Here is a 56479-nt window from a genome sequence, read left to right on the forward strand (position 1 = left end):
GTCCGGCTGGCGCCGTTGCGCACGTTCGTGCTGTGGGTGGGAGCGCCGATCTTCCTGGCCACCGCCGGCCTGCGGATGGACCTGGCCTCGCTGGCCCAACCAGGCGTGGCCCTCTCAGCGCTGGTGGTGCTGAGCGTGGCCGTCATCGGCAAGTTCGCCGGCGCGTTCCTCGGCGCGCGGCTGTCCCGGATGTCTGCCCGCGAAGGATTCGCCCTCGGCGCCGGCATGAACGCCCGCGGCGTGGTCGAGATCGTCGTCGCCATGGCGGGGCTGCGTCTCGGCGTGATCTCCACCTCGACCTACACGATCATCGTCCTGGTCGCCGTGGTGACGTCGCTGATGGCTCCACCGCTGTTGCGGCGGGCGATGGCCGGCGTCGACCACACCGCGCAGGAACGCATCCGCGGGCTCGAACACGACCGTTGGGCCGGCGCCACCCAACCGGCTGCTACCGCTGCCGACGACTGAACCCGTTGTACGAACAAGACAAGGTGTATCCATCCGCCCTTCACCGATCCTCTTCTAATCAGGAAGTCCCCTTTCAGTACAGGCCAAACCCGCTGGAGTAGCCAATGAGTGACATCTTCCCCACCCAGATCTGTCTCACCGAGGAGGAGCAGGCTGTCTTTCGGATGCTGGCCGACGAGCTGGCCAGCCATGACCCGGTGACCGGGACGGAGGAATACGTCATGGCCGCGCAGCTTCTCAGCTCGCGGCTGCCCGAGCGGATCAGGCGGGCGGCGCTGAACTTCCGCAGGAACGGTGACAGCGCCGGTGGCATGCTGATCCGCAACCTGCCGGTCGACCCGCTGCCGCCGACGCCCGACCACGCCGACTACGGCCTGGGCATCCGGTTGCCGGCGGCCCGGGTGTTCAGCCTGGCCTCGGCGCTGATCGGCGAGCAGTTCGGCTTCCAGCCCGAGCTTGCCGGCCAGATCATCCAGGACATCCTGCCGGTCAAGGGCTTCGAGGACACCCAGCAGTCGATCTCCAGTCGCACATTGCTGGAACTGCATTGCGAGACGGTGTTCACCGACTACCGGGCCGATGTGATCGGCTTGCTCTGCCTGCGCCCGGACCCCGAACGCATCGCGCGCACGGTGCTTGCCTCGACGACGATCCTGTTGCCGCTGCTGGACTCTCGGACCCTGGCGGTCCTGAGCGAACCGCGCTTCTACACCACGGTCGACGGCTCGTTCCTGCGCGGCTCGGGGCTCACCGAACCCATCCTGATCGGGCCCGTCCGGGTGCTGGACGGCGATCCGCAGCGGCCTCGGATCCGTTGCGACTTCGCCGAGACCAGGGGCCTTGACGCTGAGGCGCAGGCCGCACTGGACACCCTTTACGCGGTGGCCTCCGAGGCGGTGGTCGATACCCGGCTCGAGGCCGGTGACCTGTTGCTGATCGACAACCACGACGCCTTCCACGGCAGGAGCTCGTTCCGGCACCACGGCAATGGTGAGGACCGCTGGCTGCTGCGCACCTTCATCACCAAGGACCTGTCGCGCAGCCGGGTGCACCGGCCGGGGGACGGTCGCATCGTGGACACCGACTACGCGGCCGGCGACAACGTGATGGCGAGGACCGCTGCCACTGCCCCCGCTACCCGTTGATCGAGGCTTGCCGGCTGCTGCCGTCTTCGCGACCTCTGCCGCTGAACGCGCTTCGCTGGCTGATCTGCAGCCAGTGACCTAGGCTTGCCGTACTCATTATCGAGGTGTAATCATGTAATTAATACGTCGATGTAATGAGGAGGCACGTGATGAGTTCCGATGAGGAGAAGAAGTCTCGCCGGGCCGGTTCTGCCGGACCGGATCAAGAAGCCGAAGAGGGGCCGGGATTCGGCGCCGGTTTCGGTCGGGGGCGGCGTGGCCCGGGCGGACCGCGCCGTGGCAGTGGGTTCGGACGGCCCGGGGGCTGGCAGCAGGCCGAGCTGCCGCCGGCTGATGACGCGGCGGACTGGTTCGCCGGCCGGCTGCCCTCGGACTGGTTCATCGGCCCGGCCTCGGTCAGCGTGGACCGCGAGGAGATCATCGTGACGGGCGAACTGCCGCCGGTCAGCGTCGAGGCCTCGGAGGGTCAGAGTGACGCGGCGGCGGCCGGCCGGATCAGCCGGTTCCGGGAGGAGACCAGGGTCGAACGGATGAAGATCGCGGCCGAGGCAGAGGCCCGCTATGGCCGCAAGGTCGCCTGGGGCGCCCGGCTCGGTGACACCCGGGTGCTTTTCACCCACCTGTCGATCCCGGTGATGACCCGGTTGCGTCAGCCCGAGCGCCAGGTGCTGGACACCCTGGTCGACGCCGGCGTGGCCCGGTCGAGGTCAGAGGCGCTGTCCTGGGCGGTGAATCTGGTCGGCCAGCACGCTGACGAGTGGCTGGCCAGCCTGCGCGAAGCGATGTCCGAGGTCGACAAACTTCGCGCCGAAGGCCCCAACCTGTAGCCATCCCGGCCATTGCGCGGCCCGAAACGTCGTTGATCCGGTGCGTACAGCGACGTTCCGGGCCGCACGATGGCGGAACAGAACGGGGCTACTGGCTGGCCTTGAAGCGGCTACCGCGCTGGCGCTGACGGTCCTGCTGGGACAGGACCACCTTCCGGATCCGCACTGTCTGCGGGGTGACCTCGACGCACTCGTCCTCGCGACAGAACTCCAGGGACTGCTCCAGCGACAGCCGGCGCGGCGGCACCAGGTGCTGGAACTCATCCGATGAGGACTGGCGCATGTTGGTGAGCTTCTTCTCCTTGGTGATGTTGACGTCCATGTCGTCGGAGCGGGAGTTCTCCCCGACCAGCATGCCCTCGTACACCTCGGTGGTCGGCTCGACGAACAGCGTGCCGCGCTCCTGCAGGTTGATCATGGCGAACGGCGTGGCCACACCGGCCCGGTCGGCCACCAGCGAGCCCGAGCCGCGGGTGCGCAGCTCACCGAACCACGGCTCGTACTTCTCGAAGACGTGGTGCACGATGCCGGTGCCGCGGGTGTCGGTGAGGAACTCGGTGCGGAATCCGATCAGGCCTCGCGAGGGCACCAGGAACTCCATCCGGACCCAGCCGGTGCCGTGGTTGGTCATGGTCTCCATCCGGCCCTTGCGGACCGCCAGCAGCTGGGTGATGGCGCCCAGGTACTCCTCCGGGGCGTCCACCGTCAGCCGCTCGACCGGCTCGTGCACCTTGCCGTTGATGACCTTGGTGACCACCTGGGGCTTGCCGACGGTCAGCTCGAAACCCTCCCGGCGCATCTGCTCCACCAGGATGGCAAGCGCCAGCTCGCCACGGCCCTGAACCTCCCAGGTGTCCGGGCGCTCGGTCGGCAGGATCCGCAGCGAGACGTTGCCGACCAGTTCCCGGTCCAGCCGGTCCTTGACCAGCCGGGCGGTGACCTTCGATCCCTTGACCCGGCCGGCCAGCGGTGAGGTGTTGGTGCCGATCGTCATCGAGATGGCCGGCTCGTCGACGGTGATCAGCGGCAGCGGAACCGGGTTCTCCAGGTCTGCCAGCGTGTCGCCGATCATGATCTCCGGGATGCCGGCGATCGCGATGATGTCGCCGGGGCCCGCGCTCTCGGCCGGCTTGCGCTCCAGCGCCTCGGTCATCAGCAGCTCGGTGATCTTGACCTGCTGGATGGTGCCGTCATGGCGGCACCAGGCCACCTGCTGACCCTTGCGGATGGTGCCCTGGAAGACCCGGCACAGCGCGATCCGGCCCAGGAACGGCGAGGCGTCCAGGTTGGTGACGTGCGCCTGCAGCGGAGCGTTGGTCCGGTAGGACGGGGCGGGGATGGTGTTGAGGATGGTGGAGAACAGCGGCTGCAGGTTATCGGACTTGGGAACCGTGCCGTCCTCGGGCCGCTCCAGCGACGCCTTGCCGTCCCGGGCGCAGGCGTAGACGATCGGAAAGTCGATCTGCTCCTCGGTCGCGTCGAGGTCCAGGAACAGCTCGTAGGTCTCATCGATCACCTCGGCGATCCGGCTGTCGGACCGGTCGACCTTGTTGATCACCAGGATCACCGGCAACTTGGCGTCCAGCGCCTTGCGCAGCACGAACCGGGTCTGCGGCAGCGGCCCCTCGGAGGCGTCGACCAGCAGCACGATGCCGTCCACCATCGACAGCCCGCGCTCCACCTCGCCGCCGAAGTCGGCGTGGCCCGGGGTGTCGATGATGTTGATGATGATCTTCTCGCCCTCGGGCGAGACGTAGTTCACCGCGGTGTTCTTGGCCAGGATCGTGATGCCCTTCTCACGCTCGAGGTCGTTGGAGTCCATCGCCCGCTCGTCGATGTGCTCGTGGGCCCCGAAGGCGCCGGACTGCCACAACATCGCATCGACCAGGGTGGTCTTGCCGTGGTCGACGTGGGCGACGATCGCGACGTTGCGAATCGAGGAACGGACGGCGTCGTTGCCGATCTGGGCAGCGCTGTGGTCGGACATGACTCTTCTCTCGTCAGCTGCGATAACTCCGCGCGGCGGGCTGGTCCCGATCCGCGACCGCGATCGCGGCGGGCTTGCGCGGCGGCACCACTCGTGCCGCCGTCTCGTGCTGGTTGTGTCTAGTGTCGCCGATCCCGCCGGGCTCCGCGCACCAAGGAGCCCACCAGACCCAGGTAGGTCACAGCTCCGAGGCCCGCGATGACCGACGGCGTCGGATCCCAGTGGCCGGGCAGGGCCGTCACCTCGACACTGCTCGGGTCGTGCACGACCTGGTGCACGGTCTCGGAGTGCCAGCGGGGATCACCGAGCAGCGGCAGGTTCTTGATGGTCCCGTCGTCACTGGTGAACAAGCCGCCGAACGAGCAGATTCCCTGGGCGCAGGTGCGGGGGCTGACCACGAAACTGCCCCGGATCCCGGTGGGCCGGTCCCCGATATGCGTGGCGATGTTGAACGCCACCAGGGCGAGGGCGGCCAGGCACAGCGCCGGGAACACCACCCAGAACAACCAGCCCGCGATCCGCCGCGCGCCGGGAAACGACATCGCGACCAGCTCGCCGGAGGCCTCGGCGAGTTGGCTGGCGGTCCCCGGCGGCCGGCTCGGCTCGGTGGACTGGTCGGCGGACATCACCGCACATCATCACATCTGCTCCGCCGGCCGTGGTCATCCGTCATCTCACCCGTCCTGGCAGAACTAGCTGTGCGAGCCGCGCCCGGCAGCCCTGGACGAGCCGGCGCGCCCGGTCGGCCGGGCGGGCCTGGCCTCCGGACGGCCCTGTTCGAAACGGGGCTTGCCGTGCGGTGAGCGCTCCCGGCCGGAGGTCGGAGAACCCGGACGATCACGCCAGGGCCGGTCAGCCCGCTCGGACCGGTTGAGCTCGCGGCGGCTGGGCGCAGGCGGGACCACCGGCACCCCGGACGGCTCGCGGGCGCCGGTCAGGGCCCGCATCGTGACATCGCCGGGCAGCATGTCGCGCTGTTCGGGACGCACCCCGGCGCCGGTCATCAGCGACCGGACGGCGCGCTCGTCGTTCGGCGTGACGATGCTGACCACCAGGCCTGACTCACCGGCCCGGGCGGTCCGTCCGGATCGGTGCAGGTAGTCCTTGGAGTCGGCCGGCGGGTCGACGTGCAGCACCAGTGAGACGTCATCGACGTGGATCCCCCGGGCTGCCACGTCGGTGGCCACCAGGGCGCTCACCGTACCGTTCTTGAAGCCGTTCAAGGCCTGGGTGCGCTGAACCTGGCTGCGGCCACCGTGCAGCGCGTTGGCCGCGACGCCGGCCCGGTTGAGGTTGTCAGCCAGCCGCTCGGCGCCGAACTTGGTGCGCACGAACAGGATGGTGCGGCCTTCCCGGGCTGCGATCTGGGTGATCAGCTGCCATTTGTGACCGGCCGGTACCCGGAACACGTGGTGGTCCATGGTGTCGATGGTGGCGCGAGGTGAGGCCAGCGCCTTGATCGCCGGATCGGTGAGGTACTCGGTGACCAGGCTGGCGACGTCGCCGTCCAGGGTGGCCGAGAACAGCAGCCGCTGGCCGCCCGCCGGGGTCTGATCCAGCAGTTGCCGCACGACCGGCAGGAAGCCGAGGTCGGCCATGTGGTCGGCCTCGTCCAGCACGGTCACCTGCACGTCGGACAGGTCACAGGCCCGCCGCTCGATCAGGTCGACCAGCCGGCCCGGGGTGGCAACCACGATGTCGGTGCCGCGGATCAAACCCTGCATCTGCTTCTGGATCGGCAGCCCGCCGGCGACCAGCCGCAGTGACAGGTCACGGGCCTGGGCCAGCGGCGCCAGGCTGTCGCAGACCTGCATGGCCAGCTCGCGGGTCGGGACCAGCACCAGGCCACGCGGGCGGCGTGGCCGGGCCTTCTCGCCTTCCAGCCGGGCGATCATGGGCAGTCCGAAGGCCAGCGTCTTGCCGGCTCCGGTGGCAGCCCGGCCGAGGACGTCCCGGCCGGCCAGCGCGTCCGGGATGGTGGCGGCCTGAACCGGGAACGGGGTGGTGACACCTGCCCGGCTCAGCGCCTGGGTCAGCGGCTTGCCGAGCCCCAGTTCGGCGAAGCTGGGCAGGTTGTCCAGGTCCAGGACCGTCAACGGCAGATCGTCGAACGGGCCGCGTCCGGCGGCCTTGGTGTGGTTCTTGGCGTAGGGACGCCCGCGCGAGCCGGCCGGGGCGGAGTTGGCGTAGCCCCGGTAGCCGGTGGAGCCGGCCGGGCGGTGCGAGGACGTGCGGGGGGCAGCGGCAGGCCGCTGGGCATACGAGGTCACGAAGAATTTCCCGTCGAGACTGATAGCACGTCTCGGCGATGAGCCTGGCGCTGGACAATCCCGCGCGGCGATCCTTGAAACGAGCCCAGCGCGCTTCTCTTAGGCGAAGCCGCGCCGACATGAATAGCTACAGTCTAGCGCTCCGTAAGCGCTTGCCTTACCACCGGTCAGGGTCGTGGTGGCAGCTCCGGCGCCCGGCGCGAAGGACGCTGGGCCAGGTCCGGCCGGGGCGGGGTGGGCCGGCGCTCCAATTCTGCGAGCAGGTGCTCGATGCCGGCCTGCAGCTGCGGATCGACACCCTCGGCCCAGGCCTGCGGCGGCATCTCCACCACCACATCGGGGTCCACGCCGTGGTTCTCCACGCCCCAGCCGTAGTTCTCGAACCAGAAGGAGTACCGGGGCTGGGTCACCTGGGTGCCGTCGACCAGCTTGTAACGGCCGTCGATGCCGATCACGCCACCCCAGGTCCGGGCGCCGAAGACCGGCCCGAGCTTCATGGCCTGGAAGGCGGCGTTGACGATGTCGCCGTCGGAGCCGGTCCAGGCGTTGGCCAGCGACACCAGCGGTCCGCGCGGCGCGCCCCACGGGTAGGAGCGAGTCGGAGAGTGGCGTCCGGTCACCCAGCCCAGCACCCGGCGAGCCAGCTTCTCGATGATCAGCTCGGAGGTGTGACCGCCACTGTTGTCCCGGGTGTCGACCAGCAGCGCCTCCCTGCCGATCTCGATCTGCAGGTCACGGTGGAAGGCCGCCCAACCGGTCGGCACCATGTCAGGAACGTGCACATAGCCGATCCGGCCGCCGCTGGCCCGGTGCACCGCGGCCCGCCGGCTGGCCACCCAGTCCAGGTAGCGCAGATCGGTGTCGTTGGGCAGCGGTCGCAGCACCACCGACCGCTCCTGCCCGGCCCGGGACAGCCGCACCTCCACCGGCTTGTCGGCCGTGCCGCGCAGCAGCTCGGCCGGACCGGCGGGACCGACCGGGCGTCCGTTGACGGCCAGGATCAGGTCGCCTGATTCGGCGCTCACCCCGGGAGCGGTCAGCGGTGAGCGGGCGTTGCGGGCAGAGTTGTCCCCGGCGAGGATCCGGGCGATCCGCCAGCGGCCCTGCTCATCGCGGTCCAGGTCCGCGCCGAGGAACGCCGGGGCCAGCATCGGGTCCGGGGCGGCGGCCGGCGGCGTCTCGTAGGCGTGCGATGTGCCGGTCTCGCCGTTGATCTCCCATAGCAGGTCTGACAGGTCGTCGCGGCTGCCGAGCCGGTCCACCAGAGGCCGGTACTTGTCGACCTGGGCGGCCCAGTCGACGTCGGCCATGTCCTCGATCCAGTAGTGATCGCGCATCAGCCGCTCGGTCTCGTCCAGCATCTGGCGCCACTCGGCCGGCGGGTCGACACTCAGCCGGATCCGGTCGAGGTCGATCGAGATCGTGTCCTCGCCGTCCTCAGCGGGTTTGCGATCAGCGGGGACCAGGTTGAGTGCCTTGCCGTCGCGCACGACCAGCTTGGCGCCGTTCCCGGACACTGCGAAGTCGTCGATCCGGGCGGCCAGCTCGACCTGCTTGCGCTTGGAGAAGTCCCAGCGCTGCAGTGAGGGGCGGATGTCATCCTCGGGGTTGCGGGACTCCCCGAGCTCGCCGGCGACCGGGCTGTCGGTCCAGATAAACCCGTCCTTGGCAGCGCGCAGGTCGGCCAGCCGGCCGGCCCCGACCGGAAACGCCACGATGCGCTCGGCCAGGCCGTCCAGCTCGACGATGATCGGTTGCCCGCTGGCGCCGTCGCCGGTCACGCCGTCTCCGGTCACGCCGTCTCCGGTCACGCTGTCCCCGCTGGCACTGGCACCGGTCGCGCCGTTCGCAGCGGCAGGCCCGTCCTTGGCCTCGTCGTTGGCCTGGCCCAGGAGCTCAGGGTCGAACGGCGACGGGGTGGCCGAGGCCAGCGTGACCAGGTAGGGCCGGATCGCCAGCGGAAACGCCAGATCGAAGACATGGGCGTCATAGACCGGGTCGAAGGTGCGCGCCGAGAGGAAGGCAAGGTACTTGCCGTCCAGGCTGAACACCGGATCGGTGTCGCGGAACCGGTGCGAGGTGACGGCGGTGACCCGGGACTCGGCAAGCTCGACCAGCCGGATGCTGCGCAACTCGCTGCCGCTCGGCTCGGGCGCTGAGTACGCCAGCCAGCGGGAGTCCGGCGAGAACGCCAGGTGGCTCGAGTCACCGTTGGGGTTGGCCTCGAGTTCGGTGATCGCGCCGTCGGCCGTCGTGATTGCCAGCAGCCGGCCGTCATGGGTGGCTGCCGCCAGGGTGGCGCCATCGGGGCTGGCCACCAGTTCCAGCACCCGGCCCAGCCGGCCGGCTCCGAACCGGCGGACCTCGCCGTCGGCGGAGGCGATCTCGATGGCGTCCTCGCCCTCGGCGTCGCTGACGTAGGCCACCGAGGGCTGACCGCCGTCCTGGGCTGCCAGCACCGCCGGCAGCCGGTGCCGGACGCCGGGCGTGCCGGCCACCACCCTCGCGGGCCCGTTGCGGTGGGTCAGCCAGACGATGGCGCCGCGGACCTCGATCGCGCTGGCCCGGCCGGTGGCGTCGACATCGAGGTCACCCAGATACTCGGGGGCCTTGACTCCGGTGACCGCTCGCAGCGACCGGCTGCTGGCCAGCGTGATGTCGACCTGGCGGGGTTGGGAGTCGGAGGTCAGCGAATCGAGGAGCCAAACCTGGCCGGCGTGCTGGTAGACCAGCCGGCTGCCGTCGCCGCTGAGCTGACGGGCGTAATAGCTGTCGTGGTCGGTGTGCCGGCGCAAGTCCGAACCGTCAGCAGCCACCGAGTACACGTTGCCGTGGCCCTCGAAGTCGGCCAGAAAGGCCAGCCGGTCCCCGGTCCAGGTGGGCGCGGCCTTGGAGCCGGCCAGTTCGGCGAGCAGCTCGGTGAACTGGCCGTCGCCGCGTGCGTCGAGCCAGAACCGGCTGGCCATGCCGCCTCGGTAACGCTTCCAATGCGCGGGTTCGCGGATGCCGCTGGAGCCCACCACCACGGCCGGATCACCGATCGCCACCGAACCCACCGGCCCGTACGGCAGCCGCCGCGGTGTCGGGTCGGCGCCATCGGTGACGTCGATGGCGTAGGACCAGGTGAAGCTGCGAAACGGCTGCGAGCCCGAGGACGTGACCAGCACCCGGCCGTCCGGGCCGAAGCCGAGCAGGGTGGTGCTGGCGTGGCCGAAGAAGGTCAGCTGCCGGGAGACGCCGCCGGCGACCGGCATCAGGAACACCTCGGGCGCGCCGTGCCGGCGCGACAGCCAGGCCAGCATCGTGCCGTCGGCCGACAGCCTCGGCTGCGCCACCGGCGCCGTCTCGGCCGTCAGCCGCCGGGCCTGGCCACCCTCGGCGGCTGCCAGCCAGACGTCGTTCTCGGCGACAAAGGCGAGCTGGTCACCGCGGATGTGCGGAAATCTCAAGTACCCGGGGGCGGCGGTCATGAACCCGACCTTAACGACGACCGCCGACAGAACGCCAGACCGCGTGCCCGCACTACGCCCGAAGCGCAACTCGGTATCACCGATGCGTCAGGCGCACCCCGCCGGCTGGGCCGGACCAGGCGCCCAGCCAGCGGCGGGTCGCTCTCAGCAGCCGTTGATACAGGGCCTGACCCCGGCTTCAGTGGCGCCAACTGTAGGAGTAAGCGCCGGACAAGTTGCTCGGAGAGAACGTGGCCAGGTCAAACGCACCGCTGCACGAGTTGGCAGTCCAGGACGCCGACCCGTACGTGCAGCCGAGCACCTCCGTGCCGAACGCATTGGCGGCGGGGGTGCCGAGCATGAAGACGGCCAGGGCGAATACCGGGGCAAGAGCTCCAGTCCAGAATTTACGCATCTCTCCACACTGTGCGTTGGGTCACATAAGCGACGGATCCGGACAGCGTGAATCCAAACTTCGGACTCTGTCAACGCCCCGGTCGACGACCGGAGCGGGGTCATTCCGGCTCGTCGCCGACCAGCGTGCCGCCGGCCACGATCGCCAGTTCTGGATGTGACATCGCGGCCTGTTCCTGCTGGTGCTGGTCACGCAAGCCGCGCAGGGGCGGGATGAGCAACCCGGCCAGCGCCGCGAGCAGCAGCGCGCCGGCGAGCATGGCGAACCCGGCGGTGTAACCGGACTCCTTCGGCAGGCCGCCCGGCGAGGCGCCGGAGGTGACGACGCTGGCCATCGCGGCGGCGCCGATCGAACCGCCGATGGTGCGGATGTTGGCGTTCATCCCGCTGGCCACGCCGGTCTGGCTGCTGGGCACCGAGTCGACGATGATGTTCGACATCGCCGAGAAGGCCAGGCCGAAGCCGGCTCCGAGCAGCAGGGTGGCGACGGCGATCTCCCAGATCTGCCCATGCGCGAAGGCCATGATCAGCAGCGGCGCCACGCTCAGCGCCGAGCCGAGCACCAGTACCGCCTTGGCGCTGAACCGGTTCGCCAACCGGCCGGACAGCACCCCGAAGCCGAACATCGACACCGACATCGGCAGCACGATGAGACCGGATTCGGTGATGCTGGAGCCGAATCCGTAACCGGTCGAAGTCGGCGTCTGCACGAACTCGGGCAGGAACACGAAGATCGAGTACATCCCGACGCCGAACAGCAACGCGACCAGGTTGGTGGCCCAAACGGCCGGAATCCGCATCATCCGCATGTCGATCAGCGGTTGCTGGGACCGCAGCTCGACCACTACCCAGCACACCGCCAGCAGCACCGAGGCGACCAGCAGGCCGAGCACCGACACCGATGACCAGCCCCAGGCCGGCGCCTGGCTGACGCCCAGCAGCAACGCGACCAGCCAGCCTGAGAGCAGGACGGCGGCCAGCCAGTTGATCCGGCCCGGAGTGCGCACCAGGGATTCCGGCACCACGAAGAAGGTCATGACCGCCGCGACGACCATCGCCCCGCAGGGGATCCAGAACAGCCAGTGGTAGTCGAGGAGATTGACGATGGGCCCGGCCAGCACCAGGCCCAGCCCGCCGCCGACGGCCAGTAGCGCCGCTATCGCGCCCACCGCGCCGGGGACCTTGTCGCGGGGGAACTCGTCGCGGACGATGCCGAACGCGAGCGGTATCAGGCCGCCGCCGGCGCCCTGGATGACCCGGGCAATGATCATGACCGAGATCGAGGTGGCCAGCGCTGCCAGGGCCGAGCCCACCGCCAGCGTGGCCAGCACCGCGACCAGCACTTTCTTCTTGCCGATCATGTCGCCGATCCGGCCGATGATCGGGGTGCACACCGACGCCGAGAGCAGGTAGGCCGTCAGCACCCAGGTCACCGTGCTCTGGTCGGTGTGCAGGGTGTGTTCCAGCAGCATCAGCACTGGCGAGACCAGCGACTGCAGCAGCGAAAAGGTGCTGACACCGACTGCCAGCACCACGAAGGTGAGCCGGTAGTCCGCGCGGCGCCCGGCAGGTGACGTCAACGGCACTCCCAATAAAACAAAGCGGAGCGTCAGCTCCGCCAGCCACCTCAGCCTAATCGCAACCGCGACGCCGACTACCGGGGCAATGCCCTGCGCGGCAACTCCTCAGCGGCACCCCTCAGTGGCAACTCACACCGTGCGGTGAAACGCCGACGGCAACCGGCCGCTATCCCCCTGCCGGGTACTACGGTCGGGAAGATGACGAGCTTTGACCCCCACGCCTGGCTGGCGGTCGCGCTGGAAGAGGCCAGGCTCGGCCTGGCCGAGGGCGGCATCCCGATCGGCGGCGCCCTGTTCGGCGCGGACGGCCGGCTACTCGGACGGGGGCGCAATCGCCGGGTGCAGGACGACGACCCGTCGACGCACGGCGAGACGGCGGCCTTTCGCAACGCCGGCCGGCAGCCGTCCTATCGCGGAACCACCATGGTCACCACCCTGTCGCCGTGCTGGTACTGCAGCGGGTTGATCCGCCAGTTCGGCATGTCGCGGCTGGTGATCGGCGAGGCCCGGACGTTCTACGGCGGCCACGACTGGCTCGCCGAGAACGGGGTCGAGGTGCTGGTGCTCGACGATCCGGACTGCGTCGGGCTGATGACCGAGTTCATCGCCGCCCGTCCGGAGCTCTGGAACGAGGACATCGGCCTCGACCCTGCCCCGCGGAATGACCGCGGCGACCGGTCGGTGGCCCCGTAACATGCTCGGCAAGGGGGCCCCGATCGTGGATGAGGCAGCACACGAAGAGGTGAAGGACGAGCAACCGCGCACGCCCGCTATCTCGGCGATCCGGCTGATCCTCGGAATCTTCGTCGCGCTGGTGACCCTCATCGGGCAGCTGCCGCCGCGGCCGCTGGTGGTGTTCGTCGCCTTCATCGTCGTGGGCGCCTGGTTCTGGAAGGCCCCGCCCTTCGATGTCGGGCCCCGGGTCGGGCTGGTGAACGGATTCCTGCCGGCCACCGTGGTCCGGACGCGGACCGCCGCCCGCGAAGTAGGCAGCTGGGCGGTCGGCTCCGGCGTCTGGGGCGTGATCTCGGGCGCGCTGGTGGCGCTGATGCGCGTCGGCGAGCCGATAGCCGAGAACTGCCGGATGGGCGCCATGTGGGGCCTGCTCGGCGGCGCGCTGGTCGGGGCGCTGGTCTGGGCCGGGCAGCAGGCCGCCCGCGACGTGGAGACCCTGCGGGCCCGGCAGGAGCGAGCCGATCCGGACGCGGCGGCTCAGGACTGGCGAGCCGCCCAGGAACGGGCCCCTCAGGACCGGAGCGCTCAGGAGCGGGCCGTTCAGGACTGGCGCGCCGCTCACGACGACTGAGCTCAGCCCCGACGAACCCTGGGCCGACGGGCTCTAGTCCTCGGGCTCGTCCTCGAACGGCCGGACCTCGACCGGTCCCTGGCAGGCCTTGCTCGCGCCGGCCGCCCATTCCAGCGCCGCGTCGAGGTCGGGGGCCTTGATGACCCAGAAGCCACCGAGCTGCTCTTTGGTCTCGGCGAACGGGCCGTCGGTCATCAGCACCTCGCCGTCCTGGTGCCGCACCACGGTGGCGGTGTCGGCCGGGTACAGCCCACCGCCGAAGACCCACACGCCCTCGGCCTGCATCTTGGCGTTGAACGCGTCGACGTCGGCGTACATCTGCTTGATGGTCTCTTCCGACGGCATCTCCGCGCCCTCGACCATGTGCACCGACAGCATGTACTGCTTCATCACATTTCTCCTCTGAACAGGGACCGGCACCTCAACCGATCCTCTACCCAGACAACGAACGCGCCAAGACCGAATCGACACCCCGGCGACAAAAAGTTCGGGTGGGAATCCTGTCGCCGCGGGAACGGCTGCCCAGTGCTACTGAGCGGCTTGGTACTGCTCCAAGACGCTGGCGCTGATCCGGCCGCGGTCAGAGACCGCGATGCCGTTCTCGGCTGCCCAGGCGCGCACCGCGGCCAGATCGACCGAACCCGAGCGGCGGCCACGGCCACGGCTGCTCGGGGCGCTGCGGGCGCTGCGGCTGCCGGTCGACCTAGCTGCGTCGATATACGGCTTCAATGCCTTTTCCAGAGCCGCTCGACTCTTCTTGCTCAAATCAATCTCGAAGCTGCGGCCGTCAAAGCTGAAGGTCACGGTCTCAGCGTTCGGGGAGCCATCAAGGTCGTCTGTGGTAACTACCGTCTTTGCCATGGACGCATCGTCCATCATGATCAAGTCCGCAGTCAAACCTGAAGAGAGAATATCTGTGAAGTCACAGTCCTTTTAGGGGCGATTAACCCCAAAAACAGTGAATAAATGAATGATAGAACGTCCATGCTTCTTACGTCGAACCGAATGCCCGGCAGGCAGGCCTGAGAGCGGATTACCTGTGCCAGCCATGGGAAACGACGCCGGGCAAGCCGCGGTAGGAGCGCTACCCCTCGCCCTGCCGCATACCGTCGGCGCATTCACGATTCGCCACGATGATTTGCACACAGGACGCATGCCGAGAACGAACACCCTGCGGTCACCGTGTCACTCGGGGGTTCCAGGCCACTGAGAAAAGCGGCCGGACATCCTGCAAAGCCGACGGCCGCGGCATCAGCGAGCGCGCGATTATCCGATCCCAGCTAACCGCACGCCGATGCGTCAACCCGGCGGTGTCACGCGGCGCGAAAGTATAAGGCCCGGTCACCTGACCGATCAGCAGCGACTGGCCGCCCGATACCAGCACGCCAATGTCATCACCGGGTTGAACCGCTTCTACGAATTCGGCAAGCGCCCGCAATGCCCGCGACGGGCGCCTCGACGGATTGACCTGCAGGTCACGCAGTGCGGCCAGGTCTCCGGCCGAGGCGTCGGCCGGCACGCCGGCTGACGCGCCGAATCCGATCACGCCGGTGAGCACCGCCCGGCCCAGAGCGTGCTCGGACTCCGGACGCAGCACCCAGAGCAGGCCTTGGGACTCCGGCTCCGACTCGGCGTCGATGAGATCCGGCTCGGGCCAGAAGTAATCCAGGCCTTCGGGGCTCTTCGGAAACAGCGGCCGGTAGTACTCCGGATCCTTGGCGATCAACTGGCTCCGATGCGAGCGGTGCAAGCGCTCGTCGCCCAACCAGCTCGGCAGCAGCGCGTCGCGCCGCAGGTCGGCCTGGGTGCGCTCACGAACCCCTGGCGCGAACTCCGCTATCTGGTCGGCGGTCGAGTCACTGTGGCCACGGCTGGTCCATACCCGCACGCAGTCCAGCCCGTAACGCACCAGGGCCGGGGTGCGCCCGCGCCACATTCGCACCACCGGATGGTTCTGCCAGCCGTAGTCGGGCAGCTCCAGCGCCCGCAGGATCTGCAGGGTCTCGACCCGCTGCTTGCCCAGCCGCTGCCGGTCCAACACCTGAGCCGAGGCCAGAAAGCTCGGGTAGGGCAGGAACGTCTGCATCTATCCAGGGTGCCTGACCGCGCGCGTGCTCCGACCGCCGACGTGCAGGCCGGCGATCACGGCTCAGGACGCGGTGCTGCCGATGAGCGTCGCGAGGCCGGTCAGGGCCGCCGAGCTTGCCCGGTAGTACACCCACACGCCTCGCTTGTCCCGCTCGAGCAGGCCGGCCTCGTGCAGCACCTTGAGGTGATGGCTGATGGTCGGCTGGGACAGGTCGAAGGCGTCATTGAGGTCACAGACGCAGGCCTCACCACCATCGTGGGATGCCACCAGCGACATCAGCCGCAACCGAACCGGATCGGCCAACGCCTTGAGCAGGGGCGCTATCTGGTCGGCCTGGGTCTGGGTCAGCGGCTTGCGCGACAGCGGCGGGCAGCAGGCAACGGTTTCGACGGGCGTCAGCGACAGCAATGACTTCGACACATGTCTATATTGACAGACATCGATGTAAGTGGCAACCTAGTCATCAGACATAGACAACCGTCGAAGTCATAATCATCTGGAGGATCACATGTCCCGAGTGCAACTGGCGCTGAACGTCGACAACCTCGATGAGGCCATCGCCTTCTACCGCAAGCTGTTCCGAACCGAGCCGGCGAAGGTCCGGCCCGGTTACGCGAACTTCGCGGTAGCCGAGCCGCCGCTCAAGCTCGTCCTGCTTGAGAACCCCGGACAGGGTGGGTCGCTCAATCACCTGGGCGTCGAGGTCGCCGATGTCGACACCGTGGACTCCGAGCAAACCCGCCTTGCCGAGGCCGGGCTGGCGTCGGTGGATGAGCGGGGCACCACCTGCTGCTATGCCAAGCAGGACAAGTTCTGGGTTCAGGGCGCGCCCAATGGCGAACGGTGGGAGGTCTACACGGTCCTGGCGGACTCCGCGACGTTCAATGCGGCCGACGACGCCGGGCCGGCCTGCTGCGGCAACGACAACGCCTCAGCGAGCGCTGAGCCAGCCTGTTGCTGAGAACGTCACCGGTCCAGCCGCTACTCGCTCGTTCACCAAGACTGCCCGGACTTGCGCAGCGTGGCGGACCGTAGCCCCGGCACGCTGGCTGACGCGGCCACCGGTGAGCACGAACTACGGTTCTGCTACGTAACGCCTACCGCCGAACGGCTTCTCCACCGGATCTTCATTGAGACCCGGACCAGGAAGCCTCGTAATCCAATCCACCGCACCAGTTAACACTTCCCCCAGACGCAGCGGCCGAGTGAGTCCCCGATCCCGTGAAGCGGTGTTATCAGCCTTTTCGGGACTTGACACAAAGTCGCTGAACCCCTTGCTCGCAATCGCGTACCTGTTGAATCTGCCCGTGGGCCACAACGCTTCGACTGTTTCCTGGGCTGCTTCAGGTCTTTCCGCGACCGCGACGAGGCGTCCTGGAGCACTGGGAAGGCATTCTTGTAGGAGCTTCAAGAAATGTCCTTCTCTTCCCCTCCAGCCAATCGCCACAACTGTGGTTACTTCAGATAGATCGCCGCGCATTGCAGTTAGGTGTGAGTCGGGCATCGCAAAAGCTTGCTTTCGCTGGGCAGGAATAGCTAAAGCGGGAAGCCAAACGAAGCGGCCGTCATCATCTTGGTATTCATTATGGTACATCAGTCGATATTCTGAGTGCCATTCCAGGGAGGCCGCTTGGTCAATCGCGAAGGTTAGTGCTTCTAGCCCTAGCTTCCAATCTGTCGAAGCGAGGTTCCAGCGCGCCTTCTGTCGCCACTGTACAGATCCATGAGGCTTGTATACACGTACCAGGTCGCCGGATACATAGTCGGGTAAATCTAAGAAGTTGACACCCAATACACTCGAACAAGCAGCCTCTAACAATGTATCGTAGTTGAAGGTCACCGCCATCAGCGGAATGGGTTTTGATCCTGAAATGCTGGCCCGCCACTTCGCGGCTTCGTCCAAGGCTAGAACGTAGTTGGTCAAGCCTTGACATTCTTCCGACCACTCCGCTGCGATGTTGGTTAGCAACTGCATCAGATAGGCTCGGAGGCCCAGCAGATGGCTAGAAGCCAAGGGGTAGGCCTTCTCCTCTGCCTGCAGTTGCTCCAAGACAGCTTCGATGTCTTCCCCTCGATTCGCCGCCTCGCGTAGGCGCATTAGAAGTGGTGCAGCGCGAGGAAAAGTAGCAGCAGCATCTTTGAAAGGTTGGCTTCGCGGCTCAAAAAGTGAGGTCGCCAGCGGAGGCCGGTTCCTCTCCTCAAAAGCAGATATGGTAAGTCCAGGTAGTCGCGCTGGATCACTGTCGTATGAGGCTCCTGCCCCAAACACAAACATAAGCATCGATCAATTATGGCAGATGTCCCGCTGAACCGAAATCGACGCGGCGAGCCGTTCAACTATCAACGCGCTCATAGTCGCTGCGTAGGGATGATCGGCAGCATGAGGGTTCAGGGCTCGATCAGCAATTGGGCCACGTCCTGGAACCATTAGATAACGCGTACGACGATGACCGTACTTGTCGTACGCAATAGAACCCATCGCTGGATTATTTGGTGTGTGGGCCGCTGGTCAGTTTCGTAGCACCGAAAGATGGCGTAACCGCCGGCGCCGTTTTACGGCTTATTGCCGTCCACATCAGACGTTGAAGCGGAACTCCACCACGTCGCCGTCGGCCATCACGTAGTCTGGCCGACCTGCAGACCATCGAGAAGGCGTTGCCGGCAGGCGCGGGCACAGTGGCCCAAGACCACGCGCCGCTGCAGCGATGGTGCGGTTCAGGCCCGTCCGGCTCAACCGGTAGCCGTTCGGGCCGCTACACCGATCGTGATACCCGAGCCCGCGGCGGGCGGACGCGGTGGCGGTCCCCGACACCTCTGCGGTGGAACGATGATCTCGACGTCCAGGCCGATCGAGGCGACCACCGAGCAGGTATGGGCGGTGCTCAGCGACGGCTGGCTGTACGCCGGATGGGTCGTCGGCGCCTCCCGGATCCGCGAGGTCGATCCCCGCTAGCCGGCCGAAGGTGCCAGGATCGCGCACTCGCGCTATCGGATTGACGATCAATGTCATTGACGGTGGGCTGGTACTCACCAGCCCGAACGGCGGGTTCCGGCGCGCTTGCGGTAACCCCCGCGCGGCGGCACCGCTAGCGGAGCGGGGGACCGGCGCGTTGGGTTCCAACGGGGCAAGCGGTGCGTGGGATCGCGTGGTGTGATGTCACAGTAGCGAGCGCGTCACAGTTAGCTGTACGGCAATATGGCCGCTGTAAGGCGGCACATCTCGTGCTCCACTGTGACCGTCGTCTCAAACCGAGGCGTCGAAGGCTCGACTGATTAGGAACATCGTGAATAGCTCCCCGCTCATCACCATCGGGCTGCCGGTGGCCCTGGCCATCATCATGTTCGGGCTGGGGTTGTCCCTGACGCTCGGTGATTTCGCGCGGGTGGCACAAAGCCCCCGCGCGGTTGTGGTGGCACTCGCCCTCCAGATGCTCGTCCTCCCGGCGATCGCCTTCGCCCTCGTCACCGCGTTCGACCTCGAGCCGCTGCTCGCCGTAGGCATGATGCTTCTGGCCGCCTCGCCTGGCGGCACCACCGCCAACCTGTTCAGCCACCTATTTCGAGGTGACGTCGCGCTCAATATCACCTTGACCGCCATCAACTCCGTCCTGGCCGCTGTCACCATCCCGCTGATCACCAATTTCGCGCTCGACCACTTCGGCGCCGAAGGCACGCTCGGCCTCCAGTTCGGCAAAGTTGTCCAGGTCATGGCCATCGTCTTGGTCCCCGTAGCACTCGGGATGCTGGTCCGGCGTTGGTCGACTGCCTTCGCCGCACGCGCCAACCGACCCGTGCGGGTGTTCTCCATCGCCGTGCTCGTCATCGTCGCCGTCGGCGCGCTCCTCGCAGAGCGGGACACCATCCTCGACTACCTGGGCGATGTCGGCATCGTCGTCACCATCTTCTGCCTGTGCAGCCTCACCTTGGGCTACGCCGGCGCACGACTCTTCCGGCTCACCCGCGCCCAAGCCATCGCAAGCTCCATGGAGGTCGGTGTCCACAACATTCCCGTGGCTCTCACCATCGCAATCAGCGTCCTGGACAGCACCGTGATCGCGATCCCCAGCGCCATCTACAGCATGGTCATGTACGTCCTGGCTGGCGGCTTTGGCTACGCGATCACTCGTTCCTGGCGCCCGGAGAAGGCGGAGTCTCCGACGCACGTCACCGCCTGACTCGTCGTCGACACCTCGGTCATACGTGGTCGCCCGCCGTCACTGCGTGGCCCGACGGCGCCGCCTTGCACTTCTTGGTCGAATGACGCTAGACGTTGAAGCGGAACTCCACCACGTCGCCATCGGCCATCACGTAGTCCTTGCCCTCGATACGCACCTTGCCCCGCGCCTTGGCCTCGGCCATCGAGCCGGCGGCGACCAACTCATCGAAGGAGACCACCTCGGCCTTGATGAATCCCCTTTCGAAGTCGGTGTGAATGACTCCGGCGGCCTGGGGCGCGGTGGCGCCCTTGGGGATCGTCCAGGCCCGGGACTCCTTCGGGCCGGCGGTGAGGTAGGTCTGCAGGCCGAGGGTCTCAAAGCCCAGCCGGGCCAGCTTGTCCAGGCCGGACTCGTCCACGCCCATCGACTGCAGCAACTCCAGCGCCTCGTCGGGCTCCAACTCGGTCAGCTCGGCCTCGGTCTTGGCGTCGAGGAACACCGCGTCCGCCGGCGCCACCAGCTCGCGAAGCGAGTCCAGGAAGTCATCGTTGGCCAGCTCGCCAGGGTCGACGTTGAACACGTACAGGAACGGCTTGGCGGTCATCAGATGCAGCTCGCGCAGCGGCTTGAGGTCGAGGCCGGCGGCGAACACAGTGCGACCCGAGTCGAGCACCTCCTGCGCCTGCTTAACCGCGGCCACCACCGGCAGCTTGTCCTTGGCCGTCCGGGCCTCCTTCTCCAGCCGCGGCAGCGCCTTCTCCAGGGTCTGCAGGTCGGCCAGGATCAGCTCGGTGTTGATCGTCTCGATGTCATCGGCAGGTGAGACCTTGCCGTCGACGTGCACGACGTCGGGATCGGTGAAGGCCCGGATCACCTGGCAGATCGCGTCGGCCTCGCGGATGTTGGCCAGGAACTTGTTGCCCAGCCCCGCGCCTTCGGACGCGCCGCGGACGATGCCGGCGATGTCGACGAAGCTCACCGTCGCGGGCAGGATCCTGGCCGAGCCGAAGATCTTGGCCAGCACCTCGAGCCGCTCGTCGGGCACCCCCACCACCCCGACGTTGGGCTCGATGGTGGCGAACGGGTAGTTCGCGGCCAGCACGTTGTTGCGGGTCAGCGCATTGAACAGGGTGGACTTGCCGACGTTGGGAAGTCCGACGATGCCGATAGTGAGGGCCACGGGCGTGCAGTCTACGGCGTGCCGCTTGCCCACCCTTTCCGCGCGCCTTCGGCAAAAGTGTCAGAGGCAGGGATCAGCATGGGTCCATGACCGCACTCGCATTCCTGCTGCTCGGCCTGCTGCTCGGGTCTGTGCTCGGCGCGGCCGCCGGCTTCTGGTACGGCCGGGCCCGCCGAGCCCTGTCCGAGTTGTCCGAAGCCCGGCTGGACGCCGCTCGTAGCGCGGCAGCCGGTGACCTGGCCGAACGCCAGCATTCGATCGAGGCGCTGGTCAGCCCGATCCGGGACGCCCTGCACCAGGTGCAGGCGCAGTTGCACAGCGCCGAGCGTGACCGGCTCAGCGCCACCTCCGCGCTCGACGAGCACCTGTCCGCGATGCGGCTGTCCGCCGACGGCCTGCGCACCGAGACCGCCCAGCTGGTGACCGCGCTGCGGGCGCCGCAGGTGCGCGGCCGGTGGGGCGAGCTGCAGCTGGAGCGGGCGGTCGAGATAGCCGGCCTGGTCGAGCACGTCGATTACGTGGTTCAGCCGACCTCCCCCGGCACCGCCGACAACGACGGCGCCCTGCGACCTGACCTGGTGATCAACCTCATCGACGGCAAGCACATCGTGGTCGACTCCAAGGTCGCCTTCGCCGGCTACCTCGAAGCCATGGAGGCCCGTGACGAGTTCACCCGGGCGGCTCGGCTGAAGGCCCATGCCCGGCAGTTGCGCCGGCACGTCGACGACCTGGGCGCCAAGGCGTACTGGAGCCGGTTCAGCCCCTCGCCGGAGTTCGTGGTGTGCTTCGTGCCGGCGGACGCGTTCCTGGACGCCGCGCTGCGAGAGGATCCGGCGCTGCTGGAACACGCCTTCGCCCGCAACGTCATCCTGGCGACACCGACCACTCTGGTGGCCCTGCTGCGCACCGTCGGCCACACCTGGCGGCAGCAGTCGCTGGCCCGCAACACCGCCGAGGTCAGCCAGCTCGGCCGCGAGCTGTACCAGCGACTGGCGGGCATGGGCTCACACCTGGACAAGCTGGGCCGGTCGCTCAACGCCGCGGTGGGCAGCTTCAACAACACCGTCGGCGCCCTTGAGGGCCGGGTGCTGGTCAGCGCCCGCCGGCTGGCCGAGCTATCGGTCATCGACCCGGCCTCCGACGGCGAGCTTGCCGAGACCGAGCAGATCCTGGCGGTCACCCGCACGCTCACCGCAGAGGAGTTGATGAGCCGGGTACCGTAACCTTCGTGCCGCCAGCGAACGGAGCCACCTACGTGCCGGACCAGCCAGAGACGTCTCACCGCGTCGTCGGCCAGCGTCCGTCTCTCGAGCCTTCCCGGGCCTCGGCACTGGCTGGCGGGTCAGGCGAGCAGAGCCGGCTCCCCCAGCGCGACCGGCGCGAATCCGGCCTGCCGGGCTGGCTCGCGGTGTTGCTGCTCATCGGCATCGCCGGCGTCGGGGGTCTGATCGACTCGGTCAGCGGCACCGCCATCAGGGGCGGGTTCAACTACAGCCTGGTCTTCGCCTCGCTGATCGCGATCCTGGTGGTGCGGCGCAGCCAGATGTTCAACGTCGTGATCGCGCCGCCGCTGGTGTACTTCGTCGCCTCGGCCGGGCTGCTCTACGTGCGCACCGGCGGCCTGCAGAACCGGGGCAAGCTGATCGACGCCGCCACCAACTGGATCGTCTACGGATTCCCCGCCATCGCCGGAGCCACCGCGGTGGTGCTGGTGGTGGCCGGCATCCGGTTGCTGGCCCGGCGCTAAGCCAGCCAGCCCGGCTGCCCAGCCAAGCGGCTACCGGGCGGGCTACTTCTTGGCCGCCAGCTTCAGGTCCCGGCGCAACTCCTGGGGCAGCGCGAACACCAGCCGTTCCTCGGTGTGGGCTACCTCTTCCAGGTCGCTCCAGCCCCGGGCTGCCAGCCACTCGGCCACCTCGCGCACCAGCACCTCAGGCACCGACGCCCCCGATGACAAGCCCACGGTGCTCACATCGGTCAGCCACTCGGGCTGGATATCGTCCGCGCTGTCGACCAGGTAAGCCTGCCGGGCGCCCGCGGCCAGGGCGACCTCCACCATCCGCACCGAGTTGGACGAGTTGGCCGAGCCGACCACCAGGAACAGCTCCACCCGTGGCGCGATCACCTTCACCGCGGCCTGCCGGTTCTGGGTGGCGTAGCAGATGTCATCGCTGGGCGGTGACTGCAGCAGCGGGAACTTCTGCTGTAGGGCCGCTACCGTCTCCATCGTCTCGTCGACCGACAGCGTGGTCTGGGAGAGCCAGACCACCCGCTCCGGATCGCGCACCTCGACGTTGGCCACGTCTGCCGCGCCGTCGACCAGGGTGATGTGCTCGGGCGCCTCGCCAGTGGTGCCGACCACCTCTTCATGTCCCTCGTGCCCGATCAGCACGATGTCGTAGTCATCGGCGGCGAACCGGCGGGCCTCGTGATGGACCTTGGTGACCAGCGGGCAGGTGGCGTCGATGGCGCGCAGGTTCCGGCTGGCCGCCTCGGCATGCACCTCCGGAGCCACCCCGTGCGCGGAGAACACCACGATCGAGCCCTCGGGAACCTCGTCGGTCTCCTCGACGAAGACCGCCCCGCGTGCCTCCAGCGAGCGCACCACGTGCAGGTTGTGCACGATCTGCTTGCGGACGTAGACCGGCGCGCCGTAGTGGCCCAGGGCCTGCTCCACCGTCTGGACGGCCCGGTCGACCCCCGCGCAGTACCCGCGCGGTTTGGCCAGCAGGACCCGCTTGGCGGGCACGGACTCGGTCATAGCCTCAGACATGAGGTCAATCCTACGGACCGGCCCGCGCCGCCATGCGCGGTTCGCCGCAGCCGGGTCCGAGATCGCCGGTAGGTGGTGCACTCGCGTACCGCCGCGCGTTGGTGGCAGGCTGGGGGTATGCCGAATATCCCGACTCCGATCAGAGCCGCCCTCGGCCTCGCCGCCACCGCCGTGGACGAGGCCCGCAAACTCCCCGAGACTTTGCCGCAGGCTGTCACCACGGTTCCGTTGATGGCGGTCTCGACCGCCATGCAGGCATCGATGAAGGTGCAGCAGCACCTGGCCACGCTGGCCGCTCGCGGTGACGAGGTTCTCAGCCAGCTCCGGGGCAGCTCTGCCGAACCGCCCAGTTGGGCCACCTTCGACGAGGACCCACCGGCAGCCGGCACCGGCAGCATCGCCGCTGACCCGCAGTCGGCAAAGGCCGCCTTCGACCTGATCGACTACGACACCGGCTTCGCGGAAGGTCTGGACGACGACGGGGGCAAGGGCCGTTGGGACGCCGTCGGGGTAGGAGGCACCGAAGCGCAGCCCGACCCGATCGGCGATGCCGGCCTGAGCGATGCCGGCCTGAGCGTCGGTGACCTGAACGCCGGTGACGGCTTCGACGTCACGGCGACGCCGCCGAGTGCCGCCGGGCCCACCCCGCCGGCCCCCGATCTGGCCGACGCGGTCTCAGCGCCCGATCCGGCGCCGGCCAAGGCAGCCAGGACCGGCGCCGGCAAAGCGGGCCCCACCAAGGCCGCCAAGAAGGCCCCCGGCAAGACCAGCCCGGCCAAGACCAGCCCGGCCAATGCAGGTCCGGCCAAGGCGAACGCGGCCAAGGCAGGTCCGGCCAAGGCAGCCAAGCGCGCGGCGCGCAAGGAGCCTGACCACGAGCCGCTGGAGGTGGCGGCCCGCAAGGCCAAGCCATCCCCGACACCCAATCCGGCGACGATGGCAGCTGAGATCCTGCAGGCGCACGAAGCCGCTGCCGACGACGAGTGAGCAAGCTGGAGTCCAGCCCGGAAGCGCCGCTGCCGTTACGGCGGATCAGCCAGGCCATCTCGGACTGGATCGGCCGCCTCGGCGAGGTGTGGGTCGAGGGCCAGGTCGCCCAGTTCGTCCGCCGGCCCGGGGTGTCGACCTACTTCCTGACGCTGCGCGACGTCGATGCCAACATCTCCATCCAGGTGACCTGTCACCGCTCGGTGCTGGTCGAGCCGCTGGCCGAAGGCAGCCGGGTGGTGCTGCGGGCCCGGCCGGACTTCTACGCCGAGCGAGGCACCCTGAGCCTGCGGGCGACCGAGATCCGGCAGGTCGGCCTCGGTGAGCTGCTGGCCCGTATCGAGCGGCTGAAGCAACTGCTGGCCGCCGAAGGGCTGTTCGAGGCGAACCGCAAGCTGCGGCTGCCGTTCCTGCCCCGGACGATCGGGCTGATCACCGGACGGGCCAGCGCGGCCGAACGCGACGTCGTCGAGAACACGCTGCGGCGGCTGCCGGGCGCGGTGTTCGCCATCGAGAACACCGCCACCCAGGGCAGCACCGCGGTCACCGAGATCATCGCGGCGCTGCGCCGCCTGGACGCCCGCCCCGACGTGGACGTGATCGTGATCGCCCGGGGCGGCGGCAGCGTCGAGGACCTGCTGCCGTTCTCCAACGAAGGCCTGCTGCGGGCGGTGTCGCAGCTGCGCACGCCGGTGGTCAGCGCCATCGGGCACGAGACCGACCAGCCGTTGCTGGACCTGGTCGCCGATCTGGCGGTGTCCACGCCGACCGACGCCGCCAAGCGGATCGTGCCCGACCTGCTGGCCGAGCTGAGCCAGATCGCCGACGCCCGGGCCCGGTTGCGGGCCAGCGTGCACCGCCGGCTCGACACCGAGGCCCAGCTGATGGCCGGCTTGCCGCAGCGGTTGCGGCAGGGTCTGGGCAGGCTGATCTCGGCCGGCTCCGAGGAGTGCGAGCGTGCCGTGCACCGCAACCGCAACACCCTCGCCGGCCTGCTGCAGTTGGCCGAGGCCGACACCGCGCAGCTGCTGGCCCGGGTGGTGAGCCTGTCGCCACAGGCGGTGCTGAACCGGGGCTATGCCGTGCTGTGGAACTCCGACGGCGAGCTGGTGCGCGCCGCCAACCAGACCTCGCCTGATGAGCTGTTGCAGGTTCGGGTGGCCGACGGTGAGTTCTCGGTGCTGGTAACCGGCAGCGTCGCCGACGGCGGCTAACCTTGCCTGCGATGAGCGAGAACCCGGAACCAGAGATCAGCTACGAGGTGGCCCGCGCGGAGCTGCGCGACATCGTGCAGGCGCTGGAGAGCGGCGGGCAGCCGCTGGAGGAGTCGCTGTCGCTATGGCAGCGCGGCGAGGAGCTGGCCGGCATCTGCCAGCGCTGGCTCGACGGCGCCCGGGCCCGGCTGGACGCGGCCATCGCCGCCGGCGACGAGCGGGGCTGACCCGAGCTCACCGCCGCAAATCAACCAGCGGTGATCACGACCGCTTCCAGCTGGTCCGAGCGCTCGATGCGTCCCATGTACTGCAAGGACACCTCGTGGCTGTCGATGTGCGCCTCCAGGCCCAGCAGCCAGGAGAACTCGAACATCGTCGGCGACGGGCGCGGCGGCTCCACCGGTGGCTCGGCTCGCAGTGCCGCCACCAGCGCGGGCACGTCGAGGTCGAAGGGCTCGATCCTGCGGTAGACCGGCGTCCCGTTCTGATCGTGGACATCACCGAGATCGACCTGGGACTCGATCAGCGGCAGGGTCATCATGTCGAACCGGAACACCTCATCGACCAGCTCGCGGTGCTCGTGCCGCACCAGCGGGCGAATCTCCTCGGCCCACCACTGCAGCAGCAGCTCCCGCAGCCGCGGGTCCAGGAACAACGCGTGGATGGCGATGCTGACAGCGGACGGTTCGAGGATGGTGGTCGGGGACTTCAGCGGGGTCGCCGCCGGATCGGGGCACTTGTCGAACCAGCGGGCCAGTGAGAACAGGACCTGGGACTGGGTGAGCCCGGCGTAGTTCAGCAGCGGGCGCCAGATGTGCCTGAAGTACGAGTTCTCCGCGCACGCCCGTGCCCACAGCAGGAAGCCCTGCATGGCGATGTTCTCTTCGAAGGTCATCGTGTTCGAGGCGAGCACGTACTCGAAGTCGTCGGACTGCCCGCGGGTGGTGACCAGCCCCAGCTCCTGCCGCTTGTCCGAGTACTCGGTGTTGGGCAGCACCATGAGCGGGTAGGCCGCGATCCGGGGCACGTGCAGCGACAGCTCGTCATAGCCGTGCAGAAAGGATTCCGTCGTCTCGCCCGGGGAGCCCCAGAGAATCTCGGCGTAGGAGTCGAGCCCCTCGGCCTCCAGCCAGTGCGCGAGCGCCTTCCAGTCGTTCAACTTCATGTTTCGGCGGTTCATGCCCTTGAGCGCCGCGTCGTCCAGGGTCTGCAGGGCGATCGTGAAGGATGTGTGCAGCCCCGCGGCCTTCATCTTCTGAACGATGCGATAGAACGTGTCGGACTTGTTCTTCGTCCAGGACGTCTCGATCGATCGCGGGTACCCGGTGCGCTCGCGCAGCTTGATGACGTCTTCGAGAAATTGCTCGTCAGCGGCCTGCATTCCGAAGTTCGAATCGCACAGGATGACGCTGCCCACCTTGTAATGCGCGAAAATCTCCATTTCGGCCATCAACCGCTCGCGCGGGAAGTTTCGAAATTTCTGCCCTATGGCGCCACCCCAGTAGCAGAAAGAGCAGTGATAGGGGCAGCCGCGATTCGTTTCTATGATCGCCACGTCGTAACGAAAGTCCCCGGCCTCATCGGTCATCGGAATAGCGCCGGTGAGAAAGGGTGAGACAATCGTCGACAGGTCGAGGACCCCCGGCCGGCTCTTTGTAGTCACCGCGGTGCCGTCGTCCTGCCGGAAGGAGATCCCCGCGATAGCGTGGCCCCCAGGGTCAGGAAATTCTCCGGCGAGCCAGGCGTGCAGCAGCTCGGGCAGCACCAGCTCGCCCTCGCCGTTGACTATGACATCGACCTCGGGACCCAGCCGGAAGACCCGATCTGCCTGGTTGGCGACGTGGGTTCCGCCGAGCACGACCAGGCCGGCGGGATTGAGCTGCTTGAACGTCTCGGAGAGCACGAGTGCTTCACGGAAGTTCCAACCGAACACCGAAATAGCGAGGACATCTGGAACGCCGTTGCCGAATACAGCGGCAATAGCGGTGCCAATCGAGGTCATTCCCCGAAAATTGACAATGGTGGTCTCACACGCTTCTTTCAACACCTCGTCAGCGTCAATGGCTGCCTTCATATAACCGACCGCCAAGGGCATTGATTCAAGAGGCATCGCCCACACGCCCTGTTGAACCAGTGCAACACGCTTACGGGGCATGGGTGGGCTCCTGCTTCTATACAGATCCGGGGGTATTTGAGCTGGGGTGATTGCGGTCACAGCGAGGGTTCTCAGGCCACCCTACCTGCTGATATGCGCTGCCGGAATGGTTAATTCTCGATGACCCGGCCTTCGCAGTCATAGGGTCCCGGCCACCGACATCGACGCGTCGACGGGTGGTGCGAAACGGCGTTGTCGACCGCACCGTCGAAGTGCTCTCGCGCTCGGACGCGGAAGGCTTTCTCAGCCCACCGAGGTCGCCAGCTCGGCCAGTTCCGGCTGCTCGGCGCTGCCCGTGACGATCACCGTCACCTTGCCGAAGGTGTGCCGCAGCAGCCGCCGTCCGGCGGTGGTCTGGTACTGCTGCCAGCTGACCCCGTCGATCGAGGTGGCGCCGTCGGGGACCAGCGGACCGTACTGCGCGGCCACCGCATCGGGGGCGTCGGCGCTCTGGAGCAGCTCGGCATACCGGCCGGCGGGGCTGACGTAGCCGATCCGGAAGCTCGCCGACCCAGCCGGATCGCCCGGAACCAGTTCCGTCGAGGTCGGCCGCCAGCGCTCGCCCAGCCCGCTCGGCACCAGCACCGTGAAACCGGCCTGCTGCCTGGCCGCGGCGATCGCCGGACCGGGGTCGATGACCCGTACCCCGTCGGTGTCCTGGTTGTGCGGCCAGCTGAACACCACCAGCAGAGCGGCGATCGCCAGCAGCGGGATCAGCGCTCGCCACAGGTTGCCCGGCGTGCGCAGTCGTTGCCGGTCGGCCGGGTTCAGCGGGCGGGTCACCCCTCCATGGTCACCGGTGCGCGGATCAGTGCGGTAACCGGGTGGCCCATCACCCCGGCCGGGCAGGGTGAGCCCGTTGCGCCAGGCAGCGGCCGGACCGCGCCGAACCCGCCGCCTCGGGTGAGCCGGCATCGAGGGCGAGGCTAAGGTCTGCTCATTGAGCCCACCGCTGCCGCGGCCGTCGAGAAAGGCCAGTGAGCATGACTGACCCCGCACCGTCCGAGCTCGCACCGCCGGAGGTCAGGCCCGACTCGGCCGGACTGGTACCCCCGGAACTGGCCGTCAGCCGCCAGGCGCCGGACCGCAACCTCGCGCTGGAGCTGGTGCGGGTCACCGAGGCCGCCGCGATGGCCGCGGCCCGCTGGGTCGGCCGCGGCGACAAGAACGGCGGGGACGGCGCGGCCGTCGACGCGATGCGCACCTTGATCGGCACCGTCTCGATGGACGGCGTGGTCGTCATCGGCGAGGGCGAGAAGGACCATGCCCCGATGCTCTACAACGGTGAGCGGGTAGGCGATGGCACCGGTCCGGAGTGCGACGTGGCGGTCGACCCGATCGACGGAACCACCCTGATGGCCAAGGGGATGCCCAACGCCATCGCGGTGATCGCGGTCGCCGAGCGCGGCTCGATGTTCGACCCGTCCGCGGTGTTCTACATGGAGAAGATCGCCACCGGGCCCGAAGCCGCTGACGTCATCGACATCACCGCGCCGGTGAAGGAGAACATCGCGCGGGTCGCCAAGGCCAAGGGCGGCAAGCCCGAGGACGTCACGGTGGTGATCCTGGACCGACCCCGGCATGCCGAGCTGGTGGCGGCCGTCCGGGCCGCCGGCGCGAGGATCAAGTTCATCACCGACGGCGACGTGGCCGGCGCCATCATGGCTGCCCGGGCCGGTACCGGCGTGGACCTGCTGCTGGGCATCGGCGGCACCCCCGAGGGCATCATCGCGGCCGCCGCGATCAGCTGCATGGGCGGCTCGATCCAGGGCCGGCTCTGGCCGCAGAGCCCGGAGGAGCGCGAGAAGGCCCAGGACGCCGGGCACGACCTGTCCCGGGTGCTCACGACCAGGGACCTGGTCGCCGGCGAGGACGTCTTCTTCTGCGCCACCGGCATCACCGACGGCGAGCTGGTGCCCGGGGTGCGTTATGACCACGGCGCGGTGGCCACCTCCTCGATCGTGATGCGCTCCAAGTCAGGCACGATCCGGGTGGTGGACTCGCTGCACCAGCTGTCCAAACTGCGCGCGTACGCCTCGGTCGACTTCGACCGTAACTAGGCTGGCACCGACGTTGCTCGCCCCAGCTCACCGAGAGAAGGCATCATGCTCTGCGTCACCATGAACGAGATTCCGGGCTGGGAGATCCAGCGAGTCTGCGGCGAGGTGTTCGGGGTGACCGTGCGCTCGCGCAACGCGTTCTCCCAGATGGGCGCCGGCTTCAAATCCCTGGTGGGGGGTGAGTTGCAGGGCATGACCCGCAACGTGCTGCAGAGCCGCAACGAGGCGATGACCCGGCTCTTCGCCGAAGCGCAGGCCCGCGGCGGCAACGCCCTGGTCGCGATGCGCTTCGACACCACCGAGCTGGGCAACAACTGGAGCGAGATCTGCGCCTACGCGACCGCCGTGGTGGCGGTGCCGGTGACCGAGGCCGCCAAGCAGACCGCCCTGCAGCTCGGCTACGGGCAGCCCGGCGCCAACTCGGGCCAGCCGGGCCAGCCGGGCCAGCCGGGCCAGGGACATCCTGGTCACCAGCAACCGGCCGATCAGCAGCAGGGCTGGCAGCAGCCACCGCAGCAGCAACAGCCCGGCTGGGAGCAGCCCGGCGGCCAGCAGAGCTGGGAGAAGCCCGGCGGCCAGCAGAGCTGGGGCCAGCCCCCGGCCGGCCAGTGACCGCCGAAGAGGGTTAGTCCGGCCACAGCTGCGAGCTTGCTGTCGGCCGGGCTGGCTAGGCTCTGCGCAAGGAGCCGTCACCGCAGTGACGCCACACCGCAGGGGAGCCATCGCCGACGATGTCCGAGCAGTCCAGCCCGCAATCGAGCCCGCGGCCCGCGGCCGCCGCCACGACGCACGAGTCGCCGGATTCCCAGGATTCCTACCGGATCGAGAAGGATTCGATGGGCGAGGTCCGGGTTCCGGCGCAGGCCAGATGGCGTGCCCAGACCCAGCGGGCGGTGCAGAACTTCCCGATCTCAGGACAGCCGATCGAGCGTGAGCTGATCGCGGGGCTGGCCTTGATCAAGGGCGCTGGCGCCCGGGTGCGCGCCACCAGGGGCCTGCTCGACCCGGCCAAGGCCGAGGCCATCGCCGCGGCCGCCGCCGAGGTGGCCCGGGGCGACTGGGACGCCGAGTTCCCCATCGACGTGTTCCAGACCGGCTCCGGCACCTCCTCGAATATGAACGCCAACGAGGTGCTGGCCTCGCTGGCCTCTGAGAGGTTGAGCGGAGCCGGTCCGGTTTCGGTGCACCCCAACGACGACGTCAACGACCCGCTGTCCTCCAACGACCAGTTCCCGTCCGCGATCCACGTCGCCGCGACCAAGGGCGTGGTCAGCGACCTGATCCCGGCGCTGGAGCACCTGGCCGGCGCGCTTGAAGCCAAGGCGGCCGAGTTCGCCACCGTGGTGAAGTCCGGCCGGACCCATCTGATGGACGCCACCCCGGTCACGCTGGGGCAGGAGTTCGCCGGTTACGCCGCCCAGGTCCGCTACGGCATCGAGCGTGCGCAGGCGTGCCTGCCGCGGGTCGCCGAGCTGCCGCTGGGCGGCACCGCGGTGGGCACCGGCATCAACGCCCCGGCCGGTTTCGCCGCCGACGTCATCGCCCTGATCGCCACCGAGACCGGGCTGCCGCTGACCGAGGCTCGCGACCACTTCGAGGCCCAGGGCGCCCGGGACGGGCTGGTGGAGCTGTCCGGGGCGCTGCGCACCATCGCGGTCAGCCTGAACAAGGTGAGCAACGACATCCGGTGGATGGGATCGGGCCCCCGGACCGGGCTGACCGAGCTGTTCCTGCCCGACCTGCAGCCCGGCTCGTCGATCATGCCCGGCAAGGTCAACCCAGTGCTGTGCGAGGCGGTCTGCCAGGTCGTGGCCCAGGTGATCGGCAACGACGCCGCGGTTGCCTTCGCGGGCGCGTCGGGCAACTTCGAGCTGAACGTGATGCTGCCGGTGATGGCCCGCAACGTGCTCGAGTCGATCAGGCTGATCGCCAATGTCAGCGTGGTCTTCGCCGACAAGTGCGTGGCCGGCATCGAGGCCAACGTCGAGCGCTGCCGCGAGTACGCCGAGTCCTCCCCCTCCATCGTCACGCCGCTGAACCACTACGTCGGCTACGACGAGGCCGCCAAGATCGCCAAGCAGTCCCTGGCCGAGCGAAAGACCATTCGCCAGGTCGTGATCGAGCGGGGTCACGTCCAGTCCGGGGCGATCACCGAGGCCAAGCTCGACGAGGTGCTCGACGTGCTGTCGATGACCCGCCCTGCCGGGTAGGGCGTAACGATCAGGCAGGAGCCGTATGCACGTCTACGACGGTATCGACAGCACGCTGGCGCAGTGGTTGACGAGCCAGCCGGTCTTCTTCGTGGGCACGGCGCCGCTGGCCTGCGACGGTCACGTCAATGTCTCTCCCAAGGGGATGGCCGGCACCTTCGTGGTCTTCGGCCAGTACCGGGTGGGCTATCTCGACTACTACGGCTCGGGCTCGGAGACCATCGCCCACCTGCGTGAGAACGGCCGGATCACGCTGATGTTCGCCGCCTTCGACGGCCGGCCCAACATCGTCCGGCTCTACGGCACCGGCCGGATCGTGCTCACCCAGGACCCGGAGTTCGAGTCGTTGCGAGCCGCCTTTCCCAAGCAGCGCGTCACCGCCCAGCGCGCCATCGTGATGGTGGAGCTGGACCGGGTCAGTGACTCCTGCGGGTACGCGGTGCCCCTGATGGACTTCGTCGCCGACCGGACGGTGCTTGACCTGCGCCAGGAGAAGCGGGGCCCGGAGCCCTACCGGCTCTACCCCGAGACCAAGAACGCCCAGTCGATCGACGGCCTGCCCGCGCTGGGCGACCTCGTCGAGCGGGCCCGCGAGCCGCAGCCACCGCCGGACTAGAGGCTGACGTCCTCGAGCAGTTCGGTGACCAGGGCGGCGATCGGCGAGCGCTCGGACCGGGTCAGCGTGACGTGGGCGAACAGCGGGTGCCCGCGCAACGCCTCGATCACCGCCGCGACCCCGTCGTGCCGGCCGACCCGCAGGTTGTCCCGCTGCGCGACGTCGTGGGTGAGCACCACCCGCGAGCCCTGCCCGATCCGCGACAGCACCGTCAGCAGCACGTTGCGCTCCAGCGACTGCGCCTCGTCGACGATCACGAACGAGTCGTGCAGGGACCGGCCGCGGATGTGGGTCAGCGGCAGCACCTCGATCATGCCGCGGTCCAGCACCTCCTCCAGGACGTCCTTGCTGACCAGCGCGCCCAGGGTGTCGAACACCGCCTGCGCCCACGGCGCCATCTTCTCGTTCTCGCTGCCGGGTAGGTAGCCCAGCTCCTGGCCGCCGACGGCGTACAGCGGCCGGAACACCACCACCTTCTTGTGCGCCCGCCGCTCCATCACCGCGTCCAGTCCGGCGCACAGCGCCAGCGCCGACTTTCCGGTGCCGGCCCGCCCACCCAGGGAGACGATGCCGATCTCGGGGTCGAGCAGCAGGTCCAGCGCGATCCGCTGCTCGGCCGAGCGGCCCCGCAGGCCGAACGCCTCACGGTCACCGCGCACCAGCTTCAGCTGCTTGTCAGCGGTGACCCGGGCCAGCGCCGAGCCACGCGCCGAGTGCAACACCAGGCCGGTGTGGCAGGGCAGCTCGGCGATCCGCAACAGCTCATCGGCCTCCACCGCCCCCACCCGGTCGGCGGCGTAGAGCGAGTCGATGACGGTGGTGGAGACCTCGAGCTCGGCCATTCCGGTCCAGCCCGAGTCGACGCCCGGGTGCACCCGGTACTCATCCGAGGGCAGTCCCACAGCGGCGGCCTTGACCCGCAGCGGCATGTCCTTGGTGACCAGCACGACGTCGCGACCCTCGGAGGCCAGGTTCAGCGCGACGGCCAGGATTCGGGAGTCGTTGCTCTCCACCCGGAACCCGGCGGGCAGCAGGGCCAGGTCGGAGTGGTTCAGTTCGACGTGCAGGGTGCCGCCGTCCTCACCGACGGGCACCGGAGCGTCCAGCCGGCCGTGCTTGATCCGCAGGTCGTCCAGCGCGCGCAGCGTTTCGCGGGCGAACCAGCCCAGCTCCGGGTGGTGGCGCTTGCCTTCCAGCTCGCCGATCACCACCAGCGGCAGGACGACCTCGTGCTCACCGAAGCGGGCCAGCGCTCCGGGGTCCGACAACAGCACCGAGGTGTCCAGGACGAAGGTCTTGACCGCTGGCACAGCCGGCGCATTCGGAACGGTGGCGGTGGTGGCGCGAGCGTGGGTCACATGGGGCTCCTGGGCGCTGCGGCGTCGTGGCGTACTCGACACCGTGGGCAGGCGTGGCACCAGCGCCTGCCGCTGACGAGGGTTCCGGTCATCCCCCATGGTACGGGGGTGATGCCGGCCCCCCGCTGGCATTTCACCACCGTCAAGGGACCTCCCGAGCGCCGGTCCGATGGGCCGAACGCCTGCCGCTGACGCTACGGTCGCCATTCGGCGCGGGCCTCACGCCACGCCGTAGCCGCCCGCCATCCGCGGCCTCAACTGCCGAAGCGCCGCTGCCGTTCGGAGAAGTCGCGCAGCGCACGTAGGAAGTCGGTCTTGCGGAAGTCGGGCCACAGCGCGTCGCAGAAGTAGAACTCCGAATGCGCCGACTGCCAGAGCAGGAATCCGGACAGCCGCTGCTCCCCCGAGGTCCTGATCACCAGGTCAGGGTCCGGCTGGCCCTTGGTGTAGAGGTGCTCGGCGATGTGCTCGACGTCGATGATCTCGGCGAGCTCCTCGATGGAGGTGCCGGCCTGCGCCTCGGAGTGCAGCAGCGAACGGACCGCGTCGGCGATCTCGCGGCGGCCGCCGTAGCCGACCGCCAGGTTGACCATCATGCCGGTCTTGCCGGCCGAGCGTTCGGCTGCCGTCTTGAGAGCCTCAGCGGTGCCGGCGGGCAGGATGTCCAGGGCGCCCACGACGCTGAGCTGCCAGGGCTGGTCGGCCGCTGCCAGCTCGTCGGCGACGTTGACGATGATGCGCAGCAACGGGCCGACCTCGGCCGGATCGCGGTGCAGGTTGTCGGTGGACAGCAGCCAGAGGGTGACGTGCCGGACGCCCGCCTCGGCGCACCAGGCCAGCAGGTTGTCGATGTGACTGGCGCCCACCACGTGGCCGGCGTTGTCCCCCAGGCCGGCGGCCCGAGCCCAGCGCCGGTTGCCGTCGAGCATCACCGCCACGTGCCGCGGAACCGGCCGTCCGGCCAGCGCTTTCAGCAAGCGTCGCTCATAAAGCGAATAGAGGCCGCTGCGGACATTCACGACTTGCACATTAGCCCTGTGAATGCGATGCGCGTCACCAACGCGCGGGGCGCCTCACGCGGACCTCGGCCCGGCTCGACAGGCTGTTTTCAGGGGCCTGGAGCCCTGTCGATCGGTCCGAAGTCGGCCACTTTCTGTAACCAAACAATGACTAGATTGCGTCTTGTGTGGTCTGGGTGAGATACCCATACTTAGCGCACGGGGAAAGCAGTACGCGGGGGGAACCGCGGGACCATCGGGGGATGCAGTACCAGCAAGGCAAGCAGTGCAGCAGGGGGACGTAGTACCGCACGGGGAACGTAGTACCGCACGGGGAACGCAGTACCGCACGGGGAACGCAGTACCGCACGGGGAAGCAGTACAGCAGGGGGAAGCACCACAGCAAGGAAAGCAGTACAGCAGGGGGAAGCACCACAGCAAGGAACGCAGTACAGCAGGGGGATGCAGTACAGCACGGGGCACGGGATGCTCCGCAGGCACCGGTACGGGACTGCCGGCGCCTGCGGAGCACCTTTGTGTCAGCACCCTTTGCGTGTCAGCACCTTGCGTGTCAGCACCTGCGGGTGAGACCTAGGGGTCGCCACCCTCATCACCGGCCACCCCGGCCGCTGAGTCCTCGGCCGAGTTCCCGGCGGCAGGCTCCCGGTCGAAGATCAACCAGTAGCCGGCGGCCACCAGGCACAGCACGCCGAGGATCAGATCGGTCGGCTCGTCGCTCGATCGGTACTGAAATCCGAAGGCCAGCGCGCCGAGCAGGGCGAAGCCGCCGACCAGCCATCGAAAGCCAGGCGGCTGGGTCCTCATCATCTGTTCAGATTAAGCGCTGGCGTGGACTGCTCAGCGAGCCTCGGCGGCTCAGCCCGAGCCTCAGCAGCTCAGCCCGGGCCGCCGGCAGCTGGGCCCAGCGCCGCCAGCAGTTCGGCCACCGTGCTCACCGGACGGTCGCAGACGAAGCCTCGGCACACATAGGCAGCCGGCTCGCCTGCCGCCAGCGGGCGGTTGGCCAGCAGCGGCAGGCCAGGCGCGTCGGGCTTGCCGAAGGCCAGCACCAGGCCGGGCGACGTGCTGTTGCGGGCGGCCGTCAGCAGGGCGTGGGCGACCGGCCCGGATCCCACGATCGCCACCTGCAACGGCCCGGCACAGGCCGCCTCGGCCACCGCCAGGCTCCAGCCGGCGAACCTCGGCTCCCGTACCGCCAGCTCGCCGGCGGCCGCCAGCGCGGCGTCGGCGGCCTCCCGATGCCGGGTCGAGCCGGTGAGGGCGGAGTAGCTGAGCAGTGCGCCGGCCAGTGCCGATTGGCCCGACGGCGCGGCGTTGTCCGAGGCGTCCCGGGGCCGGCTGAACAGCACCTCGGCGTCGTCGGCGGTGTCGTAGAACCCGCCCTCGCCGTCGGCGAAATGGGTCAGCGCCACTTCCAGCAGTTGCTCGGCCGCCTCCAGCCAGCGTGGCTCGGCGGTCGCCTGGTGTAGTGTCAGCAGCCCCTCGGCCAGGTCGCCGTAGTCCTCGGCCACCCCCATCGCGGCGCTGATCGAGCCGGCCCGCGATGAGCGGTGCAACCGGCCCCCCACCAGGTGGCGCAGCAGCAGGAACTCCGCGCACTCCTGGGCCGCGCGCAGGTAGGCAGGCTGTTCCAGCAACACCCCCGCCTCGGCCAGCGCGGCGATCGCCAGGCCGTTCCAGGCGGTGATCGCCTTGTCGTCGCGGGCGGGTTGCGGGCGCTGGTCGCGGGCGGCCAGCAACCGGGTCCGGACTCCGGACCACCACGCCCGGTCTCGTGGATCGGTCCGCAGCTGCAGTGTCGAGCTGCCCAGTTCGAAGGTGCCCTGCGCGGTGACGTCGAGCAGGCCGGCAGCGGCGGCGCCGTCGGCCTCGCCGAGCACCTCGGTCAGCTGCTCGGGCGTCCAGGCGTAGGTCAGGCCCTCGACCCCTTCGGTGTCGGCGTCCAGCGCGGAGGCGAAGGCGCCGTCGGGGGTGCGCAGGTCGCGCAGCAGGAACTGCGCGGTCTCGTGGGCGACCCGCTCGGCCAGCGGGGAGCGGGTGGCCCGCCACAGGTGCAGGTAGACCCGCAGCAGCTGGGCGTTGTCGTAGAGCATCTTCTCAAAGTGCGGCACGATCCACTCGGCGTCGACGGAGTAGCGGGCGAAGCCGCCGGCCAGCTGGTCATAGATGCCACCGCGCGCCATTGCCTCGCAGGTGCCCGTCACCTGTTCCAGGGCATGTCCGGTGCCGGTCCGGGCATGGTGGCGCAGCAGGAACTCCAGCACCATCGACGGCGGGAACTTCGGCGCCGAGCCGTAACCGCCGTTGACCTGGTCATAGTGCTCGCCCAGCCGGGACGCTGCCTGCTCCAGCTCGGACGGCCCCAGCGCCTGCGCGGCGCCGGTGGACAGCGCCGTCTGCAGCGCCTGCACGATCCGGCCGCTGGTGGCCAGCACCTCGTCCTGCCGTTCGGTCCAGGCCTGGGTCACCGCGTCCAGCAGCCGCAGGAAGCCCTCCTTGGGAAAGTAGGTTCCGCAGAAGAACGGCTCGCCGGACGGGGTCAGCAGGCAGGTCATCGGCCAGCCGCCGTGCCCGGTCATCGCGGCGGTGGCGGCCATGTAGATGGCATCGATGTCCGGCCGTTCCTCGCGGTCGACCTTGATCGCCACGAACCGGTCGTTGAGCACCGCCGCCACTTCGTCGTCGGAGAAGGACTCGTGCGCCATCACGTGGCACCAGTGGCAGGCGGCGTAACCGACGCTCAATAGCACCGGGACGTTGCGCCGGCGCGCCTCGGCGAAGGCCTCCTCGCACCAGGGCCACCAGTCGACCGGGTTGTCAGCATGTTGGGCCAGATAGGGGCTTGTGGCGTCAGCCAGTCGGTTGGTCACGTCGATCCTCCTTGGCGCGGTTCGCGCGCCGTTGGCTCCACGCTATGCCAGCCACCGGTCAGCCCCAACCACGCAGGCTGCCGGAGCCCCTCAGCCGAGCCGCGCCTGGACGCCCCAGCCGCCGGACCAGGCCACCCCCGGATCGAGCACGATCAGATCCGCGCCGGAGTTGAACGCGTCCGGGCCGCAGGTCATCGCCTCCACCGCGAGGCTGCGGCGAAGGCGATCCGAGCCCGGTTCGAAGTAATCGGAGGTGTAGACCTGCCACCAGGTGAAGTCCGCCTCGGCCCAGATCACCAGCGTGGACCCGTGACCGGACAGCACGGCCCTGCTGGTCGCCTCGAAGTCCGGGCTCACCGCTGTGAACGCGGTGTCCAGCCGCAGCCCGCGCAGCGACCGCGGCTCGGTGAAGTCGAACTCCGTCCCGCTCGTCCGGCGCAGTGCCACCGGCGCCAGGTTCGCATCGGTCTCCAGCCACTGCCCGGCCGGAAGGTGCAGCTCGAGGTCGTCCACCCGGGCATCCGGTAGCTGGAAGAACGGGTGGGTCGCCACCCCGAACGGGGCGGGCTCGGCGCCGGTGTTCAGCGCGCCCAGCTGGCACCGAAGGCCGTCCTCGGACAGCGACCAGGTCACGGTGACCCGCAGCTGGAAGGGGTACCCGGCGCTGGGCTCGCTCGGGACGCTGAGGGTGACCGCGTCGGACTCGGCGGCCTCCAGCTGCCAGAGCACGTCGCTGACCAGGCCGTGCAGGGCCGAGCCGGTGGCCGGCTCGGTGATCGGCAGCTGGTAGTGCCGGCCGCGCCAGGCCCATCGGCCGGACGGGATCCGGTTGGGCCACGGGGCCAGCACGGCGCCGTTGAAGGCCGGCGGCGTCTCATCGTCGGCGAACCCGTCCACGACGTCGACGCCGTTCACCGAGTAGCTCTGCAACGCCCCGCCCCGCTGGACCACCGAAGCCCGCTGGCCGCCGTGTTCGAGGTTCCATCGGTGACCGTTGACCGTCATGGCGCGGCAGTCCTCTCATCGTGTGTCGAGCGGTTTCGCTTCATCGTGTCGAGCGATCCGCTTCAGTCCAACCTAGGCGAGGCCGGTGGCCACGGCGGCGCTCCCGGCCCTGCTTTGACAGGATGGGCCGGTGCCGCACCAGCTCGAGACCGCCGACGGGCTGCTGAGCGAGCTGCGCCGGCGCGGCCAGGCCCGAGGCGGCTTTCTCGCGCTCAGCCTGGCGCCCGAGCGTGGCCTGGGCATCGCCGAGCCGGGCGGGGGGCAGTGGGCGGTGGCGAGCACGGAGCCGGCCGCCGTGGTGGCGACGCTGGAGCGGGAGTTCCGGCCGCGTTGGGTGTGGTGGTCACAGCACACCCCGATCGCGCTCACCCACCACGGCGTGCGGGTGGCCACCTGCTGGGACCTGGTCGCGGTGCACCGGTTGCTCTTCGGCGGCTGGAGCAGTGACCCGGCGCTGATCTGGGCCACGCTGCACGACCTGGACCCGGCCTCGGCGCCGGGCACCGGCCAGCTCGACCTGTTCGGCGATGCCGGCGACGAGGGCACCGACCCGGAGGACCCGGTGCGCCCCGATCAGCACCTGCGGCCGGAATGGTCCGGTGGCGGGTGGGCGCGCACCCCGGCTCGGCTGGCCCGGTGGGCGCAGACGGCGCTGCGGGCCAGCGAGCTGCAGCGCCAGCGACTGGCCGCGGCGCCCGCGGCCGGCGACGTGCTGGCCACCGCCCGCTCCGAATCCGCCGCCGAACTGCTGTGCGCCGAGCTGACCGTCGACGGGCTGCCCATCGACCTGGCCCGCGCCGAGCAGATCATCGCCTCGTTCGCCGGCCCCCGGCCGCGCGACGCCCAGGACGCCGGCCTGCTGCGCGAACGCCGTGACAGCGTGGTGCTGCGGCTGCTGCCCAACCCGGACGGCATCGACCTGCGCAACCCGGCCCAGGTTCGCACCATGCTGGCCCGGGTCGGCATCGACGTCCCGGACACCCGGTCCTGGCGGCTGGAACGGTTCCTCGGCGCCCATCCGGTGGTCGAGGCCCTGCTGGCCTGGCGCAAGGCAGAGCGGATCGCCACCACCTTCGGCTACGACTGGCTGGCTCGCAACGTCGGCCCGGACGCCCGGCTGCGCGGTGCCTGGAGCGGTTCGGACGGCGCGGCCGGGCGGATGACCGCCCAGGCGGGCCTGCACAACATGCCCGCCGACCTGCGTCCGGCGGTGGCCGCGACCGCCGGCCAGGTCTTCGTCCGGGCCGACCTCGGGCAGATCGAGCCCCGGGTGCTCGCGGCGGTCTCGGGTGACCGGTCGCTGGCCAGGGCCACCCAGGACGACGACCTCTACGCCCCGGTGGCCAGCCGGCTGGGCGTCGACCGGCCGACCGCCAAGATCGCCGTGCTGGCCGCGATGTACGGCCAGACCTCCGGGGCGGCCGGCCAGGCGCTGCAGGGCCTGGAGTCGGCGTACCCGGTGGCGATGCGCTACCTGCGCGAGGCCTACGACTCCGGACGCGCCGGACGAGCGGTGCGCACCTACGGCGGCCGGCTGGTGCGGATGTGGCCGACCCCGCCCAACCTGAACCCCGACCAGGAGCGGGCCACCGTCGCCAGCCGGGGCCGCTACGCCCGCAACGCGGTGATCCAGGGTGCGGCGGCCGAGCTTTTCAAGGCCTGGGCGGTCACCGTCCGGGCTCGGGGTCTGCCCTGGCAGGCCCAGGTGGTGCTCTGCCTGCACGACGAGTTGCTGGTGCAGGCGCCGGCCGAGCACGGACCGGCGGTGCGGCAGCTGCTCACCGACTGCCTGCAGGAGGCGGCGGCGCGGTGGGCGCCGGATGACTCGGTGCGCTTCGTCGCCGATGTCAGCGTGATCCGGCGCTGGTCGGAGGCCAAAGAGTAACTGGGTGCGTCCCTAGTGCGCGGGCGGTAATCGTTCGCACCGTGCCCGGGTAGGCAGGTCGTACCCGAGTGACCTGACCGATGGCGTTCAGGCTCGGACGGCGGCGACGGCTTCGATTTCGACGAGTTGATGCTGATAGCCGAGCACTGTGACTCCGTACAGGGTGCTGGGCGGTTCATGCGGTGCGAACGCGCCACGAACGACATTCCATGCGGTCACCAGGTCTTCGCGCTCGACTGATGCGACCAGGACGCGCGTTGTCACGACGTCATGCAGGGACGCGTCGGCTTCCTGGAGTGCTGCTCGCAGATTGGTGATGCATTGCGCAGCCTGTACTGCGTAGTCACCGACCGCGACGGTGTTGCCTTGCGCGTCGAGAGGACACGCACCGGCCAGAAACAGCAACTTCCGGCCTGTGCCCGCCGACGCTGCGTACGCATAATCCACGCGTGGCAGGGACCGGGAGCGGAGCAGGTCGACCGAACGGGACATGGAGTGGCGCTTCTACTTTCACGACTGTGCGTCTCGGGTGTTCTGCATCTTCGCAGACAAGGTGCAACGTCCGCTCATCGCCGGATCCGGTGAACGCAGACGTTGCGGCGCAGCCGCCGAGAGGGAGAGCCTGAGGTTTCGAGCTCGGGCGGCGCGGGTCAGGTGGCGGCGATGAAGTCCGACACCACCTGCGTGAACCGCTGCGCCGAATGGTGATGCGGCTGGTGGCTGGAGCCGGGAAAGATCGCCAGCGTGCTGTTGCGCAGGTGGGCGTGGGTCTCGTACGCGTGCGCCACCGGCACCACCGGATCCCGCTCGGACCAGACGATCAGGGTGGGCAGATCCAGCCGGACGTGCTCGGACTCCAACAGCGAACCTCGTTGCCCGAACGGGTCGATCGCCATCTTCAGGGTGGAGAAGAACGCCGTCCTGGCCGGCGGCGAGACCAGCCCGCGCCCGGCCCGACCGAGGTTGGCGACCACGTCCGGGCTCAGCCGCAGTGAGCGGTGCAGCCGGGGCCGGCGGTAGAGGGCCGCGGTGCGGTGGTTGACCACGAATCGCACCAGGCTGTGCGCGCCGGGCAGCGTGGCCGCCCGCAGCACCGGGTGCACCCGCCGTCCCAGGCCACCGGCTGAGACCAGCACCAGCCGCCGCACCAGCTCGGGCCGGTCATGGGCCAGCTGCATCGCCACCGCGCCGCCGAACGAGTGCCCCACCACGCTCACGTCCCGGGCGTCCAGTTCTGCCAGCAAGGCCGCCAGGCTGTCGGCGAAGTCGGCGAGCTCGTAACCGTCCTCGGGCTTGTCCGAGTCGCCGTGGCCGAGCAGGTCCGGCGCCAGCACCCGGTAGCCGCGCTCGGCCAGCTGCTCGGCGGCGCGGGAGAAGGTGGTGCTGTCGGAGACCATTCCGTGGATCAGCAGCACCACCGGCGCGTCGACCGGGCCCAGGTCCTGATAGGACAGCAACCTGCCCTGGTGCCTGATCACACCGCGGGGGGCCACCGGCTCATGATGCCTCATCCCGCCCTACCCTGATCCCATGCCCAGCCAGCCGAATCCGACCACCACCGCAACCGCCCGGTCCGGGTCCGCCAGGTCTGCCTGGGCGGTCCGGTTGACCCGCGCGTTCCGGCTGGTGGCGATCGCCGAGGCGGCGTCCTGGCTGCTGCTGATCGTCGCCACGATCGTGAAGTACAGCTTGGACGCCCCGCAGGGCGTGCACGTGCTGGGCCCGATCCACGGGGCGCTGTTCACGGCCTACGTGCTGCTGGCGCTGGTGGTGGCATATCAGCTGCGCTGGAAGGTCTGGACGACGCTGGTCGTGTTGGCCGAGTCGATCCTTCCGGGCGGCGGCTTTCTGGCGGCCCGCCGGCCTGAGTTCCGTTAATGGCAGCTTGGTATTGATCTCATAACTTGATAAGGCACGCGTTGCCGAATAAGCGTTGCCTTCGATGGTGAGCGGTAATCTGCTTCGGTGATACCAAGTGCTGATGGCCATCAATGAAGTTGCGCACTCTTCGAACCCCGCTGCGACGGTTGACAGAAGCTCGCCGAATGCGGAGCCTTTCAGAGTTATACCGGGTATCTCGCAAGCGCCATAACATCCTGCGTGGCACGCTCGGGCCGGACTACGACGACGCACTGGGCAGCGCCTACATCAAACTGTGCGTCCGCGGTGAATCGCTTCTGCGATCTGAAACAAAGCGCGTGGAGCGGTTCGTGAGCGCGATGGTGGTACTGCTGTTGATGCTGGGGTTCTGCTACTTCTTATTGAGCATCGCGATGAGCGGCTCGGTGGCCGCATCCGCGTCCTACTTTGTTATCACCCTGGTGCTCATGTGGGCCTTCGGGATCATGGGGTTTCGAACCGACTCGCTATGGGTGATGCTCTCGCCCAGTGCCGCGCTATGCGGGTTGTCAGGGCTGTTGCTGATGCTCGTGTCGTCGAAGCTGGGCGACTCAAAGATCTCCGGAGCGCAGCCTGTCCTGCAACAGGTCGCTGCCGGCTTGACGGCGGGTTCGGCCATCCTCCTGCTGATCTTCTCGGTGGTGATCGGCCTGGTGTACGTCATAGTGCGTCGGATAAGAGCAGTCCGCCTTCGGAGCTACCCCGAGGTCGCCGCTTTCTTGACCACCCAGGATTTGACGGAGTGGGTGACCAACTCGAAACTGTGCTTCGACAGGCTCGGAGATCGACGCGACAACATCCGCAAGCTGGAGCGGCTTGCCCTGCTCTTCGAAAATGGCTTCGGTCAGGCGCTGCAATGTTCGGATCATTCACAACAACAGCCATTTGCCCTGGTCGCAGCACACTTTCGCAACCTTCGAAGCTGGATCGCTTTTCCTCAGGCAGACACCCGCGCCAATCTTCGACGTGAACTCGCCACCACCCTGAATATTCTGGCTTCGGGTGAGTACCACTACCTGCCACGTGCCGAACACCCTTCCATCGCCAGTCACACGTCGGTGGCCCGGCGGTTGCTGAACGCCGGTCGCACCATCCTGATCGGGGCACTGCCCATTCTCGCGCTCCTGGTGATCGAAACGACGAACGTGAATCTTGACGCAAGCGCGCGCACGACCTGGCTTATCGGTTCCATTGTCTGGGCTTGCGTCACCTATATCACCGCCATGGACCCGTTGTCGGCGGCGAAGTTCACGAGCGCTCGCGACTTACTCGCGGTGCTCACCCCACGAAAGTAGGACTGAGCGATTTCCTGAACGCGGCAACCCTGTCAGGGATGGATCGCCAGGCTGACGGTCAAGAACTGCTCCGGGGTGGCTTGCAGCACTTTGAGCCGCGGATCCGGGACGGCCAGGAAGGGCGGGGCGCGCAACGGCGCCAGCGGCGCCAGCCGGGGATCGGACAGGGTGGCCTCGACAGCGGCCTTGTCACCGCCGCAGATCAACGCGGCCAGCCGGCCGGCCTCGGGCAGCAGGATCCTGACCGCCACCTCGGCCGCCGCGGCGAAGGCCTGCCGGGCCTGGTTGCCCCGCCGCCGGGCGAAGCGCTGCTGTGACCAGCCACCGGCCTTGGTGGTGCCCTGGACGTAGCCCGAACCGACCTTGGACGACACCAGCTCAGCCCCGTCGAACACCCCGGCCGCGTAGCCGCCCCGGCGCACCAGCAGCACGCCAATCCGGCGGGGCTGGTTCAGGTGCAGTTGCAGCGAGGTCAGCGGCCGGGACGCGGTGGGCTGCCAGGGTCGAAACGGCACGTCGATCCACACCGTCGAGCCGTCGGCGGCGCTGATCACCACCCGCTCGGGCGAGCCGTCGTCGGGGATGAGCCGGGTCTGCAGGCCGCCGTGCCGGTCGGCGAAGTTGTCCAGCCACTTCGGCAGCCGGGCGGCCGGCACCGTCAGCCGGCGGGCGTCCTGCGGTACCGGAACCTCGCTGGCGGCCGGCTCAGGCGGTGACACGCTCGATCACCAGCGGCCCGGCGGCGAGGTTGGCGGCGTCGCCGATGTCGAAGCCGCCCTCCAGCGCCTGCAGGGCCCGCTCGAACCGGGCCGGGTCATCGGTGTGCAGTTCCAGCAGCGGTTGACCTGCCCGCACCGGGTCACCGGGTTTGGCCAGCAGCACCACGCCCGCACCGGCCGACACCGGGTCCTCCTTGCGAGCCCGGCCCGCGCCCAGCCGCCAAGCGGCGACCCCGACCGCGTAGGCGTCCAGCCGGGTGAGCACCCCGGTGGCCGAGGCGCTCAGCACCTGCTTCTCGGCGGCCACCGGCAGCTCGGCGTCCGGGTCACCGCCCTGGGCGGTGATCATCGCCCGCCACACGTCCATCGCCCGGCCGTCGGCCAGCGCCTCGGCCGGATCCACGCCGGTGATGCCGGCGCCGGCGAGCATCTCCACCGCGAGCGCCACCGTCAGCTCCACCACATCCGCGGGCCCGCCCCCGGCCAGCACCTCGACGGACTCGGCCACCTCCAGCGCGTTTCCTGCCGTCCTGCCCAGCGGCGTGTTCATGTCGGTGAGCAGGGCCACGGTGTGGGTGCCGGCCGCGGCCCCCAGCGCCACCATCGTCTCGGCGAGGGCGCGGGCGTCCTGCCTGGTCTTCATGAACGCTCCGGTGCCGACCTTGACGTCGAGCACCAGCGCCGCGGACCCCTCGGCGATCTTCTTGCTCATGATCGAGCTGGCGATCAGTGGAATCGCCTCGACGGTGCCGGTGACGTCACGCAGCGCGTAGAGCTTCTTGTCCGCCGGGGCCAGCTCATCGCCGGCGGCGCAGATCACCGCGCCGACCGAGTCGAGCTGGGCCATGAACTCGGCATTGGACAGCTTCGCCCGCCAGCCGGGGATGGATTCCAGCTTGTCCAGGGTGCCGCCGGTGTGCCCCAGGCCGCGTCCGGACAGTTGCGGCACCGCCGCTCCGAGTGAGGCCACCAGCGGCGCCAGCGGCAGGGTTATCTTGTCGCCGACACCGCCGGTCGAGTGCTTGTCGGTGGTCGGACGCCGCACCGCCGACAGGTCCAGCCGCTGGCCGGAGGCGATCATCGCCTGGGTCCAGCGGGCAAGCTCGTCTGCCGCCATGCCGTTGAGCAGGATCGCCATCGCCAGCGCCGCCATCTGCTCCTCGGCCACCACGCCCCGGGTGTAGGCGTCGATCACCCAGTCGATCTCGGCGTCCGGAATCCGGCCGTGGTCACGCTTGGCACGGATCACGCTGACGGCGTCGAAGGGTTCAGCGTGGCTGGCGGACATGGCTGAAGCCTCTCATGCGAGCAGGCTGCGGGTCTTGAGCGCCGGGAACCTGCTGAAGTCGCGGTCCATGGTCAGCAGCGCGCGCACGCCGTGGTCCAGGCAGATCGCGGCGATCTTCGCGTCGTGCACCGCCGGCCCGGCAAGCCTCGGCAACACCAGCGAGGTCAGCTGCGCCAGGTGATGGTGACTTTCGGACAGCAGCCGGACGTTGGGCGCCGAGGTCCAGGCTTCAAGTTGTGCGATTGCTTGGGCCGGGGTGGAGGCCGGGGTGAATACCCGAGGGTTGGTCACCACCGCGAAGAACTCATGGACGCAGGGCCAAGGGATGGCCCAAGTGCCAGCCGAGCTGACCAGGCCGGCCAGAGCAGCCTTGGCCTCGGCGTGAAATGGCGCGTCCCTCTTGTGGGCGTAGACCAGAATGTTGCTGTCAACCGCTATCACTCGGGCCGCGCGAAGGCCGCCGGCACGGGGTAGATCTCTTCGCGAAGTTGCTCCCAGGTGGCGTGCTGGAATTCAGCGGTGTAACCACCGGGCACGCTCATATCCGCGAGGTGGTAGCCCGGCGGGGACGCCTCTGCTTCGGCCAGCAGCTTGATCAGCGCCTGCTCGACCAGGCTCTTGGTGGTGGTGCCGCGCTGTTTGGCCAGCTCTTTGACCTCACGCCACAGCGGTTCGGAGATGTCGAGACTGGTCTTCATACCGCTGACGGTATCACGGAATACCGCTAGCGGTATCCGATCAGCTCAGCAGGACCGGCAAGGACGTCACGCCCCGGATCACGAACTCCGAACGCCGTAGCCTGCCCAGCCCATCGGTCGCCGGCCGCAGCGCGGGAAACCGCCGCAGCAGCGTGCGCAGCGAGGTCTGCAGCTCGACCCGGGCCAGCGGTGCCCCCACGCAGAAATGGATGCCGGCCCCGAAGCCCAGATGCGGGTTGTCCGCCCGTCCGACGTCCAGCTGGTCGGGTTGGTCGAAGACCGCCGGATCCCGATTGGCCGAGCCGAGCAGGGCCGCAATCTTCTCACCGGCCCGAACCGTGACGTCGCCGATCGGGGTGTCGCTGATCGCGGTGCGTTCGAACAGCTGCAGCGGCGAGTCGAACCGGATCAGCTCCTCGACAGCCGACTCCACCAGCGACCGGCCGGCGGCCTCGGCGGCCAGCAACCGCTGCCACTGCTCAGGATTGCCGAACAGCGCCAGCACGCCGTTGCCGACCACATTCACGCTTGCCTCGTGCCCGGCGTTGAGCAGCAGCGTGCAGGTGGTGACCAGCTCGTCCTCAGTCAGCCGGCCGCCCGCCGAGTCGGTCTCGGCGATCAGCGAGCTGATCAGGTCGGCCGCTGGCCGGCGGCGGCGCCGGCCCACCAGCTCGCGCAGGTAGGCCACGAAATCGCTGGCCGCGGCCTCGGCGACGGCGCGCTGCGCCGGGCTGACCTGGTACTCGTACATCTTCACGATCGCGTTGGACCAGGGCCGCAGCAGGTGCCGGTCGGACTCGGGAATCCCGAGCAGCTCCGCGATCACCTGCACCGGCAGCGGCTCGGCGAAGCCGGCAATCAGGTCGACGCCCGGGCCGCCAGAGCCGGCCGAACGGCCAGAGCCGGCCGAGCCGCCAGAGACGCCCGGACCGCCCGGGTCGTGCTCGGCGAACTGGTCGGCAAGCTGGTCGGCAAGGCTCTCGGCCAGCGCCGCCACCCTCGGACGCAGCCGCTCGACGTGGCCCCGGGCGAAGGCCGCCGCCACCAGCCTGCGCAGCCGGGTGTGCACCGGCGGCTCGTTCTCGAGCATCGAGTGACGGTGGATCAGCTCGAAGCCCGGCATCGCCACCTCGGGCCAGCGGGGCGTCCAGATCCGGCCCAGGGTGCGGCTGCGCAGCACGGCATTCGCCTCCGCGTGCCCGAAGGCCAGCCACATCCCGGTCTCTTCGTGCCACTGCACGCTGGACTGGGCGCGCGCCGCGGCGAAGTGCGGGTACGGATCGTCGATGACCTCGGCCGCGCCGAACGCCAGCCGGCTGATCATCGGATGCCGGTCATCGCCAGGCTGGCCGTGGCGATCAAGCCTGTTCCGGTTCGGCGCTCGCCGCCTTGTTCGCCATGGCAGCCAGGTCGTTCGGGCCGAAGGCGTTCGGCAGCAGGCCGGCCACCGTGATCGGCCCGCCGTCGGCCGCGACCAGCATCTCGGGGCCGCCGTGCTCGAACAGCAACTGCCGGCACCGCCCGCACGGCATCAGCAGGGCGCCCTCGCCGTCGACGCACACCATCGCGACCAGCCGGCCACCGCCGGTGGCGCTCAGCGCCGACACCAGGCCGCACTCGGCGCACAGGCCCACCCCGTAGGAGGCGTTCTCGACATTGCAGCCGGTCACCAGCCGGCCGTCGTCGACCAGGGCCGCGACGCCCACCGGAAACTTCGAGTACGGCGCGTAGGCCCGGCCCATCACCGCCACCGCCTCCCGGTGCAGCAGTTCCCAGTCGATGTGCGGCAGCCCCGCGCCGGCCTGCGGTGAGGTCATGTCTCTTCTCCCCTGCGATAGACCTTCCCGTCGGCCTTGGGCATGCGCAGCCGTTGGGAGGCCAGCGCCAGCACCAGGATGGTCACCACGTACGGGGTGGTGCCGACCAGCTCCTCAGGCACCTGATCGGTGTCGAAGTACCACAACACCGCCAGCACGGCGATCACCACGGCGATCGCCGCGATGACCCGCTGGCCGCTGCGCCACTGCCAGATCGCCACCAGCACCAGCGCGATCGCCATCAACAGCAGCAGCGGGTGCACCGCCGCGGAGCTGCGCAACTGGATCGCGTCGGTGTAGCCGAACAGGCCGGCGCCACCGGCCAGCGCGCCGGGCCGCCAGTTGCCGAAGATAAGGGCAGCCAGGCCGATGAAGCCGCGGCCGCCGGTCTGGCCGTCGCGGAACTGGTGGGCCGAGATGGCCAGCGCCGCCCCGCCGAGACCCGACAGCGCGCCGGAGACGATCACCGCGATGTACTTGTACTTGTAGACGTTGACGCCGAGGGACTCCGCCGCGTACGGCGCCTCGCCGCACGAGCGCAGCCGCAGCCCGAACGCGGTCCGCCACAGGATCCAGGCCGAGGCGATGACCACCAGCACCGCCAGCACGGTGACCAGCGAGAGCCGGGTGACCAGCCCGCCCAGCACGCCGGCCAGGTCAGAGACCGCGAACCAGTGCTTGTCCTCGACGGTGCGCAGCCAGTCCGAGAAGGGCAGTGTGACCGACGGGGCGTCGCCGATCGGCGGCGACTGCTTCTGCCCCCCGCCCGGGTAGTTGGCGAAGGTCACCTTGGTCAGGTACAGCGTCAGCCCCGGGGCGATGATGTTGATCGCGACGCCGGAGATGATGTGGTCGACGCCGAAGGTGACGGTGGCGATCGCGTGCACCAGGCCGCCGGCCGCGCCGAGCAGGGTGCCGAACGCCAGCCCGGCCCAGACGCCGTGGTTCCAGCCGAGGTAGGCGCAGCCCCAGGTGCCCAGGATCATCATGCCTTCCAGGCCGATGTTCACCACGCCGGCCCGTTCGGCCCACAGCCCGCCGAGGCCCGCCAACCCGATCGGCACCGCGGCCGACAGGCCGGCCGCGATCGTGCCGCTGCTGGTCAGGTCATTGCCGCCGGTGAAGGTGCGGACCGCGGCCAGCACCAGGAACATGCCCAGCGCGAGGGCGATCAGCAGCGCGGGCGACATCCGGGAGCCGGGTCGCCGGATGTCCGGACGGGCGGCGATCGCGGTCGCGGCGCTCATGCCGACACCGCCTGGGCAGCCGGGGCGGGCGGACCGGTCGGATCGGGCGGACCTGCCGCCAGCTGCGCGGCCACGTCCTTCTGTTGCAGCACCAGGCGATAGCGGCGCACCAGCTCGTAGGCGATGACCACCGCCAGCAGGATCATTCCCTGCATGATCGCGGCGATCTCACGTGGCACCCCGATGAAGTCCAGCTGGTTGGCCGACTTGCCGAGGAAGGACCACAGCACCGCGGCCATAGCCATGCCGATCGGCGAATTTCGTCCCAGCAGCGCGATGGCGATGCCGGCGAAGCCGAGTCCGGACTGCGAGGTCTGGCTGAAGCTGTGCGTCGAGCCAAGCAGTTCGGGCAGCCCCACCAGCCCCGCGACGCCGCCGGACATCAGCATCGCCACCAGCGTCATCCGCTTGACGTTGACCCCGCTGGCGATCGCGGCCTGCTCGTTCAGGCCGGTGGCCTTGATCCGGAAGCCGAACCGGGTGCGGGTGACGATGAACCAGTACGCCACCCCGACCGCGATCGCGACGAAGAGAAAGCCGAAGATCTTGGCCTGGGTGCCGGAGTAGCTCAGCCCGGGCACCTGGCCGGACGGGCCGATCGGCGTGGTCTGGATGTTGTTGCCGCTGGCCCGGCCGAGCTTGTGCAGCAGGTAGGAGGCCAGCCCCACCGCGATCGCGTTCAGCATGATCGTCGAGATCACCTCGCTGACCCCGCGGAACACCCGGAGCACCCCGGCGATGCCGGCCCAGGCGGCGCCGACGAGCATCGCGACCAGCACCTCGGCCACCAGATGGAACGGGCCGCCGCCGGTGATCTGGCCGCCGACGTAGGCCGCTCCCAGCGCGGCGAGGCTGTACTGGCCCTCGACCCCGATGTTGAACAGGTTCATCCGGAACCCGATCGAGACCGCCACCGCCGAGAGGTAATAGACCATCGCCTGGTTGACCATGTCGACGAACTGGGTGGGCCGGCCGGCCTGCCTGATCATGGTTTCGAACACCGTGAACGGGCTGTTATCGCCCAGGATCAGGATCACCGAGCTGGCCAGCACCGCGAACAGGACCGCGCCGACCGGCGCGGCCAGGCCGAGCAGCACCGAGCGCAGCGGGTAGCGCTGCTGGAGCCGGCCGAGCAGGCCGGTCGGGGCGGACACGGGCGCGGCGCTCATGCCGCGCCGACCGCGTTGCCGGCTCCGGTCATCGCCGCGCCGAGGTCCTCGGCGGTGACGGTCGCGGGGTCGGCTGTCGCTACGAACGCGCCGCGCAGGATCACTTGGATCGAGTCGGACATGCCGATCAGCTCCTCCAGGTCTGCCGAGATGAGCAGGACGGCCAGCCCCGCCGCCCGGGCGCGGCGGACATGCTCCCAGATCGCGGCCTGCGCGCCCACGTCCACGCCGCGGGTCGGCTGGGAGGCGATCAGCAGCACCGGGTCCCCGGACAGCTCGCGGCCCACGATCAGCTTCTGCTGGTTGCCGCCCGACAGCGCCAAGGCCAGCACGTCGATGCCGGGCGTCCGGACGTCGAAGTCCGCCACGATCCGCTCGGTGTCCCGGCGGGCTCCGATCCGGTTGATCAGCGGGCCCTTGATATTGGGTGGTGTGTCGGAGTGGCCCAGCACCCGGTTCTCCCAGAGCGTCGCCTCGAGCAGCAGCCCCTGCCGGTGCCGGTCTTCGGGGATGTAGGAGATGCCGGCCACCCGGCGCGACCGGGTCGAGGCGGCGGTGATGTCGCGGTCCTTGAGCAGGACGGTTCCGGTGCTGATCGGTCGGATCCCCATCAGCGCTTCCACCAGCTCGCTCTGGCCGTTGCCTTCGACGCCGGCTATCCCGTAGATCTCACCGGCGTGGATGTCGAAGGAGATGTCATCGAGCACCTTGCGCCCGCCGTCGTCGGTCACCGTGAGGCCCCTGACCGAGAGCACCGTCTGCTCCGAGACGGTGTCCGAGCGGGTCTCCGGGCTGGGCAGCTCCGAGCCGACCATCATCTCGGCCAGCTGCCGGGTGGTGATCGAGCGCGGGTTGGCGGTGCCCACCGTGCGGCCCCGGCGGATCACGGTGATGTCGTCGGCGACCTGGATCACCTCGTCCAGCTTGTGCGAGATGAACAGGATCGTCAGTCCCTCGCTCTTGAGCTCGCGCAGGTTCTGGAAGAGCTCCTCGACCTCGTGCGGCACCAACACCGCGGTCGGCTCGTCCAGGATCAGCAGCCGGGCGCCGCGGTAGAGCACCTTGGCGATCTCGACGCGCTGGCGGTCACCGACTCCGAGGTGCTCCACCAACACGTCGGGGTTCAGGCCCAGACCGTAGGTCCGGCTCAGCTCGGTGATCCGGCGGCGGGCGGCCCCGAAGTTCAGCGCGCCGCGGGCGGTCGGCTCGCTGCCCAGCACGATGTTCTCCAGGACGGTGAAGTTGTCGGCGAGCATGAAGTGCTGGTGCACCATGCCGATGCCGGCGGCGATCGCGTCCGAGGGCGATGAGAAGGCCACCGGCTTGCCGGCGATCCGGATCTCGCCCTCGTCCGGGCGCTGCATGCCGTAGAGCATCTTCATCAGGGTGGACTTGCCGGCGCCGTTCTCACCCACGATCGCGTGCACCGTGCCACGCCGCACCGCGATGTTGACATCGGAGTTGGCGATCACGCCCGGGAACCTCTTGGTGATGCCCACCACCTCGATGGCCAGGTCGGACTGGGCCGGCGGGTCGGCGGTCACCGGCTGGACGGGCTCGGGCATCGCTACCTCCTGCGCTGGGCCGCCACGGACGAGGGATTCACAGCTGACGTCGACGGGCCCGAGGTGACGCTAGCGAGTCACCTCGGGCCCGTCGACAACCGCGGGTCTGAGCGCCTGATAAACCGGCACAAACCCGGGTGTGGGTCTGTTACCTAGCTGGTGGGAACCGTGATGCTGCCGTCGATGATCTTGGCCTTGAACTCGTCGACCTTGGACTTGATGTCGTCGATCTTGCCGCCCGACAGCGAGTAGTCCACACCGCCCTCCTTCAGGTCGAAGATGGTGTTGCCGGCCTTGAAGCTGCCGTCGGCGACCGAGTCGATGAACTTGCTGACCGCCACGTCGACCCGCTTGATCATCGAGGAGATGACGACGTCCTTCACGTCATCGGCCGCGGTCTGGTACTGGTCGGAGTCGGTGCCGATGGCCAGCGCGCTCTTGGCCTTGGCGGCCTTGAACACGCCACTGCCCGAACCGCCCGCGGCGGCGAAGATGACGTCGGCGCCGGCGTCGTAGATGCCGTTGGCGGCGGTCTCACCCTTGGTCGGGTCGTTGAAGCCACCGAAGTCCGGCGGCTGGGTGAGGTACTTGTCGGCCAGCTTGACCGCCGGGTCGGCAGCCTTGGCTCCGGCGTCGAAGCCGGCCTGGAACTTCTGGATCAGCGGCACGTTGACGCCGCCGATGAAGCCCACGCTCTTCTTCTGGCTCTTCAGCGCGGCGATCACGCCGACCAGGAAGGAACCCTGCTCCTCGGCGAAGGTCAGGGAAGCCAGGTTGGGCGCCTGCACGGAGCTGTCGTCGATGATGGCGAACTTGACGTTGGGGTACTTGGCCACCACCGCCTTGATGGGCGCGGCGTAGGCGAAGCCCACCGCGATGATGCTGGTGAAACCGTTGTCAGCGAGCTGGGACAGCCGGGCTTCCTTGTCGGCCTCGGGCTCGCCCTGGGCCGCCTCGAGCTCCTTCACGGCGGAGTCGTCGAGGTTGTACTTCTTCTTGACGGCGTCCAGGCCGGCCGCGGCCGAGTCGTTGAAGGACTTGTCGCCGCGGCCGCCGATGTCGTATGCCAGGCCGATCTTCAGATCGGCGCCGGCTGCGGCGCTCGAACCGGATGTACCAGGCGAAGCGGTGTTTCCGGGCGGCGCGGTGTCGTTGTCACTGCCACAGGCGGTCAGCACCATGGACGCTGCGAGACCGGCGACCGCGACCACCCGATATGAACTGAGTCGGCGCAAGACACTCTCCTCAATAATGATGTGCGCGGGAGGCACAGCGCCTCCGACCGGCGCTACGGTAGCCGGTCGCGATATGTCTGCCGGACCCGCCGACCCGGTTGTCACCACATTGTTGTGCGGTGCGGCCGCGGGTTGGGCGGAAAGGGCGGTGCGAGGTCATTTCAGACGCTGGCCGATCTGCCCTACAGCGGCTGTCCGGCCGGTCACGAACTCCCCTCACAAGGTCGGCTGCGACCAGTGCCGCGCCCGTCATCGACACCTACAGGAACCCGTTCGTCAACCCGATGGAGATCGGGCCGGTGGGGCCATTGTCGCCATGTGGATCGTGGTGATGGTGCCCTGGCTGGCCTGGGGCCGGTTCCGGTTTATCCGACAGCCCATTACGCGATGAGCCCGGGGGGGCGACCACCGTCGAGACCGAGGTGCTGCGCAACAACACCGACGTGATGCCCGGCCTCCACGCCGCCGGCGAGGTGACCTGCGTCTCGGAGGTGCAGGCAGACATCATCAAGCTCAAGGGGCGTTACGCCGACGTCGCCCTATCCGACAAGGGCAAACGTTATTACTCCGACCTGCTCCAAGCGCCCCGGTTCATCTTCGACTCACGCGACCAGGGCGCGGAGGAGCGGTGGGAGATCCTCAACGACCGCGAGGGCGTCCGGCGCTGCCGGACCACGTTCGAGTGCGCCGAGGCCTGCCCGCGCGGCATCGAGATCACCAGGGCGATCAAGGAAGTCAAGCAGGCGCCGCTGTTCCGCCGCGTCTGAGGCGACCGGCCACCCCCTTGGCGAACGACCACCCCTTGGCGAACGACCACTTTCTCAGGTAAACGTGGCAATGGAAGGCCGAGGTCCTCCGCGCGACCTGGTCTTCCGCACGCAATGACAGGTGAGGAAGGCCGTTCAAGAAAGGGATGTTCCGATGTCGTACACCAATCAGATCCAAGCGGTCCGCGACTACTACCTGCACGACAACAACGGTGAGCCCAGCATCTATCACATCTGGGAAAGGGGCGCCGGGCGGGGCGACGTCACTACCCCGGCCACGTCCAGCGCCCCGTACCAGCAGTACATCGAGGACCTGCTCCGCGGGTTCCTCGCCGAGAGCCCGGACCCGGGGCTGCTCAGCATCGGGTGCGGAAACGCGATGATCGAGGCCAGGATCGCGGCCGACGGCTACCGGGTGCTGGGCCTGGACGCGCTGGAGCACGCGGTCGAGCTGGCCAGGGCGAAGGGGGTCGACGCGGTGTGCGCCGACGTCCTGGACTGGACCCCGCCTCCCGGGCCGTGGACGGTGCTCTACGCCGACGGCAGCCCGGGCCACCTCTATGACCCCGACACCGGCCTGCAGAGCCTCCTCGAGCGCTTCAAGTCCTGGCTGCCCGCGGGCGGCGCGCTGGTGCTGTCCAACGACCCACCGCGCACCGACGCCGAGCTGCAGGAGAACCCCAAGGTGCCCGGGTACTTCTGGTTCTCCCAGGCCTACCTGCACCAGCAGGTCGAGAAGTGCGGGTTCGGCGACGTCACCAGCACCGCCTTCACCTACCAGAAGCCGCTGTCCGGCCCGCGCGACCGCATCGTCGTCACCGCCCGCGCCTGACCGGCCGAGCCGGCGCCTTCCTGGCGACAGCGGCGACGCCTTCCTGGCGACAGCGGCGACGCGTAACGGGCGACAGCGGCGACGCGTATCGGTTCTGCACGTCCTGGCGGTCATCAGCCATACGCGTCGAGCAGCGACATGCGGCATCCGGCATGCGGCATCCGGCATGCGGCATGCGGCATGCGGCATCGGACAGTCAAGCCCCCAGTGCCTGCCGCAGTTGCCGTGCCACGACGCCTGGCTCGGTTCGGACGATGACACTGGGGAATCGCAGAACCAGCGCGTCGCTCAGCGTCAGCTCGTTCTGGCGCAGCTGATCGTCGCACCACCTGCGAGGACTGAGATGGACCGCACCGTCTACTTCCACCACGACCAGACGCCCGTCCACACGTCGCCAGCTGGCATCCAGGTAGCGGCGCCTTCCTGATCCGTCTCGACGCACCTGCTGCTGATGGGGTAGGGGCAATCCTGCTCGCCGGCACAGCTGGACGAAGTCGATCTCGCTCAACGCCTGTGAGCCGCCGGCGATGTCTGCCACGGCCTGCAGGAGCACACCTCTGTGCCTGATCCTGATCGCTGCCCGAACGGCGTCGCCAAGGTCGGAGGCATCGGCCAACCGCTGCTGGACGACGGCTGCAAGCACGCCACAGCCGGGTCGGGGCGAACGGAAGCTTCCGGCCGCACGCACCGCGGCGTCCGACACGATCTGGATCCGCTTGCCAGGCAGGCATGGTGCGGGCCACCGGGCGCTGCGGTGCGTGACGATCGCCAACTCGGCCAGCGCGCAGGAGGGCGTCCCGGCTGGTGCCAGGACATGGATTTCGGGCCGCTCCCATCCGGTGAGGCCGGCATACTCCAGCGCGGTGAACGAACTCAGGACGCTGCCACGACCCACGTTGGCCAGTGCGGCGCTCCAGCGCTCGT

Annotated in this window: 54 protein-coding genes (1 of these 54 cut by a window edge); 22 read left to right on the forward strand and 32 right to left on the reverse strand. The window is 68.9% G+C overall.

Features of this window, described 5'->3' with window-relative positions; translation table 11 throughout:
• The 3 genes from VF557_16745 to VF557_16755 form a co-directional block, all read left to right on the forward strand.
• Nucleotides 1–468 (forward strand): cation:proton antiporter (locus tag VF557_16745; GenBank protein HEX8081862.1); only part of this gene is annotated, 468 nt, incomplete at its 5' end.
• Between the two features lie 104 nt (nucleotides 469–572).
• Nucleotides 573–1613, forward strand: coding sequence for a TauD/TfdA family dioxygenase (locus VF557_16750; GenBank protein HEX8081863.1), 1041 nt, complete (start codon nucleotides 573–575; stop codon nucleotides 1611–1613).
• Between the two features lie 149 nt (nucleotides 1614–1762).
• Nucleotides 1763–2440, forward strand: a complete 678-nt coding sequence (locus VF557_16755; protein ID HEX8081864.1) for a hypothetical protein — start codon at nucleotides 1763–1765, stop codon at nucleotides 2438–2440.
• An 88-nt stretch (nucleotides 2441–2528) separates the two neighbouring features.
• On the opposite strand, the gene typA is transcribed toward VF557_16755, so the two are convergent.
• The 5 genes from typA to VF557_16780 form a co-directional block, all read right to left on the reverse strand.
• Nucleotides 2529–4427 (reverse strand): translational GTPase TypA, encoded by a 1899-nt coding sequence (typA, locus tag VF557_16760; GenBank protein ID HEX8081865.1) that lies wholly within the window; start codon nucleotides 4425–4427, stop codon nucleotides 2529–2531.
• Nucleotides 4428–4546: 119 nt separating this feature from the next.
• Nucleotides 4547–5053 carry a hypothetical protein gene (locus tag VF557_16765; GenBank protein HEX8081866.1) on the reverse strand — a complete coding sequence of 169 codons (507 nt, stop codon included), beginning with the start codon at nucleotides 5051–5053 and terminating at the stop codon, nucleotides 4547–4549.
• Nucleotides 5054–5119: 66 nt separating this feature from the next.
• A complete protein-coding gene (locus VF557_16770; protein HEX8081867.1) occupies nucleotides 5120–6697 on the reverse strand; it encodes a DEAD/DEAH box helicase in 1578 nt (525 codons plus the stop codon).
• Between the two features lie 167 nt (nucleotides 6698–6864).
• Nucleotides 6865–10167 (reverse strand): PDZ domain-containing protein, encoded by a 3303-nt coding sequence (locus VF557_16775; protein HEX8081868.1) that lies wholly within the window; start codon nucleotides 10165–10167, stop codon nucleotides 6865–6867.
• Nucleotides 10168–10661: 494 nt separating this feature from the next.
• Nucleotides 10662–12140, reverse strand: coding sequence for an MFS transporter (locus VF557_16780; protein HEX8081869.1), 1479 nt, complete (start codon nucleotides 12138–12140; stop codon nucleotides 10662–10664).
• 198 nt (nucleotides 12141–12338) lie between these two features.
• On the opposite strand from VF557_16780, the gene VF557_16785 reads away from it, so the two are divergent.
• Both VF557_16785 and VF557_16790 read left to right on the forward strand, forming a co-directional pair.
• Nucleotides 12339–12833 carry a nucleoside deaminase gene (locus VF557_16785; GenBank protein HEX8081870.1) on the forward strand — a complete coding sequence of 165 codons (495 nt, stop codon included), beginning with the start codon at nucleotides 12339–12341 and terminating at the stop codon, nucleotides 12831–12833.
• A 25-nt stretch (nucleotides 12834–12858) separates the two neighbouring features.
• The gene (locus VF557_16790; protein HEX8081871.1) at nucleotides 12859–13446 is read left to right on the forward strand and encodes a hypothetical protein; all 588 of its coding nucleotides are present in this window, start codon (nucleotides 12859–12861) and stop codon (nucleotides 13444–13446) included.
• A gap of 33 nt (nucleotides 13447–13479) precedes the next feature.
• Here VF557_16790 and VF557_16795 read toward each other — a convergent pair whose 3' ends face one another.
• The 4 genes from VF557_16795 to VF557_16810 all read right to left on the reverse strand — a co-directional run bounded on the left by VF557_16795 (nucleotide 13480) and on the right by VF557_16810 (nucleotide 15955).
• Nucleotides 13480–13836, reverse strand: a complete 357-nt coding sequence (locus VF557_16795) for a YciI family protein (GenBank protein ID HEX8081872.1) — start codon at nucleotides 13834–13836, stop codon at nucleotides 13480–13482.
• Between the two features lie 138 nt (nucleotides 13837–13974).
• Entirely contained in the window at nucleotides 13975–14325 is a 351-nt protein-coding gene (locus VF557_16800; GenBank protein HEX8081873.1) for an Lsr2 family protein, read from the reverse strand.
• A 298-nt stretch (nucleotides 14326–14623) separates the two neighbouring features.
• Nucleotides 14624–15532, reverse strand: a complete 909-nt coding sequence (locus VF557_16805) for an MSMEG_6728 family protein (protein HEX8081874.1) — start codon at nucleotides 15530–15532, stop codon at nucleotides 14624–14626.
• Between the two features lie 63 nt (nucleotides 15533–15595).
• On the reverse strand, nucleotides 15596–15955 hold the full coding sequence (locus tag VF557_16810; protein HEX8081875.1) for a metalloregulator ArsR/SmtB family transcription factor: 360 nt from the start codon (nucleotides 15953–15955) through the stop codon (nucleotides 15596–15598).
• A gap of 88 nt (nucleotides 15956–16043) precedes the next feature.
• On the opposite strand from VF557_16810, the gene VF557_16815 reads away from it, so the two are divergent.
• Nucleotides 16044–16496, forward strand: a complete 453-nt coding sequence (locus tag VF557_16815; GenBank protein ID HEX8081876.1) for an ArsI/CadI family heavy metal resistance metalloenzyme — start codon at nucleotides 16044–16046, stop codon at nucleotides 16494–16496.
• Nucleotides 16497–16610: 114 nt separating this feature from the next.
• Here VF557_16815 and VF557_16820 read toward each other — a convergent pair whose 3' ends face one another.
• The gene (locus VF557_16820) at nucleotides 16611–17816 is read right to left on the reverse strand and encodes a hypothetical protein (protein ID HEX8081877.1); all 1206 of its coding nucleotides are present in this window, start codon (nucleotides 17814–17816) and stop codon (nucleotides 16611–16613) included.
• A gap of 546 nt (nucleotides 17817–18362) precedes the next feature.
• On the opposite strand from VF557_16820, the gene VF557_16825 reads away from it, so the two are divergent.
• On the forward strand, nucleotides 18363–18488 hold the full coding sequence (locus VF557_16825; GenBank protein HEX8081878.1) for a hypothetical protein: 126 nt from the start codon (nucleotides 18363–18365) through the stop codon (nucleotides 18486–18488).
• A 331-nt stretch (nucleotides 18489–18819) separates the two neighbouring features.
• Complete coding sequence (locus tag VF557_16830) at nucleotides 18820–19710, forward strand: bile acid:sodium symporter family protein (GenBank protein ID HEX8081879.1); 891 nt, start codon at nucleotides 18820–18822, stop codon at nucleotides 19708–19710.
• 88 nt (nucleotides 19711–19798) lie between these two features.
• On the opposite strand, the gene ychF is transcribed toward VF557_16830, so the two are convergent.
• Nucleotides 19799–20872, reverse strand: coding sequence for a redox-regulated ATPase YchF (gene ychF, locus VF557_16835; protein ID HEX8081880.1), 1074 nt, complete (start codon nucleotides 20870–20872; stop codon nucleotides 19799–19801).
• Nucleotides 20873–20958: 86 nt separating this feature from the next.
• On the opposite strand from ychF, the gene VF557_16840 reads away from it, so the two are divergent.
• Nucleotides 20959–22095 carry a DNA recombination protein RmuC gene (locus tag VF557_16840; protein ID HEX8081881.1) on the forward strand — a complete coding sequence of 379 codons (1137 nt, stop codon included), beginning with the start codon at nucleotides 20959–20961 and terminating at the stop codon, nucleotides 22093–22095.
• A 5-nt stretch (nucleotides 22096–22100) separates the two neighbouring features.
• Complete coding sequence (locus VF557_16845; protein HEX8081882.1) at nucleotides 22101–22619, forward strand: DUF6542 domain-containing protein; 519 nt, start codon at nucleotides 22101–22103, stop codon at nucleotides 22617–22619.
• Between the two features lie 42 nt (nucleotides 22620–22661).
• Here VF557_16845 and VF557_16850 read toward each other — a convergent pair whose 3' ends face one another.
• The gene (locus VF557_16850) at nucleotides 22662–23645 is read right to left on the reverse strand and encodes a 4-hydroxy-3-methylbut-2-enyl diphosphate reductase (GenBank protein ID HEX8081883.1); all 984 of its coding nucleotides are present in this window, start codon (nucleotides 23643–23645) and stop codon (nucleotides 22662–22664) included.
• 117 nt (nucleotides 23646–23762) lie between these two features.
• On the opposite strand from VF557_16850, the gene VF557_16855 reads away from it, so the two are divergent.
• From VF557_16855 to VF557_16865, 3 genes are read left to right on the forward strand one after another with little or no spacing between them, the layout of a single operon-like run.
• Nucleotides 23763–24632, forward strand: a complete 870-nt coding sequence (locus tag VF557_16855) for a hypothetical protein (protein ID HEX8081884.1) — start codon at nucleotides 23763–23765, stop codon at nucleotides 24630–24632.
• Nucleotides 24629–25846 (forward strand): exodeoxyribonuclease VII large subunit, encoded by a 1218-nt coding sequence (gene xseA, locus VF557_16860; protein HEX8081885.1) that lies wholly within the window; start codon nucleotides 24629–24631, stop codon nucleotides 25844–25846. Before VF557_16855 ends, xseA begins: the two co-directional genes overlap by 4 nt.
• An 11-nt stretch (nucleotides 25847–25857) precedes the next feature.
• Nucleotides 25858–26073: an exodeoxyribonuclease VII small subunit gene (locus tag VF557_16865; GenBank protein HEX8081886.1), complete on the forward strand. Its 216-nt coding sequence runs from the start codon at nucleotides 25858–25860 to the stop codon at nucleotides 26071–26073.
• A gap of 20 nt (nucleotides 26074–26093) precedes the next feature.
• Here the strand turns inward: VF557_16865 and VF557_16870 are convergent, their stop codons facing one another.
• Complete coding sequence (locus VF557_16870) at nucleotides 26094–28001, reverse strand: KedN5 family methylcobalamin-dependent radical SAM C-methyltransferase (protein HEX8081887.1); 1908 nt, start codon at nucleotides 27999–28001, stop codon at nucleotides 26094–26096.
• A 243-nt stretch (nucleotides 28002–28244) separates the two neighbouring features.
• Nucleotides 28245–28784 (reverse strand): DUF4245 domain-containing protein, encoded by a 540-nt coding sequence (locus VF557_16875; protein HEX8081888.1) that lies wholly within the window; start codon nucleotides 28782–28784, stop codon nucleotides 28245–28247.
• A 200-nt stretch (nucleotides 28785–28984) separates the two neighbouring features.
• Between VF557_16875 and glpX the strand changes: the two genes are divergently transcribed.
• The 4 genes from glpX to VF557_16895 all read left to right on the forward strand — a co-directional run bounded on the left by glpX (nucleotide 28985) and on the right by VF557_16895 (nucleotide 32887).
• Nucleotides 28985–30061: a class II fructose-bisphosphatase gene (glpX, locus tag VF557_16880; protein HEX8081889.1), complete on the forward strand. Its 1077-nt coding sequence runs from the start codon at nucleotides 28985–28987 to the stop codon at nucleotides 30059–30061.
• A 45-nt stretch (nucleotides 30062–30106) separates the two neighbouring features.
• A complete protein-coding gene (locus VF557_16885) occupies nucleotides 30107–30673 on the forward strand; it encodes a YbjQ family protein (GenBank protein HEX8081890.1) in 567 nt (188 codons plus the stop codon).
• 119 nt (nucleotides 30674–30792) lie between these two features.
• On the forward strand, nucleotides 30793–32271 hold the full coding sequence (locus VF557_16890) for a class II fumarate hydratase (GenBank protein HEX8081891.1): 1479 nt from the start codon (nucleotides 30793–30795) through the stop codon (nucleotides 32269–32271).
• Nucleotides 32272–32296: 25 nt separating this feature from the next.
• Nucleotides 32297–32887 (forward strand): pyridoxamine 5'-phosphate oxidase family protein, encoded by a 591-nt coding sequence (locus VF557_16895; protein ID HEX8081892.1) that lies wholly within the window; start codon nucleotides 32297–32299, stop codon nucleotides 32885–32887.
• Here the strand turns inward: VF557_16895 and VF557_16900 are convergent.
• The 5 genes from VF557_16900 to VF557_16920 all read right to left on the reverse strand — a co-directional run bounded on the left by VF557_16900 (nucleotide 32884) and on the right by VF557_16920 (nucleotide 39139).
• Nucleotides 32884–34245 carry a PhoH family protein gene (locus tag VF557_16900; GenBank protein ID HEX8081893.1) on the reverse strand — a complete coding sequence of 454 codons (1362 nt, stop codon included), beginning with the start codon at nucleotides 34243–34245 and terminating at the stop codon, nucleotides 32884–32886. The genes VF557_16895 and VF557_16900 overlap by 4 nt on opposite strands.
• 254 nt (nucleotides 34246–34499) lie before the next feature.
• Nucleotides 34500–35273, reverse strand: a complete 774-nt coding sequence (locus VF557_16905) for an isoprenyl transferase (GenBank protein HEX8081894.1) — start codon at nucleotides 35271–35273, stop codon at nucleotides 34500–34502.
• A 561-nt stretch (nucleotides 35274–35834) separates the two neighbouring features.
• A complete protein-coding gene (locus tag VF557_16910) occupies nucleotides 35835–36071 on the reverse strand; it encodes a hypothetical protein (protein ID HEX8081895.1) in 237 nt (78 codons plus the stop codon).
• A 68-nt stretch (nucleotides 36072–36139) separates the two neighbouring features.
• On the reverse strand, nucleotides 36140–38134 hold the full coding sequence (locus VF557_16915; protein ID HEX8081896.1) for a thioredoxin domain-containing protein: 1995 nt from the start codon (nucleotides 38132–38134) through the stop codon (nucleotides 36140–36142).
• A gap of 90 nt (nucleotides 38135–38224) precedes the next feature.
• On the reverse strand, nucleotides 38225–39139 hold the full coding sequence (locus VF557_16920; protein HEX8081897.1) for an aldose 1-epimerase family protein: 915 nt from the start codon (nucleotides 39137–39139) through the stop codon (nucleotides 38225–38227).
• A 130-nt stretch (nucleotides 39140–39269) separates the two neighbouring features.
• On the opposite strand from VF557_16920, the gene VF557_16925 reads away from it, so the two are divergent.
• On the forward strand, nucleotides 39270–41024 hold the full coding sequence (locus VF557_16925; protein ID HEX8081898.1) for a DNA polymerase: 1755 nt from the start codon (nucleotides 39270–39272) through the stop codon (nucleotides 41022–41024).
• Between the two features lie 87 nt (nucleotides 41025–41111).
• On the opposite strand, the gene VF557_16930 is transcribed toward VF557_16925, so the two are convergent.
• Both VF557_16930 and VF557_16935 read right to left on the reverse strand, forming a co-directional pair.
• Nucleotides 41112–41516 carry a RidA family protein gene (locus tag VF557_16930; protein HEX8081899.1) on the reverse strand — a complete coding sequence of 135 codons (405 nt, stop codon included), beginning with the start codon at nucleotides 41514–41516 and terminating at the stop codon, nucleotides 41112–41114.
• 158 nt (nucleotides 41517–41674) lie between these two features.
• The gene (locus VF557_16935) at nucleotides 41675–42517 is read right to left on the reverse strand and encodes an alpha/beta hydrolase (GenBank protein HEX8081900.1); all 843 of its coding nucleotides are present in this window, start codon (nucleotides 42515–42517) and stop codon (nucleotides 41675–41677) included.
• A gap of 37 nt (nucleotides 42518–42554) precedes the next feature.
• Here VF557_16935 and VF557_16940 point away from each other — a divergent pair, with 37 nt between their 5' ends.
• Together VF557_16940 and VF557_16945 are read left to right on the forward strand one after the other, a co-directional pair.
• Nucleotides 42555–42902 (forward strand): DUF3817 domain-containing protein, encoded by a 348-nt coding sequence (locus tag VF557_16940; GenBank protein ID HEX8081901.1) that lies wholly within the window; start codon nucleotides 42555–42557, stop codon nucleotides 42900–42902.
• 167 nt (nucleotides 42903–43069) lie between these two features.
• On the forward strand, nucleotides 43070–44218 hold the full coding sequence (locus tag VF557_16945) for a hypothetical protein (protein ID HEX8081902.1): 1149 nt from the start codon (nucleotides 43070–43072) through the stop codon (nucleotides 44216–44218).
• A gap of 32 nt (nucleotides 44219–44250) precedes the next feature.
• On the opposite strand, the gene VF557_16950 is transcribed toward VF557_16945, so the two are convergent.
• From VF557_16950 to VF557_16995, 10 genes are all read right to left on the reverse strand, one after another.
• Entirely contained in the window at nucleotides 44251–44937 is a 687-nt protein-coding gene (locus VF557_16950) for an acVLRF1 family peptidyl-tRNA hydrolase (GenBank protein ID HEX8081903.1), read from the reverse strand.
• On the reverse strand, nucleotides 44924–46225 hold the full coding sequence (locus tag VF557_16955) for a thymidine phosphorylase (protein ID HEX8081904.1): 1302 nt from the start codon (nucleotides 46223–46225) through the stop codon (nucleotides 44924–44926). Before VF557_16955 ends, VF557_16950 begins: the two co-directional genes overlap by 14 nt.
• 12 nt (nucleotides 46226–46237) lie before the next feature.
• Entirely contained in the window at nucleotides 46238–46666 is a 429-nt protein-coding gene (locus tag VF557_16960) for a TA system VapC family ribonuclease toxin (protein ID HEX8081905.1), read from the reverse strand.
• Entirely contained in the window at nucleotides 46663–46923 is a 261-nt protein-coding gene (locus VF557_16965; protein HEX8081906.1) for a hypothetical protein, read from the reverse strand. Before VF557_16965 ends, VF557_16960 begins: the two co-directional genes overlap by 4 nt.
• A gap of 40 nt (nucleotides 46924–46963) precedes the next feature.
• Nucleotides 46964–48247, reverse strand: coding sequence for a cytochrome P450 (locus VF557_16970; protein HEX8081907.1), 1284 nt, complete (start codon nucleotides 48245–48247; stop codon nucleotides 46964–46966).
• Between the two features lie 34 nt (nucleotides 48248–48281).
• A complete protein-coding gene (locus VF557_16975; GenBank protein ID HEX8081908.1) occupies nucleotides 48282–48740 on the reverse strand; it encodes a cytidine deaminase in 459 nt (152 codons plus the stop codon).
• Entirely contained in the window at nucleotides 48737–49987 is a 1251-nt protein-coding gene (locus VF557_16980; GenBank protein HEX8081909.1) for an ABC transporter permease, read from the reverse strand. The genes VF557_16975 and VF557_16980 overlap by 4 nt, the downstream gene beginning before the upstream one ends.
• Nucleotides 49984–51156: an ABC transporter permease gene (locus VF557_16985; protein HEX8081910.1), complete on the reverse strand. Its 1173-nt coding sequence runs from the start codon at nucleotides 51154–51156 to the stop codon at nucleotides 49984–49986. The genes VF557_16980 and VF557_16985 overlap by 4 nt, the downstream gene beginning before the upstream one ends.
• A complete protein-coding gene (locus VF557_16990) occupies nucleotides 51153–52721 on the reverse strand; it encodes an ABC transporter ATP-binding protein (protein ID HEX8081911.1) in 1569 nt (522 codons plus the stop codon). The genes VF557_16985 and VF557_16990 overlap by 4 nt, the downstream gene beginning before the upstream one ends.
• A gap of 152 nt (nucleotides 52722–52873) precedes the next feature.
• Entirely contained in the window at nucleotides 52874–53956 is a 1083-nt protein-coding gene (locus tag VF557_16995; GenBank protein ID HEX8081912.1) for a BMP family ABC transporter substrate-binding protein, read from the reverse strand.
• A gap of 422 nt (nucleotides 53957–54378) precedes the next feature.
• Here VF557_16995 and VF557_17000 point away from each other — a divergent pair, with 422 nt between their 5' ends.
• Both VF557_17000 and VF557_17005 read left to right on the forward strand, forming a co-directional pair.
• Complete coding sequence (locus VF557_17000) at nucleotides 54379–54723, forward strand: hypothetical protein (GenBank protein HEX8081913.1); 345 nt, start codon at nucleotides 54379–54381, stop codon at nucleotides 54721–54723.
• A 154-nt stretch (nucleotides 54724–54877) separates the two neighbouring features.
• Nucleotides 54878–55555, forward strand: a complete 678-nt coding sequence (locus VF557_17005) for a methyltransferase domain-containing protein (protein HEX8081914.1) — start codon at nucleotides 54878–54880, stop codon at nucleotides 55553–55555.
• 196 nt (nucleotides 55556–55751) lie between these two features.
• On the opposite strand, the gene VF557_17010 is transcribed toward VF557_17005, so the two are convergent.
• Nucleotides 55752–56479 carry the 3' portion of a hypothetical protein gene (locus VF557_17010; protein HEX8081915.1) on the reverse strand. 178 nt of this gene lie beyond the right edge of the window, so 728 of the gene's 906 nt are visible here — the last part of the coding sequence; the start codon falls outside the window, past its right edge — the gene reads right to left on this strand; the stop codon is at nucleotides 55752–55754.

Origin of the sequence: Jatrophihabitans sp., from assembly GCA_036389035.1 — a bacterium.
Lineage (GTDB): Bacteria > Actinomycetota > Actinomycetes > Mycobacteriales > Jatrophihabitantaceae > Jatrophihabitans_A.

What these genes read in the sequence shown, in the direction of transcription:
- VF557_16815 (HEX8081876.1), top strand. Translation starts at nt 16,044, where the DNA reads ATGTCCCGAGTGCAACTGGCGCTGAACGTCGACAACCTCGATGAGGCC.
- VF557_16990 (HEX8081911.1), bottom strand. Translation starts at nt 52,721, where the DNA reads ATGCCCGAGCCCGTCCAGCCGGTGACCGCCGACCCGCCGGCCCAGTCC.
- VF557_16965 (HEX8081906.1), bottom strand. Translation starts at nt 46,923, where the DNA reads ATGAAGACCAGTCTCGACATCTCCGAACCGCTGTGGCGTGAGGTCAAA.
- VF557_16975 (HEX8081908.1), bottom strand. Translation starts at nt 48,740, where the DNA reads ATGACCTCACCGCAGGCCGGCGCGGGGCTGCCGCACATCGACTGGGAA.
- VF557_16885 (HEX8081890.1), top strand. Translation starts at nt 30,107, where the DNA reads ATGCTCTGCGTCACCATGAACGAGATTCCGGGCTGGGAGATCCAGCGA.
- VF557_16870 (HEX8081887.1), bottom strand. Translation starts at nt 28,001, where the DNA reads ATGCCCCGTAAGCGTGTTGCACTGGTTCAACAGGGCGTGTGGGCGATG.
- VF557_16890 (HEX8081891.1), top strand. Translation starts at nt 30,793, where the DNA reads ATGTCCGAGCAGTCCAGCCCGCAATCGAGCCCGCGGCCCGCGGCCGCC.
- VF557_16755 (HEX8081864.1), top strand. Translation starts at nt 1,763, where the DNA reads ATGAGTTCCGATGAGGAGAAGAAGTCTCGCCGGGCCGGTTCTGCCGGA.
- VF557_16765 (HEX8081866.1), bottom strand. Translation starts at nt 5,053, where the DNA reads ATGTCCGCCGACCAGTCCACCGAGCCGAGCCGGCCGCCGGGGACCGCC.
- VF557_16805 (HEX8081874.1), bottom strand. Translation starts at nt 15,532, where the DNA reads ATGCAGACGTTCCTGCCCTACCCGAGCTTTCTGGCCTCGGCTCAGGTG.
- VF557_16930 (HEX8081899.1), bottom strand. Translation starts at nt 41,516, where the DNA reads ATGTCCCGTTCGGTCGACCTGCTCCGCTCCCGGTCCCTGCCACGCGTG.
- VF557_16820 (HEX8081877.1), bottom strand. Translation starts at nt 17,816, where the DNA reads ATGCTTATGTTTGTGTTTGGGGCAGGAGCCTCATACGACAGTGATCCA.
- VF557_16750 (HEX8081863.1), top strand. Translation starts at nt 573, where the DNA reads ATGAGTGACATCTTCCCCACCCAGATCTGTCTCACCGAGGAGGAGCAG.
- VF557_16910 (HEX8081895.1), bottom strand. Translation starts at nt 36,071, where the DNA reads ATGATGAGGACCCAGCCGCCTGGCTTTCGATGGCTGGTCGGCGGCTTC.
- VF557_16825 (HEX8081878.1), top strand. Translation starts at nt 18,363, where the DNA reads ATGATCTCGACGTCCAGGCCGATCGAGGCGACCACCGAGCAGGTATGG.
- VF557_16785 (HEX8081870.1), top strand. Translation starts at nt 12,339, where the DNA reads ATGACGAGCTTTGACCCCCACGCCTGGCTGGCGGTCGCGCTGGAAGAG.
- glpX (HEX8081889.1), top strand. Translation starts at nt 28,985, where the DNA reads ATGACTGACCCCGCACCGTCCGAGCTCGCACCGCCGGAGGTCAGGCCC.
- VF557_16775 (HEX8081868.1), bottom strand. Translation starts at nt 10,167, where the DNA reads ATGACCGCCGCCCCCGGGTACTTGAGATTTCCGCACATCCGCGGTGAC.
- VF557_16795 (HEX8081872.1), bottom strand. Translation starts at nt 13,836, where the DNA reads ATGAAGCAGTACATGCTGTCGGTGCACATGGTCGAGGGCGCGGAGATG.
- VF557_16850 (HEX8081883.1), bottom strand. Translation starts at nt 23,645, where the DNA reads ATGTCTGAGGCTATGACCGAGTCCGTGCCCGCCAAGCGGGTCCTGCTG.
- VF557_16970 (HEX8081907.1), bottom strand. Translation starts at nt 48,247, where the DNA reads ATGATCAGCCGGCTGGCGTTCGGCGCGGCCGAGGTCATCGACGATCCG.
- VF557_16895 (HEX8081892.1), top strand. Translation starts at nt 32,297, where the DNA reads ATGCACGTCTACGACGGTATCGACAGCACGCTGGCGCAGTGGTTGACG.
- VF557_17005 (HEX8081914.1), top strand. Translation starts at nt 54,878, where the DNA reads ATGTCGTACACCAATCAGATCCAAGCGGTCCGCGACTACTACCTGCAC.
- typA (HEX8081865.1), bottom strand. Translation starts at nt 4,427, where the DNA reads ATGTCCGACCACAGCGCTGCCCAGATCGGCAACGACGCCGTCCGTTCC.
- VF557_16955 (HEX8081904.1), bottom strand. Translation starts at nt 46,225, where the DNA reads ATGTCCGCCAGCCACGCTGAACCCTTCGACGCCGTCAGCGTGATCCGT.
- VF557_16940 (HEX8081901.1), top strand. Translation starts at nt 42,555, where the DNA reads ATGCCCAGCCAGCCGAATCCGACCACCACCGCAACCGCCCGGTCCGGG.
- VF557_16855 (HEX8081884.1), top strand. Translation starts at nt 23,763, where the DNA reads ATGCCGAATATCCCGACTCCGATCAGAGCCGCCCTCGGCCTCGCCGCC.
- VF557_16985 (HEX8081910.1), bottom strand. Translation starts at nt 51,156, where the DNA reads ATGAGCGCCGCGCCCGTGTCCGCCCCGACCGGCCTGCTCGGCCGGCTC.
- VF557_16865 (HEX8081886.1), top strand. Translation starts at nt 25,858, where the DNA reads ATGAGCGAGAACCCGGAACCAGAGATCAGCTACGAGGTGGCCCGCGCG.
- VF557_16800 (HEX8081873.1), bottom strand. Translation starts at nt 14,325, where the DNA reads ATGATGGACGATGCGTCCATGGCAAAGACGGTAGTTACCACAGACGAC.
- VF557_16980 (HEX8081909.1), bottom strand. Translation starts at nt 49,987, where the DNA reads ATGAGCGCCGCGACCGCGATCGCCGCCCGTCCGGACATCCGGCGACCC.
- VF557_16945 (HEX8081902.1), top strand. Translation starts at nt 43,070, where the DNA reads ATGCGGAGCCTTTCAGAGTTATACCGGGTATCTCGCAAGCGCCATAAC.
- VF557_16920 (HEX8081897.1), bottom strand. Translation starts at nt 39,139, where the DNA reads ATGACGGTCAACGGTCACCGATGGAACCTCGAACACGGCGGCCAGCGG.
- VF557_16840 (HEX8081881.1), top strand. Translation starts at nt 20,959, where the DNA reads ATGACCGCACTCGCATTCCTGCTGCTCGGCCTGCTGCTCGGGTCTGTG.